Genomic DNA, 56,174 nt, shown 5'->3' on the forward strand with positions numbered 1-56,174 from the left:
GAAATTACCGTAATATCCAAGGTGAAGAACGTCGGAAAGCCGTGTGAGGGAAAACCTCACGCACGGTTTGATGAGGAGAGGCTGGTAAACCCAGCCTTTCACTCTACAATTTGAAGCTTTCTCCCTCTTTTTCCTCCAGCGGCCCGAAATAGCTGTAGATTTTCCATCTAATGCTTGATTTCGTTGGAAAAGGCCGAAATTAGATGAAGAAAATCCAGTTAGTTGGAGGGACGTGTTGTGGTGTGAAGCCGTCACTCCCCGAGCCGCACAAATTCATCCCCACCACAAGTCACTCTTTACACCACACAATCCATTACCCCACCACACAATCCATTACCCCACCACACGCCAATATCTACACACAGCAATCCCATCTCTTTCTTCTCTACTCTCTTCTCACTACCCTCGCTTCTTTCATCCCATCCTACCGCCTTCCTCCCTCTTTTTACCCCCGAATTTACCTTGTAAATCGACCTTATACGCACTTATCCCCAAAATTACCCACAGTATCAACATGTCCACAAATGAGGCTGTGGGTAAGATATTTCTATGCTTATGCACATATCCACAGCCGAACTTATCCACAAGTGGAGAACGAGTACTCTTTTAGCCATGATGCCAATTAGCACAGTTGATGGATATACAAGGTGGCAGGACGAATCTTGCTCTTCGTGATGCCGTAGAAGGTGCTTTTCCGCGTGTGATTTGGTATGCTGTATGATGTTGTAACATTACTGTAATATTGCTGTAACAGAGGCGGCTGTTCTAACAGGAGCTAAAATGCTAACTTCTATACGCGTCCATTCTGACCCTATATGCAAGTGAGGACGTGGACAACTCCGCCTTTGGTCTAGGTTTCTTCACGACCTTTGGCTAACGAAAGACAGTACCTTGGTTCGTTCAGCAGACGGCTTTACTCCTTTATGATAGAGATAACGTAGAGGAGAGCGAGGATTTGGCATGAGAACAAAAGCCTGGATGTCCTATTTGCTAGCATGCAGCGGACTACTTATGATCCCGTTAGTGGGGCTCATTTATATACATTTAAATCAAGATAATGGAACAGCGTACAGTTTAATGACGGATCTTGATCGACAGATACCTTTTATCGAAGGCTTCGTGGTTCCTTATTTATTGTGGTATGTCTTTCTTGCCGCAGGTTTTCTTTATTTGGCGTATCGAGATCGCTCGAATTATTTCCAGACACTCGTGGAATTCATCATAGGTTTGCTTTTGTGTTATAGCGTCTATGCTATATATCAGACAACCGTGCCGCGGCCGGATATTATAGGCAGTAATTGGCTGCTGCGGACGGTCCAGTGGGTATATCGCTCGGATCAACCGTTTAACTGTTTTCCAAGTACACACGTGCTAACGGCTTATCTGATGATGAGAGCTTATCTTAGATCGGTACCGATAGCGTTGCGATACAAAATGATAACGGCGGGGATGTCCATTTTAATCATTGTATCGACATTGTTCGTTAAGCAGCATGTGCTAATGGATATCGTAGGTGCAGTGCTAGTGGCTGAAGGAGTCGTCTATGCAGTGGAGAGAAGTAGAAGAGCGTGGCTAACTGGGTCGACCGCTGCTAGTGCGCGGCAGGATAAGCTCGAAAGGGGACTGAAGCAATGAGGAGCAAAGGAAAGCTTTTGATACTAACGGGCAGTCTTGGCGATGGGCACAATAAAGCAGCACAAGCGATTCTTGAAGCGGTGCGTATGTATAGACCGGATATGGAAGTGAAGGTCGTCGATTATTTGGCGTGGACGCATCCGTATCTGCATGGGTTCGGGAAATATTGTTATATGCAATGGGTGAAAAGCTTGCCGTCCGTGTACGGTTTTCTCTATCACAAGACCAGACATGATACAGCGTTATCCCATTTGTTCAAAAAAATGAAATCATTCAGCACAGATCGTATGCTGGATCTATTAGATGAGGAAGCGCCCACGGAAGTCGTGTGTACGTTCCCAGGTGCTGCGGCAGCGATGTCTTATCTCAAATGTAATGGACTTACGATCGTGCCGACCGTGACGGTCATCACCGACTATACCGATCACAGCTACTGGATTCATCCGGGGACGGATAAGTATCTGGTTGGGGCAGAGCATGTGAAGCAGGCACTCCTGCGGTATGCGATTCCTGAACAGCGCATCGTGGTAACGGGGATACCGCTTCGCATGCCTTTCACACAAACCTACAATCGTGAGGAGCTGCGTGATAAATACGGCTTGCACCGTGACATGCCAACTGTCCTTGTCATGGGTGGGGGCCATGGGCTAATCGGAAAATCGTTCAAATCTGTGCTCCAGTCGGATGAATTGAGGGAGCCTGTGCAATTTGTTTTCGTCTGCGGTCGCAATGAGAAGCTGAAACAGCATTTGGAGGAGGAGCTGGGCGGCTCCAATACGCACCATCATGTGATGGTGACGGGGTTCGTCGATCATGTGCATGAGCTGATGGCGCTGTCTGATCTGATCGTGACGAAGCCAGGGGGGCTTACCGTTTCTGAGGCGCTTGCGTTAGATCTGCCGATGATGCTGTATAAGCCAATTCCAGGTCAAGAGCAGGCAAATGCTGCCTATCTCGTTGGCATTGGCGCAGCTGTGGAAGTGAAGAACGCAGCCGAGATGAAGAGCCAACTGTTAGAGGTCATTGCGAATCAATCCCTTTTGCTCAAGCTGAAAAAGAATGCACAGATGAGCCATCGCCAACCCGATGTGCTTCGCACGGTAGATGCGATTTTGGAAACGGAGCATCACTATCTCCCAATTCAGGATGGCTTGCAATTCTCTTATGCGAATGTGTAGCATAGATGCCTTCTCGCAGAGCTCGTTTCAAGTACAGAATAACCCTGTTTCCTCCCTCGAATGAGGTAGTGAAACAGGGTTATTTATTTGCTCCCGTTGGAGGAGGGCTACTTGTCCTCTTGCATCGTCACGATAATATCTTGGGCATAGTTGCCGAATTGTTTGCCGAATAGTGTAACACCGCCACAATTCGCAGAAGTTACTAAGGAGGCAATTCGGAAATGAATATCTTGCGAGAATAAGATATTCAGGTCGTGAATGGTAGTCGCTGAGATTTGCATACCATCTAGAAAGGAACCTTGGGGATTCACTGTAATAATTTTCAACAGACCGTGTTGCGTATTGCCATTTCCCCACCAGTCGGGGGTGAGGACGCCTCTGTGTTTACCGAAATCACCTGGGCAGGTCCACTGTCCAAGCGGCTTATCGTTAATTGAAAAAGAAATATCCGAAGGCCAATTCTCGTTAAAGCCAGGAGCTTCCGAGCAGATCTCAAATGAAATCTCCAGTGACCGAAGCTTCTGGTTGCTATGGAAAAAATTCGGGATGCGATACTCCACATACCCGCTGCCGAACCAGAGAATGCCTGCTTGAACATGCTGCGGATCAGCAAAGTATCGCGGATCATCGAGCACGCCAATTAGCTGCGTTGGGGAAGCCAAGCCACACGTCGGATTCACGTCGAAAGCTGAGTATTGGCCGATAGGAATGGCAATCGTCGTTGTCGGATGCTCATAAGGCTTCTTCGACTTGAATTGCAGCGTAGCCTGTTCAAGCTGTAGGTAGCAGATCTTCTGCGTGCCGCGCACGCCAACTACGTTCTCCGATCGCACGATGCCAGCTTGCTCCAGCTTCTGAATATGCTTCGTCACGATGGCCGACGAAATCTCGAGTCGCTGGGATAGCTGTTTAATATTTAATGGCGCTTCGCCAAGGAGTTCAATCATCTTCACGCGAGTCTCCGATGAGAAGCACTCCAGGAAGGGCATATTTTTGGATGAAACCTCAATTTGCATAGGGAAAACCTCAACTTTGTAAGCATATTTCTTACTATTGTATAACCTGTAGGTTATTTAAACAACTTAAATGTTTGTTATCAGTCTAGCAATTGAATAAGTATGACATTTGAAAGAGAACAAGCGCACTTCCTTTAGGAAATAGTGTATCATGAGTATTATGAGCTATTATCCAATTTTAGGTAAAGAGGTGTAGTAATGAGCAACCGCTTTCAACTTCATGCGATTTTCTCTGATGGAATGATTTTGCAACGGAATCAAGCAAACCCTGTCTGGGGAACAGGCCCCGATGGGATGCAGTTAACCTTGGAGTGCCAAGGACATCAGGTGCAGACCATCAGCACAGGCGGCAAATGGCAGGCGATACTGCCTGCATTCGAAGCGGGAGGTCCATATATCCTAACGGTCAGCTCCGAGGGGGAACAACTTGCCTCTGTTGGGGACGTTTACTTTGGCGATGTTTGGCTAGCTGGTGGACAATCCAACATGGAGTGGAAAGTCCGAGATACGAGTCACGCTCAAGCGGATATCGCGGAAGCGAATTTCCCTCTCATTCGTTACTTCGAAGTCCCCAAAGTGGAATGGGAAGATCCTGCAGTTGAAACACCGATGATCGCTTCCTGGAATAAGGCACTGCCTGAGCATGTGCCGGATTTCTCAGCGGTTGCGTATCATTTTGCCCAGCATATTCATGCCTCGGAGGGCGTACCTGTTGGCATTATTGGTTGCAACTGGGGCGGCACCTCAGCGGCATGTTGGGTAAGTGAGTCGACGATTCGTCAGCACGCTGAACTGGAGGTGTATCTAGATACATTTGCAGAAGAGACCAAGGATTTCGATTGGGTCGCCTTTGAGAGTGTCCAACGAGCGTATGATCAAGCAACAGGAGACTATGAGAAGCGCAAAGCAGCGGGAGCTACGCCAGAGGAACTAGGGGGCTATCCATGGCCGCCGCCAATGAATCCTCATAATCCAATGAGACCTTGTGGTCTCTACGAGACCATGCTGCTCAAAATCGTACCTTACGGTCTAAAGGGGTTCCTATTCTATCAAGGTGAAAGTGATGCAGGCCGTGCGGACATGTACGATAAGCTGCTGACAGGCCTTATCCATAATTGGCGTTCACTCTGGCACAATGATAAGCTTCCCTTCCACTTCGTCCAATTGACATCCTTCAGTTCGGAGGGTAAACCCGACGGTGAAACATGGCCGTTGCTGCGCGAGTCCCAAGCGATCGTGAACGAGCGCGTCCCACATACGGGCATGGCTATCACCATAGATTGTGGGGAACGGGATGATATTCATCCGCGAGATAAGCGGACCGTCGGGCAGCGCCTTGCCCTAACAGCTTTGGAGCATGTCTACGGGAAAAAGCTTACGAGCTCTGGCCCTGTGTACCGTGAGCTGCAGATCGAAGAGGGGCGGATTGTGCTTCATTTTGATCACACGGATGGGGGATTAGGACTTTCTGAGGGGAGTGAGCAACTCATCGGCTTCCAAATTGCCGCGGAGGAAGGTCAATTCCTGACCGCGGAAGCGAACATCGTTGGCGGTACCGTTCAAGTGTGGCATCCAGAGATCACGAAGCCAGCGCAGGTGCGATATGCTTGGGCGAATTACACGGAGGCCAATTTAGTAAACGGACTTGGTTTGCCAGCGGGGCCATTTCGTACGCATTCTACACGCAAATAAAAGATTAGAGGCGTCCACTCTCTGGAGTGAACGCCTTTTGTGCAACTTTAGGGAAGTATTCACGTGCTGGATGACTTCTTGTAGAAGAAGCGAGACAATAATAGCCCGATGAAACCAAGTCCAATGAACATGATTGCTTTGATTGTCAGGGAGACATTGGGCAAATCCATGAAAATGACCTTCATTAAAGTTAGGAATAATAACGCTAATCCCGTGAGTCTTATTGGTTTGACTTCTTTCTTGAGTCCATAGGTAATCACACTAATCGCGTATAGCACCCACACCGTCGAGACACACAGATGTTGACTATTCACACTGAAATCGTGTGTCAAGGTTTGTGTTACATCGGTTATAAAACACAAGATTAGGAATCCAAGTCCATACTTAAGGAAGATTAGAGTTTTCTTCGTAGGGGTACCGACCCCGAAATGCGATATGATGGCAATCATACCCGCCAGGGTTGCTAATAGAAGCAGCCATATTAACATGACGATCGACATGATGCTGCTCATACCTTCAGAGATTGTACCCAATGCCGTTGCAAAAGCGAGTGCATAGATGATGAGTCCGTTGATTTTCTGTAATCCAGATTTCACGATAAAACCAAGTAACAGCGCAATCATTCCCTCAACCAATAAGAAGCCAGGTAACGCATCATCACTAAAGTAGTTAGCCGAGTAGAAAAGCAAAGCATAGGATGCTATCGTCATCGTATAAGGCAACTTCTCTTGTGCCTTTCTGCTGAACCAGTAGGAGATCAAGGCATAGCCTATACACGTGGCAACCATGGCAACGTTGAATTGCGTATCGGTGTAAGCCACTTTAAACCAAATGGCGGTGAACGCAAAACTCGGAATGAGTAATCGAAGTTGATGATTCATTGTGGGGCTTTTCAAACAGACCGTCGCTAGCAAAGCAACTTGCTGGGCTAACATCCCAATGGCCGCATACTTTGTATCCCCATGTACACCTAGGCCAAAAATGAACAATGCGAGAGGCAATAGACCGAAAGAAGTGTAAAATAAGCCAACAAATTGTTTGCGTATCGCATACAGCATAAAACTTACAAATAACAACGTCTCATAACTAACGAAAAATAGGGGGGAAGGGTTGTTACTATTTAATAAGAAAGGCGTCAAAACGCCTGCTGCACTTGCGATTATCGCTAAGGATTGTGATTTCAATTTGTGTGAAAACCATAAGCCTAAGACTACCCATACTACATTCAGGGTGAACGCAAGAGGTGCCCCGATAAGTTCATACAACTGATGGCAGGCAAAAGTGGTTAGCATGAACAATCCGATGGAGCCGCCTAATAAGGCTTGTGCCAGCAGTGGACGGTTAGCCTTGTGTTGTTTGAATCCGAGGAAGACAAAGCATCCACCGACCACATAGCCAATCGCACAGCGCATCTGTTCTGTGAGGAGACCATTGTCAACCGCCGCTTTGAATCCCCATACGATACCGATCAGAAGTACGAACATAAAAATCCTCGGCAGCCATACCCTGGCAATGAGGTGCTCCCAGTCGGTCTCTTGTTTAATGACTTCCTGTTTAGGTGGTGCAAGGGGCGGAACGTGAACAGGAGCGGGATTAAAATTAGAATTAGGACTAGAATGAGGATGACTTATTTTGTTGTCAGTTGGTTGGCTTTGCTTTAATAGTGCGAGTTCTTTCTCGAGCTCGATCACTCTCTTTTCTAAGTTATCAAAGCGATGATGAATGTCCAAAGAAGCAACCTCCCTTAAGCTCAGTGGTAAATTTCGGGCAAATGTTTATACACTTAGGATAACAGTATATGATGGAGGAAATAAGTACTATTCTGTTGTAGTACCATACGGAGAGTGGGCATCGGCCATGGATGGGGGATAGCATTCTGCCATAACGCTATTTGCTCCATTCTGCATGTCCTACGAATAATAGCATTGCGATATAACGCTATTTCGATTAAAGTGAGTGAAATTGGGCCATTTAGGTAAAATAACGCCATCCCATAACGCTAATCTTTCTAATTCTCTATCAGACTAGCGAATAGGATGGTTTCATAACGCCAGCTGAATAAACATACCCCTCATCACCAATAATAGGGCTACACCCTTAGGTACATGATGGAAGGAATGCAGCCCATGGATATTGATGCTCTCTTAAACGAAGTTCTCAGCTCTAACGAAGATTGGCATGTCACGACAACGGATGGCGTATCGGTCATAGATCCGAATCAGGAGCCGGATATTCCTATTTTCGATCTTCATGACGATTACCTGGAATCGGGATTTTAAGTTTCATGACACCATAGGACATGCACGAAAGGGCTGTCTCCAAAGGTCTATTTAGAACCTTGGGACAGCCCTTTTTGCATTCCTAATCAAGTTAGGATAAAAGCAGCTAACTCCGCTTTCCTAGCCTCTGATAAAGGCTCTGAATTATCCCAATAGAGGAGAGATGATGGTTTCATCCGCCAGGTAACTTCTCTGCGCTGCAGCGAAGTACGGAATTGCTGCCAGTTGTCCAGCTTCCATACATCAAGTGCCGATCCCCTTAAGCGAATACGCTCCTTATAAACGTCCTCACTCGGTAAATACGCATAAATCACCTTAACACGGACATCCTCTATAGAAGCTCCGATGCGAGCTAACTCGCCTTCCAACCACTGCGGGTCTCCCTGCTCTTTGGTGAAAGGCCCGATCACGATCGCATCCTGATCAAGTGTGAGCTGTTCAAGGGCCGCATCCATCGTGATGCGATAGCCTAAATCACGGCAGTGCTGCTTATAAAATGGCGAATCCCGATCGCTGGGGTCTTGCCCAGCAAGGGTCATGATCGCTTCTGCCGCGGGGCGCAGCAATGTGTCCATATCCAAGAAAGCTCCGCCATGTCGGCGCACCCAAGCTCTGGCTAGTGTTGTTTTGCCTGCACCTGCAGGCCCGATGAAGAATATGAATTGGCGCATTGGTAACCTCCGAAATCTGGGGGATATGTAAGTGTTCAATGAATTGTAACATAAGAGCGTTTCCAACACAGATTTTCAGGAAACTTTCAGCTAAATTAAGCTATTCTTAAGATTCACACCACATTTGCTTCACACTTTTTCGGTATATTACAGGGAAAAAGGGGAAAACCAAACTGGAAGGGACGATCTTGTGTTAACAAATGTGACTAGTCCACTACGAAGTAGTATGGAAGCAACATCCCGTCCATCAGCACAATGGCCCACACATGGCTGGCCAACATCAACGCCTGAGGCACAAGGATTATACTCAGCTACGTTAGCTAAGACTTTTGACGTTTTCCTTGATCATGGTGTGCACAGTATAGCCGTTATTCGGAACGGTGTATGGGTGGCAGATGCATGTAAGGAAGGGATTGAGCCTTCCATTCTGCAAGATATGAAATCAGTTACCAAAGGCGTAACATCCGCCTTAATCGGGATTGCTTTAAATGAGGGCAAGCTGAAGAGTCCAGAACAGCGTCTGGCTGCATTTTTCCCAGAGCTCGAGAATGATCCTATAAAATCAAAGATTCAACTGAAGCATCTGCTTAGCATGACTTCAGGACTTTCCTGGGATAATGATCAAGAACAATCATCCAATGAGATGATGCATGCACCGGATTGGGTGGCCTATATTCTAAATCGTCCAGCTCAACACGAGCCTGGTGCGGTGTTCAACTATTCGAACGGCGATGCTCATTTACTCTCTGCAGTAATCGGCAAAGTAACGGGTATGACCATGTTTGACTATGCGAAATCGCGGTTATTCGAACCGCTTGGGATAACGAATGTGAACTGGAATCATGATCATCAAGGAATTACAATTGGCGCGTGGGCATTAGCGTTATCGCTTGCTGACATGGCGAAGATAGGTTCGTTGTATCTGAATAATGGACAATGGGAAGGGAAGTCGATTATTCCCCAATCTTGGATTCGCACATCATTCATGAAGCGAGTTACTTTAAATTATAGTAATGGCACGCAAGGATCTTATGGGTATTATTGGTGGACCAAATCGCTTGCCAAGGGTCTGAACAAGAGTAGTCGCAAAGAATTGGATATTTTCTATGCATCCGGTTCAGGCGGTCGACGTATCTTCGGTATTCCGGAATTGAAGATGATCGTTGCATTGACAGCCAACTCGGGCGATGTAGATATGCCAGAAAGCCTATTGCACCACGTGCTGCAGGCTGTAAGGTCGAACAAACCACTTGCTGAGAACCCCACAGCCTTTGAACAATTGCAGCAAGCGATACAGCGCTTCGCAGCATCCACGCCTATGTAAACATAGACAAGCCGCACATCGCGAGATGGTGGCTTTTTTTTGTGCAGATAGGGGAAGCAGGATTTGAGAGTTGTGAGCCGAATGTGAAAGGTGCTAAGATCGACATTTCGGTTATATCAATGAGGTGATCCCTATACCAGGTTTATTTATTTTACGGCTGGCCTCGATGTCACCCGAAGCCGTCGCTGAAGGACTCACATATATTTCAGAAGAGAAGCGAGCACGTCTACATCGCTTTCGCCACCGAGAGGACTTGCTTCGAGGACTAGGGGCGGATCTGCTGCTTCGCAGCAGAATCATGGATGATCTTCACATGGAAAATGCTCGCATCCGATTCGAGTACAATGCTTTCGGTAAACCGCTGCTCAGCGGCGTGAGTCAGTACCATTTTAACGTATCACATGCTGGTGAGTGGGTGGCGTGTTTCGTAGACAGCAAACCCGTAGGCGTCGATGTGGAACGAGTGCAAGACTTCGAAGAAGGAATTGCTCGATCCTTTTTCTCGGAGGATGAGTATCGTTACGTGATGGAGGCCGCCCAATACAAAGAAAAGCAACTGCGTTTCTATCAGGTTTGGACAGCCAAGGAAAGTTATATCAAGGCTGTGGGCCAAGGGCTGTCGCTGCCACTGACCGATTTCTCGGTCATGAGCGCAGACGGGGTCGAGGGGCATAAACAAATAGGGGATGAAGCGTGGCAACTGAAATCCTTTGATTTAAGCGTGTATTCGGATGTGAACGAAGCCGCTTATGTCCTAACGACATGCTGCAAGCCATCCGTTAGCGGATATGAGCCAGAATGTGTAGACATCTCTCAAATTTTAACGAAGATAAGGTCTGTCAATCGTTGACAGGGCTTCTCTTTCTATGCTAAATTTTAAGTTGATAATGATTCTCATTTTCAAAAAAAAGAGAGGGGCTGCTATCTTGTCTGAAGTATTTACTAAAGATGAAGACACGTTCCTTCGCCTTGATCATATATGGCTTAAATTCCGTACTGCGCAGCTCGTTCAAGAGGGGAAATTGACGCAGCAGTTTATGTCTTCCTACTGCATGATGGTTGTCAAGCAAGGTGAAGGCCATTTAAGAATAGATTTGGAAACCTATCGTATGGAACCTGACACGATACATGTCGTGGAGCCTGGACAAACCATAGGCTTTTGTGAAGGACAGAACTCGGAGTTGTATTTAATTACGTTTGATATTCATGGCGATACCTCTGACGAACAAGTGAATTTCCCTCTTTTAGGCGAGCTGCCCATTCATATGGAGAGCATGCTTAATCAGCTCTGTGAGCAGCTCTGTCTCTGCAGTCGAAGTGAAAGCGCTGTAGAGCGATTTCGAGGTCAGCCTGTTTTTCTAGAATTGATACATTGGGTAATGACGCACATTCGTCATAATGTCAAATTGGACTCACGCGCCGCTATGGATCGTACCAAGAGATTTATTGAAGCCCATTATCGAGAAAGTATGACGATTGAACAACTCGCGCGCATGGCCGAAATTAGTCCGAAATATTATGTGAGTCTATTCAAAAAAACATATGGTAAAACAGCCATCGATTATTTGACGGAAGTCAGGGTAAACATGGCGAAGCAGCTGATGTTGCATACGGATGTGCGTTTGAAAGATGTTGCCTACCAAGTGGGCTATAATGATGAGTTTTATTTTAGCCGCATGTTCAAGAAAGAGGTAGGTGTCTCGCCGACTGTTTATCTAAAAAATCGTCGACAACGAATCGTTGCTTACTCCTCAACGGTGCTAGGGCAATTACTTGCGCTCAAAATCATGCCCTTCGCTGCTCCCTTACACCCCAAATGGAGTTCCTACTATTACAACAACTATCGCACAGACATCCCTTTGCATTTAAGTGGGTATCGGTTTAACGAGGATTGGGAGACCAACGTGAATGCCCTGGCGAACAGTCATGTGGATTACATCATTAGTACGGACCAACTGGAAGTTCAGGAGAAGGAACGCTTGTCACAAATTGCTCCCGTTCATATCGTCCCTCTGTATGATAAAAGCTGGCAAGAACAGCTGCACGCAACAGCGGAGATTGTAGGTGCCTTAGATGAAGCCGTTGTTTGGATCGATGGCTATAATCGCAAAGTAAAGCTCGTGCGAGAGCGGCTGGAAGAAGAACTGCAGAATGAAACGGTGTTATTTGTTAGCCTGCTTGGCGAGAGTTTCTTTCTATTTCCAACGCGCGGGATGCGAGATGTGTTTGAAGATCTAGCTTTGGAAGCGCCATGCGGGATCGAGCAATTCGAGGCTAATCACAGTTTGACGCTCGAGGAGCTGGCTCAATTAGATATGGATCACTTGTTGCTCAACATTCGGCAGGAATCTGAGACTTTGCAGCATTGGGAACGAATTCGAACCTCCATGTTGTGGCAGGATTTCAAAGTCGTACGCAGAAATAGGGTTTATCTCATCTCCTCAGATCCGTGGAGAGAGTACTCAGCTTATGCCATGGAGCGGATGGTGCAAGATATGCATGAGCTCTTATGTGACAATCGTACATGAGATTTTCCGTATATTGTCCATGTTCGACATGGGCAACTTCTTTTATAATTTGATGAGAATGATTATCATTCGTAGTGGATAGAGAGGGGATTTATTCAAAATGAAAAAGTTAGCAACGATCGGTATTACGACATTGGTTCTATTAGGATTGACGGCATGTGGCGGAGGGAAAACGGAAACAGCTCCTGCAGCAGCAGGTACAACAGCGCCAACCGCTTCCGTCGCTCCTACAGTTGCTCCAACTGCAACGCCATCCGGGCCAAGAGTCATCAAATACGTGGGTAAAGAGTACACAGTTCCTGCGAAAGCGGAGAAACTTGTTATCACAGGTGCGCTTGAGTCATTGGAAGATGCTTTATTGTTAGATGTGAAACCCGTTGGTGCACTAACGGTTGGAGGCAAATTCCCAGCAGTCTTCGCACCAATTACAGATAAGGCAGAGGGCGTAGGGGAGAAAACGCAGCCGAACCTTGAAACGATTCTGAAGTTGAAACCAGATGTTATTCTGATGAGCACGAAATTCCCTGCGGAGACGATTGAGAAAATTTCCAAAATCGGGCCAACGATTCCGGTATCCCACATCGCTACAGATTGGGAGAATAACTTGACGTTACTTGGTGAGTTGACAGGCAAGCAAGATAAAGCGAAGCAAGTGCTTGATAAGTATAAAGCGGATTCGGCAGCTTTGAAAACGAAAATCGGTCCTATTTTCAAAGATAAAAAAGTAGTAGCTCTTCGCGTTCGTTCAGGCAGCCTATTCATCTATCCGGAGGATGTATTCTTCAATCCATCCATCTATGCTGAATTAGGTGCAACGGTTCCAGCTGAAGTTAAAGCAGCGAAAGCACAAGCGAATATCTCGCTTGAGAAGCTCTCTGAGATGAACCCGGATTACTTGATTGTGGAATTCTCCGAAGAAGAGAACAAGGATACGCCGAAAGTGTTTGAAGATTTGAAAAACAACCCGATCTTCAAAAACATTAATGCCGTTAAAAATGACCAATTATATACGAATCTGGTAGATCCACTCTTACAAGGTGGTACAGCTTATAGCAAAATTAAATTCCTAGAAGCGATTAATAGCTCTAAAATAATTGGAGCAAAGTAGAGCTATGAAATGGAGAGTTCCCGCACCAACCCTTATCTTAGCGGCAGCACCTTTCGCGATCGTATTTACGATCGTGCTGTCCATAACTTATGGGGCCAAAAGCATTGACATTAGCCGTATCATTGAGGCATTTGTGAACTTTGATCCAGGCAATGTCGATCATCAGATTATTAGACATGCTAGACTACCCAGGGTTATTGGGGCACTGCTCGTCGGTGCTTTCCTGGCGGTGTCGGGCGCTCTCATGCAGGGGATGACCAGGAATTATCTGGCATCCCCTTCAATCATGGGTATATCTGATGGTTCGGCATTCGCAGTTACCGTGTGTATGGTCATTGCACCGTATTCCTCTATGATGGCCATGATTATGGCCTCTTTTGCTGGCTCTGCGTTAAGTATTTTTATAGTATTCGGCCTAGCCTCGCTGTTGCCTGGAGGATTGTCACCTGTCCGATTAGCGATTCTAGGCACGTTGATAGGCACATTTCTGAGCAGTGTGTCAGCGGCGATCGCGATGTATTTCCAAGTATCCCAGAACATTAGCTTCTGGTATAACGCCCGCTTGCATCAATTGGAACCGAAGTTGATTATACTGGCGATTCCTTTTGCAGTCGTAGGCTTGGGGCTTGCATTTTGGATGTCAAAGTCGGTAACGATCTTCTCATTAGGGGATGAAATTGCTGTATCTTTGGGGCAGAAAACGACGCAAGTGAAAATATTAACGACATTAAGCGTCGTATTGTTGACGGGGATATCTGTGGCTATTGCAGGTAAAATAGGATTCGTCGGCCTGCTCGTTCCGCATATTACTCGGTTTCTAACGGGGATCGATTATAAATGGATTATTCCGTGTTCAGCTGTAATCGGTGCTGTATTCTTAGGGTTGTGTGATGTGCTAAGCCGATTCCTCAACTATCCATTCGAGATGCCGATCGGTGTCGTTACCGCTATACTCGGCGTACCATTCTTCCTCTATCTCATCCGTACGCGAGGAGGGGAGTCCAATCGGTAAAAGAAGTGATCGCTACTACGTAATACAAGTATTGTTGGGGATAGGGTTACTGCTTCTGACTGCCTATATCTCGCTAACGAATGGGGCCTTCGACATCACGTTGAAGGATGTTTTTAAGACCCTGTTGCGAATTGATCCACAGCATGATTATGATCTGGTGATTCTGGAGTTCCGACTCCCCCGTATCGTTATTGCCCTGTTGGTAGGGATGGGGTTAGGGATGGCGGGAACGGTTGTGCAGAGCTTGACTAGGAATAACTTGGCCGATCCTGGCATCCTGGGTATTAACGCGGGAGCGGGGATGGCGATGGTTATCTTCCTGTTCTTCTTTCAAGGGAAAGTGAAGGGAACGAGCTGGGGAGCCATTCTGGCCATGCCTCTTGTTGGCTTGATAGGTGGCCTGGGCGCAGCGCTTCTCATCTATATCTTCTCTCAAAAGAGCGGACGGCTAGACTCGCAGCGGCTTCTGCTGACAGGGATCGCGATCGCATCGGGCTTATCCGCAGTAACGGTATTCATTACGCTCAAAATGAATGCCAAAGATTTCGAGATGGCCGCCGTCTGGGTATCGGGCAGCATTTATAGCGCGAACTGGAAGTATATCATCTCCATGCTGCCATGGCTGTTGTTGCTGACTCCAGTTCTCATATGGCGGTCTCTTGTGCTGGATGTGTTCCAGCTGAATGAAGAGAGCGTCCGCGGGCTTGGCGCAGCCGTGGACAAAGAGAAAGCGATCCTGCTGCTCAGCAGCATCGGTATTGTTAGTGCCTGCGTATCCGTCTCCGGCGGCATCGGGTTTATTGGCCTCATGGCGCCGCATATCGCTCGCCGACTCGTCGGCATCACGCATCGCCGGCTGCTGCCGGTCAGCGCGATTGTTGGCGCGCTCTTGGTGATGATCTCCGATTTCATCGCCAAAATGGCGTTCGCGCCAGTGGAGATGCCCGTCGGCGTCGTCATCGCCATTATTGGCGTGCCGTACTTCGTTTGGCTGCTCTATCGGAATAAGCATCGCCGATAGAGATTGGTGGAGCCGCCCCTGTGAGGGGGCGGCTTTTGTGTTGGTTGGGGCTGATAGCCCTCTGAGGGGCAGGACAAGGCAGCTGAAATCCCCATTTCGTATGTTCTGAGCGTCAACTTGGGCAAGAGGGTTATTCTCTGCTTCAAGCTCATACTTCGATCTGTACATTCTCCATTCCATTATGTGGATATCGTTCATGGTCGATGTGTTAACCATACTTTATAATAACCAATAATGAGAATCATTATCAATTAAATTCGGTGCAATCTCATTTGTAACACCATACCTTCATCCTAGATCCAGCCTTATCGTTGACTATGTAACGAAAGGAGAAGAGAGGAAATTAAATGACCCATTTACCCCATTCATCCATTACGGCCGCAAAACCCTCAGGGGAAGTAGTCAGTCAGGCTTTTACCTTACCGAACACGGAGCAATATCTTCTGCATAGCACAGCTAGAGAACAGCCCTATCAAATTTATGTGCATAAACCTACGAGAGAAGCACCTCCGGAAGGATATCCTGTCATTTATCTACTGGATGCGAATGCGCTTTTTGCCACGATGGTAGAAGCCTTACGCGTACAATCTCGCATTCCGGAGAAGACAGGTGTGTATCCTGCCGTCGTAGTTGGAATCGGATATCCGACGGAAGAGCCGTTCGATGCCTCGCGGTTTTATGATTTTACAATGCCGACACCGCAAGAAGTGCTGGATGCTTTACCGGTACGCAACAAAGAGGCGGCTAGGCCACAAGTCGGAGGTGCTGAAGCATTTCGATCCTTCATCGAAAAAACGCTTAAACCGCGCATCGAATGCGATTATTCGATTAATACGAAGCAGCAGGCAATCTTCGGTCATTCCCTTGGCGGACTCTTCGTGCTGCAAACGTTATTCACGCAGCCGCACACGTTTCAAACCTATATTGCAGGCAGTCCTTCGGTCCACTGGAATAAAGCCATTCTTCGCGAACAAGAAGATCAGTATACAGCAGATCCTGAGCAAGCGCAGAGCCACCACAAGCTGCTCATCACGATTGGTGAACAGGAGAAGGCACATCCCAGCAATATGGGTGTGAATGCGAGAGAACTGTATGAACGCTTAGCACTTATGCCAAGCGAGAAATTGGATGCTCATTTCTATGAGTTTGAAGGGGAGGGGCATGTTTCGGTGCTTCCTGCATTGGTCAGCCGTGCTATCCGCTTCCTGCAAAGGGGGTGAGAATCGTCTATGCATCCGAATGAATTTGAAGGCAAAGTCGTGGTCGTAACTGGAGCCGCGCAAGGAATTGGAGCGGCAGTAGCCCAGGCCTTCTCAGAACAGGGCGCAAGCGTCGCAGCCGTCGATGTTCAACAGTCTGCCATGCAAGGGGTAACGGGGTTCCAAGTGGATGTCTCAGACAGCCAAGCTGTCCAGCGCACGATCACCGACATCGAGCAGCAGCTCGGCCCCATCGATATTCTTGTGAATGCGGCTGGCGTACTGCGAATGGGACCGATCGTCTCCTATTCCGACGAGGATTGGGCGCATACACTTGCGGTGAATCTCAGCGGTGTATTCCACGTTTCTCGTGCAGTGAGTACCCGTATGATATCACGGCGCCGAGGAACAATTGTCACCGTCAGCTCGAATGCCGCAGCGGTTCCCCGCATGGATATGGCTGCGTACGCCACCTCGAAGGCGGCGGTGACGATGTTTACCAAATGCTTGGCACTCGAGCTTGCTGAGTACGGCATTCGTTGCAACATCGTATCACCGGGCTCGACGGATACACCCATGCTGCGTGGGATGTGGACAGACGAGCAAGGCGCACAGCGAACCATCAAAGGCTCACAGCAGGCATACCGAACGGGTATCCCGCTGCGTAAGCTTGCAACACCAAGAGATATTGCGAATAGCATACTGTTCCTGGCGTCAGAGCGTGCGGGACATTTGACGATGCATGATTTACGTATTGATGGTGGCGCTACACTTGGCGTCTGAACCAAATGAAGGAGGATGAGTAACATGAATGCTAATGCTCAAATGGTCACGAAACTCACGGCTGCAGATTTGCTTGCAGAATATCGGTCGGGGAAATCGTTTTTCTTCGCTTCACCTAACGCAACCTTGCTTGCGCAGGGAACACTTGCTGTGTTGCCTCGTTCAGAAGGAGCGAATGAACTTCAAACGCTTCCCGATCGGGCAGCGCGCCTCTTGGCACAGCTGAAACAACCAGGACAGAGCCTGCCCATGTTAGTGGGAGCTGTGCCTTTTGACCCGATGCAGCCTGCACAGCTCGTTGTCCCCCTAAGCACACAGAAGCTGGAGTCGCTTAGCTTTGCTCAACAGGACCGCAAACGATATCCGATTGGCTCCCTTTTTAACATTGAAGCTGTACCTGCTCCGGAAGTTTACGTGGAGGGCGTCAACAAAGCCTTAAGCCTCCTGCGATCAGGCAAACTCGATAAAATCGTGTTGGCACGTACTTTGAAGCTAACCTCGCCTCAGCCCATTAATCTGCAGCAGCTGCTTTACAATTTAGCGATTCGTAATACGCACGGCTATACGTTTGCTTGTGATCTGCCGAGTGGGACAACAAGTAAAACAAGCAGCACCTTAATTGGCGCAAGCCCCGAGCTGCTCGTTGCTCGTACAGGTCGCGAAGTTGTTGTTAATCCACTTGCGGGCTCGACACCTCGAAGCGAAGATCCTGTAGAGGATGCAAGAAGGGCAGAGATGCTTCTGCAATCTCCGAAAGATCTGCGCGAACACGCGCTAGTCATTGAAGCTGTGGCAGAGGCACTGCGTCCTTACTGTGATCCACTGCATGTCCCAGCCACACCTTCGCTAGTGCAAACGTCGACCATGTGGCATTTGTCGACCGAAATAAGGGGGGAATTAATAGATCCGTCAGTCTCATCTTTGGCTCTTGCCGTTGCCCTTCATCCGACGCCGGCTGTTTGCGGCTCGCCAACGGAGGTTGCCAGAGAAGCGATAAAAGATATTGAGCCATTTGATCGGGGTTTTTATACAGGCTTAGTAGGTTGGTGTGATGCGAATGGAGACGGAGAGTGGATCGTAACCATACGCTGTGCTGTAGCGGAGAATCAAACGCTGAACTTATACGCTGGAGCAGGGGTTGTAGCGGAATCTAGCGCAGAGGCAGAGCTTAAGGAGACGTCGGCGAAGTTTCAAACGATGCTCCATGCCATGGGTTTAAATCAAGAGTCATGAACAGGAGAGATCTTATGTTACCGAATTGTCCACAATGGCCAGAAGAAGTTGCCGCGCAGTATCGGGCAAAAGGATTATGGCAAGGGCAAACGCTAGGAGACATGCTAGCCGAACGAGCGGCGAAACATGGTGACCGAATTGCAGTCGTTAGCGGAGAAGTCCGCTATAGCTACGCTGAATTAGACCAAGAAGCGAGTAAGCTGGCAGCGGGCTTTTTACAACTGGGCCTGCAACAGGAAGATCGCGTGGTTGTACAGCTTCCTAATCGATATGAGTTTTTTACCGTTATTTTTGCCTTATTCCGGATTGGGGCCATCCCCGTATTCGCTTTGCCGCTTCATCGCCAGAGTGAGATCCAGTATTTATGCGAATGGAGTGAAGCTGTAGCCTACATCATTCCTGACCAAGAAGCAGGCTTCGATTACCGAACGCTGGCAGAGGAGGTTCGGCGTCGGGTGCCGACTTTACAGCATGTTTGTGTTGCTGGCGATCCGGGCCAATTCCGTTCCCTGAAAAGTCTAACGAATCTGCAAGAGGCGAGTACAACATGGCCGGATGTAAAAGCCAGCGATGTCGCGTTCCTTCAGCTTTCGGGCGGAAGCACGGGACTACCCAAGCTGATTCCGCGTACGCATGATGATTACATGTACAGCTTCCGGCGCAGCAATGAAATCTGCGGAATCAATGAAGAGAGCGTGTATCTCGCAGCGCTCCCTGTAGCGCACAACTTCCCGCTAAGCTCTCCTGGTGTGCTAGGCACACTGCATGCAGGCGGGAAAGTCGTACTAGCTGTAAGGCCAAGTCCAGACGATGCGTTTCCGTTGATTGCCCAAGAAGGCGTAACGATAGCTGCGCTCGTTCCGCCACTTGCTTTAATCTGGATGGAAGCAGCCGCATCACGCTCGTATGATCTATCCAGCTTACAAGTGCTTCAGGTAGGTGGAGCCAAGTTCAGTGAAGAAGCGGCGCGTCGTGTCGAGCCCGTCCTCGGCTGCAAGCTGCAGCAGGTGTACGGTATGGCCGAAGGCCTTGTGAACTATACACGGTTGGACGACCCCGAAGACATTATTATTACTACGCAAGGCCGACCGATGTCGAGCTGGGATGAAATTCGTATTGTCGATGAGGACGATGTTGAGGTTGCCGTCGGTGAGGTAGGCGAGCTATTGACCCGTGGGCCCTACACGATCCGTGGCTATTATAGAGCCGATGCGCATAACGCGAAGGCATTTACGGAAGATGGGTTCTATCGGACAGGTGATCTGGTTAAGGTCAATGAGGCAGGCTATATCGTCGTAGAAGGCCGTGCGAAAGACCAAATTAATCGTGGTGGTGACAAAATCGCTGCCGAAGAGGTGGAGAACCATCTGCTGTCGCATCCTGGTGTTTTCGATGCTGCTTTAGTTTCTATGCCCGATTCCTTCCTAGGGGAGCGCTCCTGTGCGTTCATTATCGTTCGCAGTGACCAGTCATTGACAGCAGCCGAGCTAAAAAACTACCTGCGGACACGCGGGCTTGCCCCTTACAAAATTCCAGACCGCATCCAATTTGTAGATGCCTTTCCACAAACGAACGTGGGCAAAGTGAGCAAAAAAGCGCTGCGCGAAGTCTTGTTAACCCGTTAAGCATTCATATAAAAAGAAAGAAGTGGACCCTATGGCTCTTCCCAAAATTCAACCTTACAGCATGCCAGTAGCAGCTAATTTACCACAAAATAAAGTAACATGGACGCCCGATCCGAAGCGGGCCGTGCTGCTTATTCACGATATGCAGCAATACTTTTTGAATGCTTTTACGTTGGGGGAATCCCCCGTTAATGAGCTGTTGGCTCATATTTATGCACTGCGTGAGCAATGCAGGAAGCTCGGTATTCCTGTTGTCTACACAGCGCAGCCTGATGCTCAAACTCCGGAACAACGCGGTCTGCTCCTTGATTTCTGGGGCACTGGGATTAACGATCATCCGGAACTTAAGCATATCGTACCGGAGTTAGCACCAGAAGAAGGAGATATTGTCCTAACGAAATGGCGGTACAGTGGTTTTCGCAAAACCAATCTGGCCGAGATCATGCAGAACAGCGGCAGGGATCAGCTTATTGTCAGCGGCATTTATGCCCATATCGGCTGCTTGATGACGGCATGTGAGGCGTTTATGCAGGATATACAGCCGTTTTTTGTAGCGGATGCCGTGGCTGATTTCTCATTAGACAATCATCAAATGGCGCTTACTTATGCGGCGCAGCGCTGTGCCGTAACATTGACAACGGAAGATGTGCTCCGTCATTTGGCACTAGCCCCGGCGTCTGCACCTGAAGGAAATTCTCTTCGCATTGAAGAGGTGCGTGAACAGGTGGCGGAACTGATGAATGAATCTCCTGAGAGCTTTTTGTACGAGGAGGATCTCATTAATGAGCGAGGCTTGGACTCCATACGGATAATGAGTTTAGTGGAGCAATGGCGGCGTCTGGGAGCCGATGTGACCTTCGCTCAACTCGCTGAACAGCCTACTTTGACCAGTTGGTGGAAGTTGCTAACATCCAGGTTACAAATCCCTGTGCCGAATCTCGACTATTTTGCTAGAGAATAAGGAGGTTGCTTATATGCTAGTCGCTTCATCGCTGCGTCAGCCCTTGTCGGGTGCGCAATCGGGCATCTGGTATGCCCAACAGCTGGATCCCAGCAACCCCATGTACAATACGGGGGAATATGTCGAGATTGACGGTCCCATCGATCCGGTTACGTTTGAAAATGCGCTGCGCCAAGCCGTACAAGAAGCGGAATCGCTGCATGTCCGATTTGAAGAAGATGGAGAAGGTCCGTGGCAAGTTACGAACGCAAACGCATCTGCTTGGTCTTATGCTTATATCGATCTTAGTCAGCAAATCTCTCCAACACGCACAGCGCGAATATGGATGAATGCAGATCTTGCGAAGCCGTGTGACCTCACGAAAGGGCCTTTATTTACGGAGGCGCTGTTTAAAATAAAAGAAGACCGCTTCATCTGGTATCAACGCATTCATCATATTGTCATCGATGGGTATGGGTTTTCCTTGCTGACGAAGCGCGTAGCGCAGCTCTACACAGCGATGATGAATCATCTTCCCCATACGGAGGGGAGTTTCGGCTCCTGGCAGCTTGTCCTAGAAGAGGATGCTGCGTATCGCCGTTCGGAGAAGGCGCAGAAGGACCGCGAATTCTGGTTGAATCGTTTCGCAGATGAGCCGGATGCGGTCAGTCTTGTAGATCGTTCACCGCGACCTTCGGATCATTTCCTGCGATGCTCCACGGAGTTGTCCTCGTCCGAGGCGAAAAGCTTGCGCAACGCAGCCCAGCAGCACAACGCCGTATGGTCCGATCTTGTTCTTGTTGCGGTTGCCTCGTATTTGCACCGGCTTACAGGCGCATCTGAAATTATTCTAGGACTGCCACTGATGGGAAGATTAGGCTCTGTATCGCTGAACACCCCTGCCATGGTGATGAATATCGTACCGCTTCGATTAACGGTGAGACCTGCGATGCCTATTTCGCAGCTAGTCCAGCAGGTTGTGCGCGAGATTCGTGAGGCTCGGAAGCATCAAGGCTATCGCCATGAGGAACTTCGACGTGAGCTGAAGCGTGTGGCTGACAACCGTCGATTGTTCGGTCCTCTGGTGAATATTATGCCTTTCGATACGAACTTGAATTTCAATGGATCTGCTGGGATCAAAACAAACCTTTCGGCAGGACCTGTAGATGATATAGCGATTAATATATATCTGAAGGCGGATGGCAGCGGTCTACAGGTCGATATGGATGGGAATCCAAAGTTGTATACCCAAGCGGAATTACAGGCGCATCATCAGCGATTCGTGCAATTTCTTAGTCAAATAGCGTCTGCTTCCACGACAGAGCCAATTGGTAGAATTCAGCTTGTTACTGCCCATGAACGAGCAGAAGGACTGACACGCTGGAATCATACAGCACGATCTGTGCCTGCCAAGAGGTCCACGGATTTATTTGAAATCCAGTCGGCCTTGAGTCCATCTAGCCTCGCCATTCTTCATGAAGAAGATACGGTGAATTATGCTGATTTAAATGCGCGTGCTAACCGCCTTGCCCGTCTGCTTATCGCTCAAGGGGCAGGACCGCAAAGCATCGTCGCGCTTGCCTTAACGCGTTCGATTGATCTAATCGTTAGCATGCTTGCTGTACATAAGACAGGTGCTGCTTACTTGCCGCTCGATATTGATTATCCTGCGGATCGTATTGGCTATATGCTCGAGGATGCGCAGGCCCTCGTGACGATTACCAATATAGAAACGTCTAAAGGACTGCCGCAGACGGGTGCCAATCAGGATCAGTTGGTGCTCAATGATGTCGCAACCGTAGAGAAGCTTGCTCATTTTGATGATACAAACCTAACGGATAAGGATCGTCTAGCTACACCGGTCATGTCAGATCCTGCTTATATCTTGTATACGTCAGGCTCCACAGGTAAGCCGAAAGGTGTCGCGATTTCCTACGGGAATCTCACCAATTTCTTATGCGCGATGCAGGAGCAGTTTCAATTAGGAGTGGAAGACCGCTTGCTGGCAGTTACCACGGTTGCTTTTGATATCTCCGTACTCGAAATCTTCCTGCCGTTGTTACATGGCGCACAGCTGATCATGGTTAATAAACGTACAATTCAAGATCCAACGGTTTTATCTAAAATTATACAATCTTCCGGTGCCACCCTGATGCAGGCTACACCGTCACTTTGGCATGCCCTTGTTGAGCAAGCCCCAGAGTCATTGCGTGGCTTACGCATTCTAGTCGGCGGTGAGGCTTTGACTAGCGGATTACTGCGCGATCTTCAAGCGCTCGACTGCCAAGTGACGAATCTTTATGGACCAACGGAAACGACAATCTGGTCCACGCTCATCGCGCTGAGGGAACAGGACACATACAGCAAGCCTCCTATTGGAAGGCCAATTTGGAACACGCAGATGTACATTCTGGATAGCGGATTGCAACCTGTGCCCGCTGGGGTTACCGGCGATTTATATATCGCCGGTGAAGGCTTAGCGATTGGCTATCTGCGCCGTCCCTCGCTGACAGCGGAGCGTTTCGTAGCCGATCCCTATGGCCCGCCAGGAACACGCATGTATCGCACGGGTGATCTTGCCCGCTGGCTGCCGGATGGCACGCTAGATTATTGCGGACGTGCCGATCACCAAATCAAAATCCGAGGATTCCGGATTGAAATCTCGGAAATCGAGACGGTCTTGGCAGACTACCCCAATTTGCTTAAGGTAGCTGTAGTTGTTCGTGAGGAGCAGCCTGGTGATAAACGAATCGTAGCTTATCTTGTTGCAGCTAGCGAAGCAACAGTGGATGCCGCCGCTTTACGTGAGTATATGGCTGCAGGATTACCAGATTACATGGTGCCGTCAGCCTTCGTATTCGTAGCAGAATTGCCGCTGACACCGAATGGCAAGCTGGATCGTAAAGCGCTGCCAGCGCCGCACTACCAAACAAGCTCAACAAGCAGAGCGGCACGTACTCCCCAAGAGGAGATCTTAAGCGAGCTATTCGCTGAGATATTGCGTGTGCCACGGGTTGGCATTGATGATAACTTTTTTGACCTAGGCGGGCATTCCTTACTTGCCGGGCGGCTCATGAGCCGTATTCGTGAAATGATGGGCGTTGAACTTGGCATCGCTAGTCTGTTCGAAGCACCGACCGTAGCCGGTATTGCGAAGCGTATTGATACTGCGGCTGCCGCTAGACCACCTATTCTCCCGGCTGTTCGGACAGCGAAGGCTCCGCTTTCTTTTGCCCAACGTCGATTGTGGTTCTTGAATTGCCTGGAAGGGCCGAGCCCAACGTATAATATACCGCTTGTTGCACGCTTGTCAGGTTTGTTGGATACGTCCATACTGCAAGCTGCCGTACAAGATGTCGTTCGGCGGCACGAAACATTACGTACGATTTTCCCTGAACATAATGGGGAGGCATCGCAGCTTGTTTTGGATGTGGCAGACTGTCCTGTGCAGTTGCACATAGCAACAATCACGGAAGCCGATTTAGCAGGGGAGCTTGCGCTCGCTGTACGTTATGGATTTGACCTAGCTACGGAGCCATCGTTCCGCGTTCATCTGTATCACCTTGGTGTCAATGAACATGTTCTCCTGCTGCTTCTGCATCATATTGTCGGGGATGGCTGGTCGCTTGACCCTCTGACCCGGGATTTATCAGTCGCCTATGAAGCACGAACACGGGATGAAGCGCCTTTCTGGTCGCCTATGCCACTGCAGTATGCGGATTATGCGATATGGCAGGAGCAACTGCTGGGAGATGAAAGTGATCCGGCCAGCTTGATTGCTCGTCAAGTAGACTACTGGCGCCATGCGCTTCAGGATCTGCCTGATCAACTTGAACTGCCTACCGATTATCCGCGTCCAGCTGAGGCGACACATTACGGCGATACAGTAGCTATGCGCATAGATATTGATTTACATGCTAGATTGTTGGATTTAGCTCGTGAGAGTCGTACTAGTTTATTCATGGTTATCCAATCAGGATTAGCGGCACTATTTACAAGATTAGGAGCTGGCACAGATATCCCGTTAGGGAGCCCGATTGCTGGACGTAACGATGATGCGCTGGGTGAATTAGTCGGCTTATTCATTAATACGATTGTGCTTCGGACGGATACGTCAGGTGATCCAAGCTTCCGCGAGCTGCTCGCGCGGGTAAGAGCTGTGAACTTGGCGGCTTACGATCATCAAGATGTGCCATTCGAGCGGTTGGTTGAGATTCTAAATCCTGTTAGATCGAGAGCTAGACATCCCTTATTTCAAGTCATGCTTGCCTTCCAAAATACGCCTGAGCCTGATCTCACCCTCCCAGGTATTGATGCGGAGCTTAGGCTGGATACGGTGGGCAGAGCCAAATTCGACCTCACGATTGAATTCCGTGAACGTCGTGGGGAAGATGGCGCCCCAGCAGGTATTGATGGCTGGTTCGAATACACTAGCGACTTGTACGAACGCGAAACCGTAGAAAATCTCGCTTCTCGTCTACAACTGCTGCTTACGCAAGCTTGGGCAGAGCCAGATAGGCCGATTGGTTTACTGGATATTCTGACCCCGGAGGAACGATTAGCCCGTGTTATGAACATCGCTCAGATAGGCGAAGAAAGAACTGCTTCTTCTGCTCTTGTAGTAGAGCTGTTCGAGGCACAGGTACAACAGCATGCTGATGCGGTGGCTGTCAGTTATGAAGGGGAGTCGCTCACTTATGCCGAGTTGAACCTACAGGCGAATCAACTCGCCCACTACTTGATTGCAAAAGGTGTTGGGCCTGAGCAAATCGTTGGTTTACTTCTTCCGAGGTCAACGTTGATGCTAGTCGGTGTGCTCGCTGTATTGAAAGCAGGAGCGGGTTACTTACCATTAGACCCGGATTATCCCATGGATCGCTTGGCTTTCATGTTGGAAGATACCCAGCCCGCATGTGTGATCGGTTGTATGGAGACGGCTGCTATTCTAAGCGGAGAGGAAGTTATGATCGTTGATGAACCGCAAATGAGTGAGGTTCTCAGCCGCTATCTCGAGTTCAATCCAACCGACAGCGATCGTTTAGCGCCGTTATCACCGGATCATGTAGCCTATATCATTTATACCTCTGGCTCGACAGGGAAGCCCAAAGGCGTTGTCATTCCGCATAGCAATGTCGTGAGATTGTTCAGTTCGACGGAGCACTGGTTCCAATTTGATGCAAAGGATACATGGACGTTATTTCATTCGTATGCGTTCGATTTCTCTGTATGGGAAATGTGGGGAGCCTTGCTGTACGGGGGACGTCTTGTCGTGGTTCCACACCGAATTACGCGTTCGCCAGAGGAGTTCTTGAAGTTGCTGTGCGAGGAACAGGTTACTGTGCTCAATCAGACACCTTCAGCGTTCTACCAGCTCATGCAGGCGGACAAAGAAAATCCACAACAAGGGCAAGACTTGGCGCTTCGTTATGTTATTTTTGGCGGAGAAGCCTTAGATCTGGGCCATTTGAAGGACTGGTACGAACGGCATGAGGATCATGCACCTACACTCATCAATATGTATGGCATTACGGAAACAACAGTTCATGTCAGCTACAATCCGATTACGCGCGAAATGACAGAGAGTAAAGCGAACAGCCTCATCGGTGGCGCCATTCCTGATCTGGGTGTCTATGTGCTGGATGCGTATTTACAGCATGTGCCTCCTGGTGTAACAGGTGAAATGTATGTAGCTGGTGCTGGCCTTGCGCGCGGGTACTTGAACCGTCCTGGCTTGACGGCTGATCGCTTCCTGGCAGATCCCTATGGAGCTCCAGGTACACGCATGTATCGGACGGGCGATTTGGCGCGCTGGCGTAAGGATGGGACGTTCGATTATATCGGACGCATTGATCATCAGGTGAAAATCCGTGGATTCCGTATCGAATTAGGTGAAATTGAAGCTGTCATCGCACAGCAGAATGATGTATTGCAAGCTGTGGTCATCGTTCGAGAGGATACGCCTGGGGATAAAAGGCTAGTCGCTTACGTCATCCCGAACTCGCAGGTTGAGCTAGACATGATGGCGCTGCGTCATCAGGTGGGGATGGCGTTGCCGAGCTACATGGTGCCGTCAGCTTTCGTAGAAATAGCGGAGCTTCCCCTCACGGTGAACGGTAAACTCGACCGCAAGGCGCTGCCTGCGCCAGACTTCTCCTTGTCTGCGGTAGGCAGAGGGCCTCGTACACCGCAAGAGGAAATTCTTTGTGATCTATACGCGGAGACGTTAGGTCTGCCGAGAGTCGGCATTGACGATGGTTTCTTTGATCTAGGAGGCCACTCATTGCTGGCTGTTAAGCTTATGAGCGGGATACGTGAAGCATTGGGCGTATCGTTGAGCATCGGCACTTTGTTCGAAGCGCCTACCGTTGCTGGCTTAGCCATGCGTTTGGAGGGCGGTGGCAGTGAAGGAGCACTGGAGGTGCTGCTGCCATTGCGAACGAGCGGCAAACGCTCGCCGTTGTTCTGTATCCACCCGGCAGGCGGACTAAGCTGGTGTTATGCCGGCTTGATGAAGTCGCTAGGACCTGACTACCCGATCTACGGGCTGCAAGCCCGAGGTATTGCGAGACCAGAGCCGCTTCCTAGCGATTTGCAGGCCATGGCAGCGGATTATATCGCACATATCCGCTCGGTTCAAAAACATGGCCCCTATTATTTGCTGGGGTGGTCACTTGGCGGCAATGTCGCCCATGCTGTTGCTTCTCTCCTACAAGGAGAGGGCGAGGAAATTGCGCTGCTGGTCATGCTCGATGCGTTCCCGAGCCACTTCCTGCCGCTGCGTGAAGGACCGGATGAGGCGGAAGCGCTCATCGCGTTGCTGGCGCTCGGCGGATACGACCCCGACAGCTTGGGGGATAAACCGCTGGATATGGCAGCGGCTGTGGAGATTTTGCGCAGTGATGGCAGTGCATTAGCAAGCTTGGAGCCTTCCGTGATCATGAGTTTGAAGGAAACTTATGTGAACTCGGTGCGGATTTTGGCCACGTATCGACCTGGGAACTTTGCTGGCGATTTATTGTTCGTGCATTCTACCGTGATTCCGGATTGGTTCGAGCCCATTGCGCCGGATACGTGGAAGACTTATATTGACGGCGAGATCGAGCAGTATGATTTGGCTTGCCGGCATAAGGATTTGTGTCAGCCCGGGCCTTTGGCTGAAATTGGTCATATTTTATCCGGCAAATTAGAGGAAATATATCGGATTAAAGAGGAGGAGAGATCATCCCATGAGTAACCCGTTCGAAGAGAGAGACGACGCGTTTGTCGTGTTGATTAATGAATTAGGCCAGTATTCGCTCTGGCCGGCTTTTGCCCTTGTACCCGCAGGGTGGACGGAAGTGTTTGCCCAAGATAGGGAAGCATGCTTAGCCTACATTGAGCAACATTGGACGGATATGCGTCCACAGCCTGCGGTAGCTGGAGGAAGAGGATGACGGAGTCTAAGATTCTAAGTCCCAGGACCGTGATTCGGATAGTCTACGTAGCGGCAATGTTCTTGGTAGCCATGGATGCAACGATTGTAAATGTCGCGTTGTTATCCATCTGTGAAGAGCTTCAAATCTCACCAACAGCTGCAGGAACAGTGAATATTGGTTATCTTGTCTCTGTAGCGTTGGTGTTGCCGATGGCAGGATGGCTGGGGGATCGTTTCGGCGGTAAACGTATGTTGATGATCGCGATAACACTGTTTACGGTCGCATCGGTCTGCTGCGGCTTCGCTTCAAGCCTAGGAGAGTTAATACTCTTCCGTATTCTGCAAGGGATGGGCGGCGGCTTGATTGCGCCTGTTGGGATGGCGATGCTGTTCAGAGCCTTCCCACCACAGGAGAGAGCGAACATCTCACGTTCCTTAATACTGCCTATTGCGGTCGCGCCGGCGGTTGGTCCAATTGTAAGTGGTTTTTTCGTAGAACAGTTAACTTGGCGATGGTGCTTTTATATTAATATTCCGATAGGCATTATTGCTATTATACTTGGGGTAATTTGGCTAAAAGATCACTCAAAACAAGCGGTCGGCAAGCTAGATCTGCCAGGATTTCTGCTCAGCGCGCCAGGGTTCGCGATGGTGATTTATGCGCTGAGCCAAGGGACAACGCGTGGCTGGAGTTCCCCGGCGATCGTCGTCACGGGGCTGATCGGCTTGATTTTCCTGGCTGCGCTGGTCTTTGTTGAACTTCGGACGACGCAGCCCATGCTTCAGTTGCGATTGTTTGCGGATCGCCTGTATCGTACGACAGGGTTAATCGCGCTCTGTACCGCAGCGGGGCTGCTCGGCATGCTCTATATTTTCCCGCTGATGTATCAGGATGTGTTTAAAGCGTCTGCGCTGCATACCGGCTTGACGACATTTCCTGAGGCGCTGGGCCTCATGGCCGCGTCTCAGCTTATGCCTTGGTCGGCAAGGAAGCTTGGCCCTCGCCGAATTATCCAAATCGCGCTATTATGCGCGATGGTCGTCTTCGCTTTGCTCTGCCTGGTGAGCGCCGACACGAACCCGTGGCTCGTCCGTGGGCTGCTGCTCAGCGGCGGCCTGACGTTGGGGCATACGGTCGGAGCGATACAGCTCCTGGCCTTTGCCCGGATTGAGCCGCCCCAGATGGGGCAGGCGGCGACGCTCTTTCAGGTGCAGAACCGGCTAGGTTCTGCGCTAGGCGTTGCCTTGCTCGGCAGCCTGCTGGCTGCCGTGTCAGCAGCTACGGCGGATGCCGCTGCTGTTGGCGCCGCCAGCGAGGCGACCAGCCGAGTGGCGTATCAGGTCGCGCTGCTTGGCGCGGCCGGGTTCCTTCTTGTAGCGTGGGGATTCTCCCTCACGCTGCGGGAGAAGGACACCGCTGGCGTGCAGTACAAGAAGCCCGCGGTGTCTAGCGCACCGAAAGATAAGGCAACGGTTAGCGTCTAGCTAATGCCTTCTAAGCGTGTCAGTATCTTTACCTTAAAAGCTCCGAGTTCCTGCAAATGTGCGGGTTTTCGGAGCTTTTTTGGGGTCATCAAATGTGTTGGTGCAGCGAACGTAGGCTGTGTTAGACTAAGTTGGTAAAGATTACATTTGGAGGATGACTGAACATGGGCAGCGACATCGTAACTTCGCTCAAACACTATCATTTACTACTCGATTCCTCTGAGGATACAGAGCCCGTCAGGGAATATAGGCTGGACGATGAGCAAGGGATCACAGAGCTGCTGGAACAATTCACACAGCAAATCGGCGCCCCCAATCGTAAAGTAGCGAGTTCTTTGTTCGTTAAGCGGTACAGCCATTTCATTACAGGTGCATGGGACGCTTGGGTACGCTATGGACGTTGTTTGAATGTATTTCCTAGTAATGTTGTGATTTCTCTTAAAAACAAACATCTGTATTACCGCCTGCTGTTTCCGTACTCGCTGGAGAATGGGGCGGGAAGTAGACCTTATGCTGTGGAAAGAGAGAACTATGTGTGCCATCTATTTATGGATCATGCCTTTCCTTTTGTGAAGCAAATCGTGGACTGGAGCGGGATCGATGACCAAATATTATGGGCTACGATCTCTTATAATTTGATTTATTATCGTGATGAATGGTGCGCAGAAGCTGAAGCATCTTCGGAGAAAACGTATATCGAGGACAACTTCCGGTATTTACTAGTCGAAGCGGATTCTGCGCAGGTGTTCGGTGGCAGGGTGAACCCTTTAATGGCCGAATTCCGCTGCGTAGATATACCGGGAGTTGACGAGGAGAAGATTATGATCCGCTCCAAATGCTGTCTCCATTTCCGCATGCCGGGCGAAGATAATTATTGTTACACGTGTCCTACGATTCGAGATGAGCGTAGAATTGATAAGTACTTTGCGCATATGGCGCACCATCATGGATAGGATGGGACTGTTCCCAAAGACAAGCATGAGGAAAGGGAACTGCTGGTTCAAATAGATGGAGAAACGCCCATGACGACTACCGACGTCACCCCCAAGAATGAAAATATGTTCTTATTTTCGTATAAAAATCCAGTTAGATTGCGGAGCGGCACTCGGTGTTTCTAGTGCGCTGCGTGATAAAGCTCCCCAATTCTGCAAACGTGCAGGACTCGGGGAGCTTTTTTAGCTGCCTGATCACAAAGGATAATTGCTTAACGACTCGTTTGCCTCTTCACAGGTATCCAAATCTCACTGCGGAACGTAGGTGAAGTCGTGTCTTTATCTGCATTCCACAACATCTCGGGTCCAGCGACTTGTTCATAGCCAGAGGAAGGGAACCATTCGGAGTAGATGCGTCCCCAGATATTTTGCAGCGTTTCTGGGAACGGTCCGATGGATTCGAAAACCGCCCATGTCGAGGCAGCCACGTCGAGTTTTGTGAGATTATCAGGACACGGATTCGTTGTGGCGATGCCAATATAGTGGTCCAGATCACCCTTTTCCTCCATACGGCCCTCGGAGAAGTTAGTAGAGGCACTAACCAGACCAAGGGGTTCGACATTGGAGAGTTGTTTAAGGGTGTTAATTATGTCCATAGTTAAACTTTGCCACATGGCGGCAATTTCAGGATTAACGCCGTTAAAGACGATAGGAACCCTTTTGTAAAGACCTACAATGGTGAAGGCCTCTTTTTCCTCGATGCGATAGTTCATTTCATTTCCCCCTTGAATGGTGATTTGGAAGGTCATAGGCGGATAGGATTTCAATGATTGCCCATTGAGTCTGGCTTCTGACGGTGTGATGCCATGTAAATGTTGAAAAGAGCGCGTGAATGAATCGGGTGAGTTATATCCGTATTTGAGAGCGATATCAATGACTTTGACCTGACTATCTCGCAGCTCAAAAGCGGCGAGGCTCAGCCGTCTACGGCGGATATACTCGGATAATGGAATGCCCGCTAGAAAGGAAAACATCCGCTTGAAATGATATTCCGAGCATAGGGCTAGTCGTGCAACTTCCTTCGTGTCGATCGTGTCCGTCAGGTTGTCTTCGACGTACTTGAGGGCACTGTTCATATTTTTAAGCAAATCCATCGTTCTGACCTCCTATATCCATAGAATAGCAGTTATTGTAGCTAGTTATCCGACATTTCGTGCACAAGTTTGCAGGACGTAGAGAGTGGAGAAGCAGATGCGGTGGAGATTATGATAAACTAAGGGGGATCGCATTATAGAATAATGAGGGATACCATGTATCGAATCATGATGGTTGAGGACGATGAGAAAATTAGGCGGATTGTCGCCGATACGTTGATAAAGTGGCAGTACGATGTGGTGGAAGTGACCCAGTTTGACCAGGTTCTAAAGGAGTTTCAGCAGACCGAGCCACACCTCGTTCTATTGGATATTAATCTGCCGGTGTTTGACGGTTTCTACTGGTGCCAGCAGATACGTGCAGTATCCAAAGTGCCGATTATTTTCCTATCTTCGAGAACGCAGAATATGGATGTCATTATGGCGATCAATATGGGTGGGGATGATTTTATTCAGAAGCCCTTTGATTTGGATATCCTCGTCGCCAAAGTCAGTGCGCTGATTCGCCGGAAGTATACGTATCAGGAAGATGAGAGTCTTCGCTTCATGCACCGAGGTTTGAAACTGCATGTAACGAATTCCACCATGGAATATCAGGGACAAGTGACGGAGTTAAGCCGGAATGAATTCATCCTTTTACAACTCATCATGCGCAATATCGGGAAGATTGTATCCCGCGAAGACATGATGCAGGTCTTATGGAATGAAGAGCAGTTCGTGGATGATAACACGTTGACTGTGAACGTAAACCGGATGCGTAGGAAAATCGCTGCGCTTGGGCTTGAGGACTTCATTGTTACCAGGAAAGGAATGGGGTATTTGATCGAATGACCTTCTTTCGGTATCTCGCTTACGAGAAGTCTTATATGTATCTCTATCTGGCTGGGTTTCTGATCCCGGCGGGTGTATTTTATACCTATAGCGATCGTGGTGACTGGATGTGGGGCACCTTCTTCTATGCCTTCGCCTTGTCCGCTATGGTGTTACTGGGATTCTTACTATTTCGCTACCAACAGCACGTACGTGTGATTCGAAAGATGAGAAGTGGGGATTATGAGAGTTTGTCCCTGGAAGGCGAATTCGCCCAACTGTACATCGAAGAGCTCAATAAGCAGCATATTCACGAAATGAATCAAGTACAAGAGAGACAGCATGAGCATTATGATTTTATCGTTTCTTGGTTCCATGAGATCAAAACACCGATTGCGGTTCTGCGTTTACTTCAACAAACCGATATGGACGCTGCTAGCCTAAGGGAAGAGATTGCGAAGATTGAAAATTACGTCGATCAAGCGCTCTATTACGCTAAGCTGGATAGTTTTAATCAGGATTACGCGATTCAAAATTGTGATGTTATTCAGATTTCGAAAGAGATTGTGAAGTCGCATTCGAAAACTTTTTTCTCCAAAAAAATTCGCATTGGGCTCCAAGCAGAAACGCTTGTCGTTCAAAGTGATCCGAAATGGCTGCAGTTTATTATCAATCAGCTTGTGACAAATAGTTTGAAATATACGGAGCCTGGCGGGGAAATTACGATTTCTATAACAGAGACCCCCCAAGAGAAGCAGTTGCTGATTCGGGACAGTGGCATCGGCATAAGTCCCAAAGATCTTCCGCGAATCTTTAATCGCGGCTTTACGGGAGAAACAGGGCGGACGTATATAAAGTCGACGGGAATGGGTTTATATTTGGCTCAGCAATTATCGAACAAACTCGGCCATTACATTGACTGCACGTCGGAGACCGCTGTATATACGCAATTTATCGTTCATTTTCCTAAAGACGACGATCCTTATTTCACGCGACAAAAAACACACCATGCGTAAACTCATCGTGTGTTTTTTTCGTTGATAATTTTGAAATAAATAGATGTTGATGATACGTAAAAGATGAGATAGGTTAGCACATAGAGGCCCATGACAGAAAAAATAATCGTCGTCAAGGCAGGTAAATCTTTGATGATGAGGATGACCGTGTAGTATAACAGATACCAACTGTGCAGCAATCCAAGTAAGAGCGGCGGTAAAAAGACGAATAGCAATTGTTTCCAAATAATCTGTTTCATTTCTTTGTCGTCTACACCCATTTTCCGTAAAATCGCATAGTGTTCACGCGCTTCTGTAGCTTCGCGCAGTTGTTTAAAGTAAATGACGCTGGCTAAAGCAAACAACGCAATGGCGGCGAAAAAAGCGACAGAGAACAATAGTAAAGAGGACGACTCAATATCAATGGCGTACATATCGATAAAGGCTGAATAATAGGATCCTTCTGTTCGCATAACAATATCGTATATTTGTCTTGAGACGTCGTTGGATGTTTTCGGATCTTCGATTTTATAAATCTCATAAGAAGATATCGTATGATTTACTTTCAGTTGCTCGAACGCCTCGTCAGAAATAACGAGAACAGAAGGTTGATGTTCGGAACCTCCACTAGCATCCGTAGGGATACTCAACAACGGGAATCGTATTCTTTTAATAACTTGGAATGTATGATCTCCTAAGACGGTCAGTTCAGGCGGCGGACTTTGATAGGTTGTCGGTGCATCTATGCCTCTTGTTAGAACAATAGCCTCATCGCCTTGTACATCGACTTTTTCACCAACGCCGCGTAAATCAACAATCGCATTGAGCTGCGCTTCAGGGAAAATGGTAAATTCCTCTGTGTAATAGTTGGGGTAGTCAAGAAACAATGTGCGATTTGCAACTTTTTCCGTTTGAATGCCAGTAATTGTCTCGTGAGCAATAATGGGATGGGACTCATTCATGATGTTTTCAATTTGTTGGAGAGTTCTGTTGTCTTGTGATGAAAAGATGATATCGTTCGGGTATTCTTTTCGGACAACATCAGCTTTCACCGCGTAATCTACAGCAATAAATCCAACTGCAAAGATGATAACGGCACTTATCAGTGAGTTAAACGTAAAGTTTACTGCATTCCCTCGTATTGAAAAACGAAGAGAGGAAATCCATAACATTTTGTTGCCATGATAGTAATGTTTACTTTGACTCATTTTTTGTAATAGCCAACCCGAGAACTGGCGGAAAAATAAATAGGTTCCAACAATCAATGCTACGGTTGTAGCCATTAAAGTTTCTTTGAAATAGTCTTTCCATATGTTTGAACTTCCACCTAAGGTAATCGTGTAATAGGACGCGATAATTAATAGGATGGAGAATATCGCCAGCGGCATAGAGAATGTAAGTGGTTTGTCCATTTTTTCTTTAGCGTGAAACAATTCAACGATCTGCATGCGGCGGACGTTCACATAACTTTGTAGCGTAATAATGCCGATTAATAAAGCGAATAACAGTATCGTTGAGATGACGGCTTCAAGAGGAAAAGAGAAAGAAATGTCATCCTTATAATGCATTAAGTTCATTAATATTTTACCGAAAAATTTCGAAAGCAATCCGCCGATGAATATACCGCTGGTAACAGAAATGGTGCTTAGCAATAAAGTTTCGTAAAAGACCATTGCGGCAACTTGTCTTTCTTTCATGCCATAAAGGATATACATACCGAATTCTTTTTTTCGCTGTTTCATAAAAAATGAGTTCGCATACAAAATGAAGAACACAATGAACATAAAAACAATCATAGAGGCAACAAAAATAATGGTTGTATAGTTTTCTTTATTTTGAATGGCAGTGACAACATCCTCGTTAAACATTAACCCCGAAAAGGTAAAGTAAATGATAACCCCGACAAGCATGGAAATGAAATATATGGCATACAAACGGAAGTTCCGCTTCATATTCCTCCATGATAAATCGAACAAACTCATCGCCGGTCGCCCCCTATGGCACTTTGAATCGTCAGGATGCGGTCGAAGAATTCTTTTTCGGATTGTTCTCCTTTGAACATTTCATTAACAATTTTACCATCCCGGAGAAATATGACGCGTCGACAGTAACTAGCTGCATACGGATCGTGCGTAATCATCAGAACGGTCGTCTCAAAAGTATGATTGAGCGATTGAATTTGCTCCAGCAACTGGGTAGCAGATCGCGAATCAAGCGCTCCCGTGGGCTCATCGGCGAACACAATCGCTGGATTCGTAATGATTGCACGTGCAGCAGCCGTGCGCTGCTTTTGGCCGCCAGAAATTTCGGACGGATACTGATGCAAGATCGATGCCATATTTAGCGCTTCAATTAATGTCGTTAATCGCTGCTCCATCTCAGCAATAGGCGTTTTTTGTAGCGCGAGGGGGAGCAAAATATTCTCTTTGACCGTTAAGGTATCTAGTAAGTTGTAATCTTGAAATAGAAATCCCATTCGTTTCTGACGGAATTGCCGGAGATCTTTCTTTTTCAAATCTAACAGCGATTTTCCCTCGATCCAGACCTCTCCGCCCGTAAAAGCGTCAATCGTAGAGAGCATATTCATCAATGTCGTCTTCCCTGAGCCAGATGGCCCCATAATAGCCGTGAACTCCCCTTGATGAATCGTTAAATCAATATTTTTAATAACTTGTGTTTTGCCATACGATTTGGATAAATTCTTGGTTTGAATAACTGTAGTCATGGTTTCGTCCTCCTTCTCTAGCTTACTATACCGATTAAAGGGTGCTTCAACCATCGATATATCATGATCTAAAGTGACGTTTTTGTCATCTTGCAAGAAGGAAGAAGAAACAACGATTCTCTACTCATTTATTCAAGCTGCCTAGAGGTCTACAATAGGAAACGATCAACAAACCTAAAGGCAGGAACAGCCCCATCGTTAAGGCAAATGGAGGCCATATATTGGATGCGAAATCTCGGAAATAGATGATGTTAGGGTAGACGAGGAAGGCGAGTGCAAACAGGATAAGTGCGCTTGGCACGATGAAAGGACGATAGGTACGCAAGCCCAGGATCTGCTGCATTCCAATCAGTGAGCTGTAGAAGCAAATGACGAGTTTGAAATAGATGGTAACAAACCAGATGATTGCGACCAATACTTCAATCCGTTGGATGAATCCGCCGACATGTATTTTTTTCGCTAATGTGTAACTGGGAAACGTATGTCGAGAGGTGAAGTCCCAGCCAAGCACGAGGATGCATAAAGCAGTGATGGTAAAAATAATAATTCCTCCCATAAATCCCGCTTGAATAAATCCTTTACCCTTCTTCATTTTCGTATAAATGGCCGGGTAGATCACAAGAAAGACGACCATTTCTAGATAAGGAATGGAAAGAACGGACAAGCTTCCGTGAATAATGGCTTTGGTACTTGCTTCTAGTATGGGGGGAACACGATCTATTTTAATTTGCGGGATCAGAAAGCCGATCAACACCCCAATGCACAACAGAACCCAAGGAAGGAAGATCTCGCCAGCACGTGCAATCACTTCTAAACCCAGCACAGCTCCGAGCATAATAATCAGCAGAAACACAAAGTGAATAACTTGAATAGGTGTCTCCGGCATGATAATGGTGGTAATAAAGTCACCAACATTGCGAAGTACCAACGAAGCTGTGATCAGAATAAATAGATAGAAGAGGATGCTGATCCCTTTGCCTAACCATTTTCCTAAGATCAACTCGTTATAGACCATTAAGGAATCATTCGGGTATCGGTTACCTAGTGTAGCATAGAGGAATAACACTCCTCCCCCCATTGCGATACCAAAAGCTGCGGACAACCACCCGTCTTGATGGGCAAAAGCCGTAAGAACAGATGGGACGATGATAATCGTACTTCCTAGGCTGAAGAGAAGAACTAATATTTTAAATTGACGCAGGCTGATTTTCTCATGTATAAACATCGTTAACTCCTTTGACTTACAGCTACGTGAGCAGGGTTGTAATCATTTTCCCCATGGGTCTGAATAAGTAAGCAATCAGCTCTAATGGATTGAGCAAGAGGATCTGTAGGCTTACAGCCATGCTCACTAGGGCAGAAATGCTGAGTGTTATGAGAAAGACCCAAAGTTCTTTGTATTGCTTCTTTTTTCGTAGGCGAGGGACTTGAACCTTCATTGTCCAAAGCGAGACCAGAACAATCACAGCACTCCAAATCATAGGTATTCACTCCATTTTATCAATAAAAGATTCAACAACTGAGCCTGTACGACGGATTTTGGACTCTACTGTCACATCAACAGGAAGATGGGGAAAGACTTCGTCCCAGTTATCTTTCATAAGATGCCATTGCTTATAATTAGCACGATGAATGGCGGAGCCGAATCCGAAAATATCGGACTTGTAGGACTTCGCTTTAGCTATGGCGTCTAGAATCGTCGCCTTAATTTCTTCATTTAGCTGATCTTCAATGGCTTGTATCGTCTCGGTGGAATTTAAATTTAATTGACAAGCGATCTCGCCGATATTCGCCTCAACGCGTAAATTGACGAAGATCCGAGGTTGGTTATCTACGAATTTTGCTCTTAGTTTGGCCCTCGTGCTCATCAGTTCTATGGACATATCACCTTTCGATTGTTGACAAGGAAGAGGAACAACCGTGCTTCTAATATTATTGATGGCGTAGTTATACCCTTTACTTTCCCGATCCGTTAACCATCCAACAAACTCATCATGATGGAAAACGCCAAGGCCCTTATATTCCAACGTGGCAGGAGGAAGAACAGAACTTAAATTCTCGCGGGACTTCGCTTTATTTAGATCCCCTTTGATATGAATACTCGAGAGTACAGGATCTTTGCCTGCATCCACTAAATCGTAAATAAGTTGGTGCAAGTCAACATTTGTCGTAACTCCCCAATTTTTCTCGGAGGAGATGAGGGAAGAATAGAGCTTATTCGCTGGAATTTTCTCAAGCGGTGTCAATACCTGCAAGATATCATTGGCAGTAGCATTTCTAGCTAATAAAATATTGAAGTCCGAGCGCAGCTCGTGATCTCTGGACAAGAGATCGAGAACCTTGGCAATACCTTCTTTCGCTACCTCTTCTCCAATAACGAGAATCCGTAGATGAGAAGAAAGAATTTTACGAGGTGAGCTTGTTGTCAACTTGCGGAATGACTCGAAAATCGTACTCCCGCTGCTTAGCTGAAGTGTCACTACGGGCATTCGTTGACTTCCGCCCTTCGATGACGTGATTTCATCGGTATTGAGTAATTGAACCGAAATATTATAGCTGTCCCCTTTTTTATCAATACCAATAGCAGTCGCGATGGAAATTTGGTCAAGTTCCTTTCGGTTCCAACACCCCGTTACGAGTAACACGATGAGGATAAGCAGTACAGCTCGTTTAATCATTGGTGTGAATCACCTTCCCCAGCTTAGGCTGATCTCGCTTAAGATTCTGGTTTCTGTGGGGGGTTATAGGACTGTTTCTGTCTATTGTTCGAACTAATGTAACTTGGACGCTTCAATAAAGCCCAGTGCGGGAAGCGAATGACATTATCTTTCTGATCTTCCACGCTGTAAGGAGCGAAGGGTGCTAAGTAAGGAATACCAAAAGACCGGAGGCTGCATAAATGCAGAACCAGGGCAATAATGCCGATAAGTATCCCATACAGTCCTAGAGAAGCAGCAAGTATCATCAGGATGAAACGGATCATTCGAATGGAAATCCCCAAATTATAGGATGGGATAATGAAGGTAGAGATGGCTGTAATTGCGACAATAATGACCATGGCAGGTCCTACTAATCCAGCTTCTACAGCTGCTTGTCCAATGACTAGCGCACCAACAATGGAGACGGCTTGTCCAATGGTGCGTGGCATTCGGATGCCAGCTTCCCGTAGAATTTCAAACGTGACTTCCATTAACATGGCTTCAATAAAAGCAGGAAATGGAATTCCTTCCCGATGTGCAGCAATATTAATGAGCAATGTTGTTGGAATCATTTCTTGGTGAAAAGTCGTCACTGCTATATAAGCAGCAGGAGCCAGTAAGGCTATCATCAGCGATACATATCGGAGGATACGAATCAATGAGGAGATATCTGCCCGATGGTAAGAATCTTCCGCCGCTTGCATAAAGTGCGTGAATACAGCAGGTACAATGAGGACAAAGGGTGTGCCATCTACTAGGATGGCGATTCGTCCCTCTAGCAGTGCTGCGGCAACCACATCAGGTCGCTCTGTGTTAAACACGGTAGGGAATGGCGTATAGGCTTCATCCTGAATCAGTTCTTCGATGTATCCACTCTCAAGTATCCCATCGATATCAATCCGTGCCATACGGGTACGTACTTCCTCTACCACGGCGTCTTCTACAAGCCCTTTGATGTACATCGTAGCCACATCGGTCTGGGTTACACGACCAATCTGTCGGGTCTCCATCCATAGATGGGGATCTTTGATTTTTCGGCGAATCAACGCTGTGTTGGTGCGCAACGTCTCTGAAAATCCTTCACGCGGTCCCCTGACAACGGTCTGTGAGGAGGGTTCTGTGACCCCGCGATCTTTCCATTCCCGTGTACTCGCGCAAATGCCTTCATTATAACCATCCACGAGGATGACCGTATCGCCAGATAAAACCATATGATAGAGCGTTTTAAAGTCAGATGTACCTGTGATCTCACCTGATTTCAATAAGTATTCTTTCAAGAGGGATAACGGTGGCAGGTCATCAAGTTGCGGTAGAAGGACGTCTCCGGATCGATAGTCGATAAATAAGGAATCTAAAATGTCTTTCACATTTGCAAGACCATCCATATACACGATGGCACCCTTGCAGGGGGGATTGGATGGAATCGTCATCCTTCGAATAACGAGATCGGTGCTATGACCTAGACCTTCTTCAATTGTGAGCAGGGTCTCTTCCAGGTTATCCGACATGGTGAGAATGGGATTGCGAATGTCTTCGCTACTTGCTGGATCCGGTTGGTATTTTTGTTTCAGTAATTTTTGCATGAAGGAGAAGATGGAGTTCTTCATGAGCATACCACCCTGATTTGTTTTTGTTACTATTGCCGAAAAATGGGTATTTCACTCATGTTTTTTCTTTTGCACCTCCAGATGTAGTAGAATAGAGCCACAGCAATAAGAAGGGGAGTCAAATCGTGACGACAAGAAGCTTTAACGATTTTCAATTAAGTGAGGATATTACGCGTGCGCTAACCACACTGGGTTACACGCAGCCGACAGACGTGCAGCATAAGGTGATTCCAATCGCGCTGCAAGAACGTGACTTGACTGTGAAATCTCGTACGGGGAGCGGGAAAACAGCCGCATTCGGCATACCGATCTGCGAGCTGGTGGAGTGGGAAGAGAATAGGCCGCAGGCACTCATCTTGACACCAACGCGGGAGCTTGCCGATCAAGTGAAGCAGGATATGACCAACATTGGCCGCTTTAAGCGGATTAAGGCGGTTGCTCTGTACGGGAAGCAGCCTTTCGCCAAGCAGAAGATAGAGCTGCACCAGAAATGTCACGTAGTCGTGGGTACACCAGGACGCGTGCTGGATCATATTCAGAAAGGGACGCTGGATGTAGAGCGGTTGCGGTATTTGGTTATTGACGAAGCTGATGAAATGCTGCGGATGGGGTTCATAGAGCAGGTGGGCGCGATCATTGATGAGCTGCCGACGGATCGGATGACGATGCTTTTCTCAGCAACGTTGCCTAAAGATGTCGAAGCGTTGTGTCATCAATACCTGCGGGAGCCGATCGATATCGAGATCGAGACGCCGGAAGCCGCGAAGGTTCAGATCGAGCACTCTCTCATCATGGTGCGGGAGAACGAGAAGTGGCCATTGCTTCAGAATGTGCTGGTGATGGAGAATCCGGAGAACTGCATTATTTTCTGCCGGACACAAGAGCATGTTGATAAGCTCTTCTCGCAGCTTGATCAGTTGGACTTCCCGTGTGACAAAATTCACGGCGGCATGGTGCAGGATGATCGATTCCTCGTCATGAATGCCTTCAAGCGCGGAGAGTTCCGATTCCTCGTGGCGACGGATGTCGCGGCGCGTGGGATCGATGTGGAGGACATCACGCATGTCATCAACTACGACCTTCCGATGGAGAAGGAGAGCTACGTTCACCGGATCGGACGGACAGGACGAGCTGGCAAGACGGGCAAGGCGATCACCTTCGTAACACCGCACGAGGACAAGTTCCTTGCGGATATCGAGGGCTATCTAGGCTTCGAGATTCCCCGCCGGGATGCGCCTGATTCGGAGGAGGTTGCCGCGAAGCGAGCTGCTTTCGATCAGAAGATGCAGGCCACGCCTGTCATCAAGCGGGATCGCAGTGACCAGTTGAACAAGGGCATCATGAAGCTCTATTTTAACGGGGGCAAAAAGAAAAAGATTCGCGCCGTCGACTTTGTCGGCACCCTCGCCAAGATCGAAGGTGTCACCGTGGAGGACATCGGTATCATCACGATTCAAGATAATGTGTCGTACGTCGACATTTTGAATGGCAAAGGACCGATGGTGCTCAAAATCATGAGAAACACAACCATCAAGGGGAAATTGCTGAAGGTGCATGAAGCAAATAAGTGAGTTGGTGAAACCAGGGGGCCGTTGGCGCTCTGGTTTTTTGTTGTGGGGCTGTAACGGTGATTTTCACCGTTAACAAGCCGGCCACATGTTCCACTTTTAATAGAAATGGTCGCTGCAGGTTAAAATATTACTCGAAAGGGTCAAATCTGTGACTTATCCATGGAGCACACACAAGGTAGACTATAGAAAACACGACATGGGGTGAATTTCATGGCTAACCATATACAATCGCAAGCAGGCAGTATCCCTCAAACTAAAGTGAAGCCTAAGACATCCAAACAGCAAATTCGAGAGAATTTGGCGGGATATCTTTTTGTTAGTCCCATGATCCTCGGCTTATTCGTATTCACGTTGTTTCCAATCATCGCATCTTTCTTCTTGAGTTTTACCGATTGGAACTTTGTTGCCGGGTTCTCGAAGGTGAAATTCCTAGGGCTGGACAACTTTATCAAACTCATTCACGATAGTGTCTTCCTCCTATCACTCAAAAATAACATGATTCTGTTGGTCGTTGTGCCGATAACCCTCATTGTTTCATTGGTTTTGGCGGTGCTGATTGATAAGCAAGTGTATTTCAAAGGCGTTTTTAAAGTAATTTACTTTATTCCTTATATCTCTAGTGTTGTAGCAGTAGCGATCGTTTTCCAAGTACTCTTTCATCCTACGTACGGACCGATTAATCAAACGTTGATGGACTGGGGCTTTGCGAATCCGCCGAAATGGCTTGCCGATCCTGACTACGCTTTGTATTGTGTAATGGGCCTTATGGTTTGGATCAACATCGGGTATAACATGATTATTTTCATGGCAGGGCTGCAATCCATTCCCAAAGATCTATACGAAGCCGCTGATATTGATGGCGCATCGAAATTCAAACAATTTTACAGCATTACCGTGCCGTTACTGTCACCAACGACATTCTTCTTGCTCGTATCCGGTATCATTGGAACATTTAAAGTATTTGATGTCATCTCCGTTCTTACGAATGGTGGACCAGCGAATTCAACGAGTGTGGTTGTGTACCGTTTGTATGAAACAGCGTTCGTCAATCTGCAATCCGGCTATGCTTCTGCAATGGCGATTGTGCTTCTAGTACTCGTTCTCTTGATTACATTAATTCAGTGGTTCGGCCAACGTAAATGGGTCAACTATTAAACTAGAATGGAGGTTCCCACATGGATAACAAAACAAGTCTCAAAAAGATTATTATAACGATTCTGATGGCCCTCTTCGGGATCCTGTTCATGACTCCCTTCCTATGGATGATATCCGCTTCCATGAAGCCCGAGCTGGACGTTTTCGTCTTCCCGATCCAATGGATTCCGAAACATTTTAATCTGATTGAAAATTATAAAACGGTATGGACGACGAAATTCCCCTTATACTATTGGAATTCGATTAAGGTTTCTGTGATCACAACAGCATTATCCGTTCTGTTCTCATCCATGGCAGCTTATGCCTTCTCTAAAATTAAGTTCCGTGGTTCAAATGTTCTCTTTGTTCTCGTTCTCGCTATCTATATGATTCCAAATCAGGCGATTCTCGTGCCACAATTTCTTCTGCTTCGTTCCATGCACCTGTACGATACACATCTAGGGCTTATTCTTTTAGGATCTTTTAGCGTACTGGGTACATTCATGCTGCGTCAGTTCTATCTTGGTATCCATGATGAGTATATGGAGTCTGCAAGGATTGATGGCGCTGGCCATGCTCGTATTTTCTGGACGATCTGTACACCGCTTGTGCGTCCTGCGATTGCAACGTATGCGATACTGCGCTTTATCTGGACCTGGAATGATTACCAGAATCCGCTTATTTTCTTAAGAGACAAGTCGCTGTTCACACTTCCGTTAGGGATTCATTCCTTTGCTGATTTAAATGGTGAGTTCTACTCCTTGATCATGGCTGCATCCGTTTCTGCGATCTTGCCTTTGTTGATTATCTTCATCATTGGACAGAAGCAAGTTATCGAAGGAATCTCCATGGGTGGGGTGAAAGGTTAAACGCTAGGTACAAGCAAGATGTCAAAATAAGAGTGCATGAGGTTAAAATATTGCCTCGTGTGCTCGAATGAAGTTTGTTACGATTCGTGATGTAAAGGTTTTCAGTCATCGCAACATATACAAATATCTTCTTGGAGGGGTTCATATGAAAAAGAGTTTACTCGTATTAAGCGGCGTTCTAGCTATCAGTGCTGCACTTGCAGGTTGTGGAAGCAAAAGCGAAGATAAACCAGCAGAAACGTCTGGCGGTGCAGCAACTTCGGGAACAAAAGCACCTGTTACAATTAAAGTACAAGGTTGGTACACAGAAGCACAAGGGAATTGGAACAAAACAGTTGAAGCCTATAATGCAACTCACCCGAACGTTAAAGTCGTTTACGAGAGCATGTCCGAGAAAGGTGATTCCCAGGAAGGCATGAAAAAGCTTGATCTACTAGCAGCTTCCGGCGAGCAAATGGACGTTGTGATGTACTCCAGTGCGTCTGACTTCGCACAACGTGTAGGTGCAGGGATTCTTGAGCCGCTAGATGAGTATTTGAAAAAAGATAACATTGTAGTTAAAGACGAGTATAAACTTGATCCAGTCGTTAACGGCAAATATTATGCTTTGCCTGGTAAAATGATCGAGTGGTTCGTTCTTTTGAACAAAGATAAATTAGATGCGGCTAAGCTTCCAGTTCCGACTGAATGGACTTGGAATGACTACGCGGAATATGCGAAGAAAATGACTTCAGGTGAAGGCGCAGCAAAACAGTATGGCTCCTATTTCCATAACTGGAAAGACTATGCGCTACTTGCTCTGAACAACAACATGGAAAATCCTTACCTAGTGAAGCCAGACGGTACAGAAAACATTGATAACCCGCAAGTTCGCTTCTCCTTGAACCTACGTAACCAAATGGAAAACGTGGATAAATCGTCGGTTCCTTACTTCGAAGTTGTTTCCCAAAAGATGGCTTACCGTGACGTGTTCTACGCAGGTAAAACAGCGATGCTAGCAACAGGTAACTGGATGGTTGGTGAACTTGCACTAAATGCTAAGTTCAACACAGTATTTGCTCCATATCCGAAATATGATGCAAAAGATACAAATGGTTTGACTGAAGTAGGCGCTGACTTCATGGGTGTAGCTGCAAACTCCAAGAACAAACAAGCAGCTTATGACTTCGTGAAATGGTACACAACAGAAGGTATTCAAACACAAGGTCTGTTCTTCTCCGGTTGGAAAAAAGCAGATATTAACAAAAACGTAGACGCAATCCTTGCAAGCGGTAAGCCAGATCAAGTTAAGTTCATCGACAAAACTTCCTTGCTGTCCACTTTGAAAGTGAACAAATCAACGAAATTGGTTGTTCCACCAACTTACGCGTTGCAACAAGAGAAAGAATACACAACGCAAGTTGAGTTGTTCTTAACAGGCAAGCAAGATCTAGAGAAAACAATTGCAACATCGAAAGCTAAAATTGAAGAAATCAGAAAAAGTAATGCCAAGTAATCAGTAACGATTCGGCTAGCTTTACTGGTATAATGTGTATAGGAAGCAAGAGGAGGCCATAGGCCCCTCTTTTTTCCCATTTTATTGGGGAAGGCGGGAAACGTTAGTGCTGCAATGGTTTCGCACATTATCTCTTCGTAATAAATTAGTACTAACGATTTTAATTTGTCTGGTATTACCGTCTATTGTGTCCATGTATGTGTCGAATTTGTTTACACGGGATGCGATTCGTTCACAAGTGTCAGACAACGCAAGGCAATCGATGCGCATTGCAAATCAAATTGTTAACGGTCAAATGAAGAATATGTTACATATGATGAATTTCATTCAGTTTGATGTGGATATTCGGGAACCTATATTGAACCTAAGCCAAGCCGATGATACAACCCCCATTGGAGACCTTTATATCAGTAAAACAACGATAGAAAAACGGATTGCTACGTTCATCGGTCCGTTGGAAAATTTAGTTGTTACATTACTTCTACCGAACGGGGAGTATTATGCAACTTACATGACGACGAATTTTGACCCGAAATCCTTTTTCGAGAAAGCGTGGATGCAGGATATCATGCAGGCAGGCGGATATAGCGCGAAGTGGATTGGGGCTGAGCCCAATTACAGTCAGCAGTCCTCACAATCCTATTTATTAGAAGCTGTGAAGCCACTTCGTCTCAATGGTGCTACATACGGGTATGTGATTGTTGGTCTTGAAACGAGTGTTCTGCAGAAATTATTTGCACAGTATGAAGATAATGAGTCCATGGTTATTATTGACGCACAAGGAACAATTCTGGTGGATAAGGATGTAAGTCGGATTGGTAAGCCATTCGCCTATTATGATCAACTTCCTGCGGAGGAGGGCTCGTCCTTCGTGAAGGTAGCTGGCGAAGAATATATCATGCAGAGTGCTCAAGTCACGCCGGAATGGAAGCTTGTCAATATGACGCCGTATAAATCGGCTGCCCAGCAAATCCAGTCTTTTCGAAAAACGGATTTCGGTATTCAATTAATGTTTCTTATCTTGTTCGCCATTGTGCTCCTTTATGTTGTGAGAACCCTGACGAAACCGATCGCTAAGCTTGTCCAAACAGTAGTGCGAATCGAGTCTGGTCAATTGAGTGAACGTTCTAACATTAACGGCGGGGATGAAGTGGGCCGGCTTGGCTATGTGTTTGACCGAATGATTGATCGCATCGAGCTGACGCTCTTCGAGAATAAGCGAGAGCAAGAACTTAAGCGTAAGGCAGAGTTAGCGATGCTTCAGGCACAGATTAATCCGCATTTTCTTTTTAACGTATTGAACTCGATTCGGTTGAAAATCATGATGAAAGGCGACGAAGAGAACGCTGAATTGATCAGCTCACTGTCTGCGTTGTTACGTATGACGATCAATCGCAATAACGAATACATCACGCTCCATGAAGAGATTGGGGTCAACGAGCACTATGTTCGTTTGTTGAATTCGAGGCATGGCGATCGCGTTGTTTTGCGCGTATCCGCGGCTTCGGACACGCTGCTTATTCAAATTCCGCGTTTCCTGCTGCAACCACTTATTGAGAATGCTTATATTCACGGCCTTAAAAGTAAAGCAGGTGAAATAACGATTGTTTCCCGAATTGCAGAGGATGGCAGGCTGCAGGTAGAGATCCAGGATTCCGGAGTCGGCATGACACCAGAGCGGTTGCTTACGCTTCGCAATCATTTGGATGCTACGCCTGTCATGCCTGTTGCAGAAGAAGCAAGCAGTCCTTCTCTATCGGGAATCGGGTTACATAATGTGTTTGAGCGACTTCGGATGATTTATGGTCATCATTTCGATTACAACATTACAAGCAGTCTGGGACACGGTACCCAAATTATTCTGCTCTTTCCGCAGCAACCTGATAAGGAGGTGTGACTTATGTACACCGTCATGATTGTAGATGATGATATCCCCGTTCTTGAATTTCTGGAGACGACGATTCAGTGGGAAGCACTTGGCTACCAATTGACTGGCGTTTATGCGAACCCGTTGGATGCACAGAAGGCGGGCAAGCATGCCAAAGTAGATGTATTGATCAGCGATATTGGGATGCCTGACATCAATGGGCTGGAATTGATCAAGTCTCTTCGTGAGGAAGACCCGAACCTGAAGGCAGTGATCCTTTCCTGTCATGATGAATTCCACTATGCGCAGGCAGCTGTTAAGCTTTCGGTGAGTGAATACATATTGAAAGAAACGATGAACGTCAGCAATATCACGGAAGTGTTGACCAGGCTTAAGGAGCAATTGGATGCGGAGGATCGGCAGCAATCGAAGAGCCGCAAGCTCGAGAAAGAGGTCTCGCAGCAACGCGGCGCGTTGAAACGTCAGTTCATCCGAAGCACGGTGAATGAGCCTTTATTTGATGCGGCGGACTGGAGCGCCAAAGCGGCTGATTTCGGCATTCAGCTGAATAAACATGCTGTCTTGCCTGTATTCGGCTATGCCAATCGGGTGAAAGAAGCGAACAGTCGGTTCCAGTCGACAGATTTATTCGAGTATACGATTCAGAATATTGTGGAAGAGCTGCTCGTGGATCAAAAGGAAGTGACCTTATTCACCTACAATACAGGTGAAATCGTGTTGTTATTCCCGCATTTCTCGGAGCTGCATGTGAATAACAGCCAAAAGATGGAGCAAACGCTGCGACAGCTGCAGGCTTGCTTGCAGAAGTACGCGAAAATCTCATTTTCCTTTATGACAGGAACGCCAGTGAAAGATGTTCGGGCCTTGAAGGATCAACTGATCCGCATGATAGAAGCTAGAGCCATCCGCTTCTATATGCCGGAGTCTTCGATCAGCAAGCTCGATCATTTGCGGGAAGGATTCGGGGAGGGAGGAGAACTGCTGGCTCAGTATGCGCAGGCGTTGGATGAATTCCGCAGTGTCGTGTTCGATGAGAGCGCAGAAGGGATTGATGCATTCGTCTCGAAGTGGGTCGATTTCATCCAGTACAATCGGTTCCGCCCCTTAGAGGTGAAGGATTGGCTGCTCAAAATGATCCTCGACGTGCGGATGCGGCTGAAGTCGCTGCAGCACTATCAATCGACGTTTTCTTCCGAGTTGATTCATCACGATGTTCACGAGTTATCTTCCATCCGCGAAATGGAGCTATGGCTGAAGGATTATTTGCAGCAGGCCATCGAGTGGGCGGGACAAGTGTATCGGGAGTCGCATAATCGTGAGATTCTGGAATGTCAGCGGTTCGTCTACAACCATCTCGATACGAAAATATCACTAGAGGACGCCGCCGCGCATCTCCATCTGCACCCGAGCTACTTAAGCCGTTTGTTCAAGCGGGAGACAGGAGAGAACTTCATCGAGTACGTGACGCGGATGAAGATGGAGAAAGCGAAGGAACTGCTAGAGATCACAGACAAAAGCGTGGAACAAATCTCCGACATGCTCGGCTACGAGAACAAGAACTACTTCGGCAAGCTGTTCAAGGCGCATACGGGCTTCGTGCCGAATGCCTATCGAGGGCAGACGAAGGGGAGCTAAGTGGCTGTCAGGTTGGCGACGATCAGCATAGTAACACTGGAAACTGCAGATATGCAGTTTTCAGTGTTTTTTGTGCTTGCGGCACCTAGGGTGGCCGCCGCTGTAGCTGCAGCGCAGGAGGTGGGTGCATCTGATTGTTGGCACACTGCAGTTCCAAGGCAGACGCCGGCTGCAGCGCCTACTCCAGCCCAAACTTCAATTCTCACGCTGACTTCCACTTCACACTCGGACTCTAGCTACCGGCAAAAATGCGAAAAGGCATCTTTTTTGCTTGAAAAACGAGCAAATATATGAAATTGATGCAAAAAGGCAACCTTTTTCGCTTCTAAAGCTCATTTCTCCCAATTTCAGCGAAAATAAGTGCCTTTTCGCATCTTTGCCCATTCAAACCCACGAGAGGGCAAAAAATAAGTGCCTATTTGCATCTTTGGTGGGCGTAGGGGCTGGATCTGGTGTTGAAGTTGAAGTTGAAGTTGGAGTTGAAGTTGAAGTTGAAGTTGAAGTTGAAGTTGAAGTTGGAGTTGGAGTTGGAGTTGAAGTTGAAGCTCAAGTTCAAGTTCAAGTTCAATTTACGTTGCAGAGGGGGATGAAGAAGGTAAGGAGGGTAAGTGTAAGAGTAAAATGGGAGGGGCGAGTAAAAGTGAAAAAGAGAATAGTAGTGAGAGAGGAAAGAGTAATGTGGAATGGGGAAGTGGGGTAAGAGTAGAGTGGGAATGAGAAGGGGAGAGTAAAAGTGTGAAAAGAAGAGAGTGGTAGTGAGAGAATAATGAGTAATGTTGATGGGGGAGTAAGAGTAGATGTGATAATAGAGAGTAATGCACCGGACGTGGGCACGGTGATGGCCCCCTCTGTTACTCTGGCAACGGAGCATCTGCACAGGAATCGTAGGCATTGAGAATGGAGTGGAGCAGGCCAGGGAATTTTTCCTCTAACTCATTCTTGCGTAAAGACAAGAAACGCTGAGTTCCTTGCACGCGGACGTGGACAACGCCAGCTTCACGCATCGTGCGAACATGATGAGACATTGTAGATTTCACGACACTAACTTCAATGCCACCACATGTACATTCCCCTAGTTTGTGGAGCTCGGAGACGATAGATAATCGAACGGGATCGCTTAACGCATAGAGGACGGATGAGAGATGAATATCCGCTTTGTCTGGGTGAAATAGTACTTTCATGATGCTTCCTCCTTGTTAGAGCTTAGTGATTGCATTTTACCATATTGCATGCTATATTTCTATTGTTCGATAACAATCGAACTTGTTGATCTTATACTTAGAATTCGTAACACGTCAGTAGCTAACGATATAGAAAAATATGGAGTGGAGGAAAGACCATGACAAAAACCAATCAAGAGACGCACGCTGCCGCGGCATTGTTTAAACCTTTTACACATGGAAATCTTAGTTTAGCGAATCGAATCGTAATGGCACCTATGACGCGAGCCTTCTCGCCAGGAGCTGTTCCTGGGCAGGATGTGGTGGATTATTACCGTCGCCGCGCGGAGAATGGCGTGGGTCTTATTATTACTGAAGGTACGCTGATTAATCATCCAGCCGCAACGGATAATCCCAATATCCCTAACATTCATGGTGAAGAGGCGCTGGCAGGCTGGAAACGCGTCGTTGACGCTGTTCACGAAGCAGGAGGGCGCATTGTGCCGCAGCTCTGGCATGTCGGGATGACTCGTCCGAACGGTTCGCTTCCTCATCCAGAAGCACTTTCGATTGGACCATCAGGTCTCACGTTAACAGGTGAGAAAGTGAATGAACCTATGACGCAAGCGGAGATCGATCAAGTTGTGCAAGCTTTTGCACAATCGGCCGCAGATGCGAAGCGGATTGGTTTCGATGGCATTGAGATCCATGGGGCTCATGGTTACTTGATTGATCAGTTCCTATGGGAGAAAACCAATCACCGCACGGATAAGTACGGCGGCAGTATGTTGGCTCGCACACGATTTGCCGTTGAAATCATTGAAGCGTGCCGCCGCGCAGTAGGACCAGATTTCCCAATTATCATTAGGCTGTCGCAATGGAAATCGGCTGAGTATACAGCCAAACTCGCCGCTACGCCAGAGTTGCTTGGTGAATTGCTTGCGCCACTCGTCGAAGCTGGTGTTGATATATTCCACTGCTCGACTCGCAGGTTCTGGGAACCCGAGTTCGAAGGGTCTACTTTGAATTTTGCTGGATGGGTGAAAAAATTAACAGGCAAGCCTACGATCACAGTAGGATCCGTTGGTTTAGATGATGAATTCTTGGGTTCTTTCAGAGGGAAGAGCGCAGGCACAGCTGATATCAACGAACTGCTTGTTCGCCTGGAGCAGAACGAGTTCGATCTCGTTGCCATTGGACGGGCGCTGTTGGTTGACCCTGCCTGGGCCGACAAAGTGCGAGGCGGTCGGTTCGACGAATTGCTGCCATTCACGGCTGATGCTCTACAACGTTTATATTAAGCTGTCAGACTCGTGGAACGCGCTGTCTGGCTATAAGGAAACAAGGCAACCGGGGAACCGGTTGCCTTGTTTTTTTTCACTCAGCAGGGGCTGCGATGTTCATAAACAATGTTTCTGAGCGGCATGTGAAGGTTGTGAAGAATATTCCAAATAACTGGAAAAACTCCATCTATTTTCGTGAATTTCGAGGAATTTGATGAACTAACTGGAAAATATCCAGCTAAATTTGGCCGTAATCGCCATTTTAACTGGATAGCGATGAATTACCTGTACTTTTTCCATCTAAATCTAATTTATAGGGATAATTGCTTGAAATAACTGTATAAATTCCATTTAACTGTCGGAGGAGGAAGCTGATGATGGGAATGAGTGAGGGGCAGAGCAGGTGGACGACGCAGATAGTATCTAAAAATTTTGGATTTATTTGGATTTGGGCACAAAATTACATGTCTTTACAATAAAATAGCAAATTTCGCAATTATCCTATGGTAAAATAAGGTGGTTCTTAGATAGCTTGTCTATCCGATAAGTTAGTCGCTTATGTAGAAAAGATTTTGACTCAGCCTATTAGCTAAGGAGGAATTGTAATGAGTAAGCTCAAAGGATGGAAGACGAAGTTATGGAAGACAACGTTGGCGTTGACAGTAGCAATCCCGTTCCAAGTGCTGGCGACAAGCAGCTGGCAGGCGGTGATGGCGGAGGGACCGTCAGATCCGGCACCGTTCATCGAAGCCAAAGTCGTCAACGGGAATGCAGGGAAGAAAGTGCTCTTCGACAATACACACGAGCAGACAGCTGGTGCAGCGGATTGGGTCATTGATGGGGCTTTCTCAGATTTCGGCAATGCGTTAGCGAATAATGGTTATTATGTCAAAGAACTGCGCAAAACGACACCTATCACACTAGCCGATTTGAGCGGTTATGATGTGTTCGTGGTAGCGGAGTCCAATGTTCCGTACAAAACAAGTGAGCAAAACGCCCTAGCCCAATACGTGGCGGGGGGCGGCAGTATATTCTTCATCGGCGATCATTATAATGCCGACCGCAACAAAAACCGCTGGGATGGCTCCGAGGTATTCAACGGCTACCGCCGTGGTGCCTGGACGAACCCAGCAGCGGGGATGAACGCGGAAGAGACAGCCTCCTTCGCGATGCAAGATGTAGCTAGCTCCGACTGGCTGGCGACGCAGTTCGGTCTACGCTTCCGCTATAATGCCCTCGGCGACATTAATGCGAATAACATCGTAGCGCCTGCGCAAGCTTTTGGGATCACGACAGGTGTCTCCAGTGTGGCGATGCACGCAGGATCTACGCTGGCGATTATTGATCCCACGAAGGCGAAAGGCATTGTGTATTTACCGCAAACGAATGAAGCTTGGGCGAATGCGGTGGATCAAGGTGTGTATAACGGAGGCGGAATCGCAGAGGGGCCATATGTGGCGATCTCCAAAGCAGGCGCAGGCAAGGCGGCCTTCATCGGGGATTCCTCGCCAGTCGAGGATGCAACGCCGAAATATGTGCGCGAGGATACAGGCGCGAAGAAGACGACGTATGATGGGTTTAAAGAAGTGGACGACGGTAAGCTGCTCGTCAATATGGTGAACTGGCTTTCGACCAAAGAAAGCTACACCAGCTTCGCCGATGTCAGCGGCTTGCAGTTGGATCAGCCGACGGCTTTGTTGCCTTTTGAAGCGCCAGCGGCATCGACGGAACCGCAGCCAGAGCCGTGGGCAGCACCGAATGCTGGCTACAAATGGTACGACCGCAGCACATTCAAGCCTGGCTCGTATGGCGGACCTGCGGCTACAGCGAACACGACGTACAGCTTCGTGAAACAAGCGGTATTGCCGAATGCGGCGGACTTCCCGATCAGAGTCGTTGTGGATAACTTACCGCCTTCGACAACTGTAACGGGCTTCTCCCTCGGCATTTATCTGGTCACGGGTGGATCACAAATCGCCAAGATTCAGAACGCAGACGGCACATGGCCGACAGCTTACGCGTATAGCTCCGCATTTAGCGTAACCTCAGACATCAACGGACACGCGACGAAGGATCTGAATGTACGTGTTGTTCCAGGAACGACTGCACCTGCAAATCTCAGATTGCGCCAGAATGGCACGAATCTGAAAACCGAAGCTGTCACCCTCGGCAACGTTCCACCAGAAAACTTGCCGGAAGAGGAGAATCCGATTCCTGCCAAGATCGTCATCTCCGAAGCACGTACGAAAGCAGCCGGTACGTTGGTGACAGTGGAGGGGGTTGTTACGACAGAGCCGGGTGCTTTTGGCGGGCAGGCTTTCTACTTGCAAGATGCGACAGGCGGCTTGTATGTATTTCAAAGCTTGAGTGGCTTCCACCAAGGGGATACGGTCAAAGTCACGGCAGCTACTGCGCTGTTCAACACGGAGTTTGAGTTGGCAGACCCCGTTGAAATTACCAAAACAGGTGTCGCTGCGCTCCCAACACCTACGCCAGTATCCGCTGTGACAGCGGACAATCAAGGTCAGCTGCTTTCACTGAGCGATGTGACCATCAACAACATCATCACGGCGACGCCGGCGGGTTCTTTTGAATTCGACGCTGTCAAAGACGGTGTAAGCAATCACGTTCGTGTCGATACGAGAACAGGCCTATCCTTAAGCACCTTCCCCTACACAGCTGGGCAAAAGGTGACGATTCAAGGTGTTGGTGCGATTTTCAAAAGTGTATTCCAATTGAAGCCTCGGGGCTTGAGCGATTTCAGCGCAGCTGCTGATTCCATAGCGCCAGTAACAACGGCAACTTTATCCAGTACACCGAATGGAGCGGGTTGGTTCAATCAAGATGTAACGGCAACGTTAACTGCTGTAGATGATGGAGCGGGAGCGGTGACTACCGAATATGCCATCAATGGCGGAACACCAACTGCCTACACAGCGCCTATCGCGATTAGTACGGAGGGCACAACAACGGTGAGCTACGGCTCGAAGGATGCTGCAGGCAATGTCGAAGTGGCTAAGTCGTTGGGAGTGAAGCTGGATAAAACAGCGCCAACAGCGACCCTTACAGAGTCAGGTCATGCCGTCAAGGATGTGACGAATACAGCAGCGGTAACATTCGATTTGTTAGCTAACGATGCGATTTCAGGTGTTGTCGAGCAATCCCTGACGTTGGATGGTCATGCGATTACTAGTGGTCAAACGATTGCCGCAGGCAGTTTAGCCGTAGGTGCACACACAGTGGCCTACCAAGTCGTGGATGCTGCAGGGAACACAACGAGTTCATCGCAGACTTTTAACGTGGTGAAGCCATTATCCGTCGGCGCGCCTGGCCAACCTGTTTTGACCTCAAATAACGGCTATACGGGTTTAAAAGATGGCAACTACACGATCACCATGAACATGTGGTGGGGAAATAACGGTTCCACTTTCAAACTATATGAGAACGGTGTGCTTATCTCGACCCAAACACTTACGGATGCTTCCCCAGCGGCTCAAATCGCCAAAGTGGATGTAACCGGTAAACCAAACGGCACTTATACGTATACTAGTGAACTTATTAATGGATTCGGTACGACAACTAGTCAGTCTATCGTTGTTACGATCACAGAGGCATCCCCTGGTAAGCCTGTTCTATCCCAGAATAATTGGGATGGGGACGGCAACTACAATGTGACCATGAACATGTGGTGGGGCACCAACGCAACGGGATATCGCCTCTACGAAAATGACGTGCTTATTGATGAGAAAAGTTTGCAAGCTGCATCGCCAAGTGCACAAAGTGCTGTCACAGCTATCGCTAGTCGCGCAATCGGCGTGTATAAGTATCGCGCTGAGCTATTCAACGCAGCCGGTGTAACGTCGAGCGACGTGGTGAGTGTCACGGTTTCGAAGTAGCCGGAAGCGCGGAGAGACGTAGAGCTTGAAGGACAGCCCTTCTGGTCTTAGACCGGAGGGGCTGTTATTTGGTGCGCTTGGCAGCGCATCGTACTAACAGGTGAAAGTCCTGAGTACACCGCGAGATGGCGGAAGTACATAGTTGACCCATAGTGCTCTGTCCGTGAGGAAGGGTGCG

At 47.8% G+C, this 56,174-nt stretch carries 41 protein-coding genes; 30 read left to right on the forward strand and 11 right to left on the reverse strand.

Features of this window, described 5'->3' with window-relative positions:
- Nucleotides 1–960: 960 nt before the first annotated feature.
- Together AC58PV_RS33745 and AC58PV_RS33750 are read left to right on the forward strand one after the other, a co-directional pair.
- A complete protein-coding gene (locus AC58PV_RS33745; RefSeq protein ID WP_497437365.1) occupies nucleotides 961–1,635 on the forward strand; it encodes a phosphatase PAP2 family protein in 675 nt (224 codons plus the stop codon).
- Complete coding sequence (locus AC58PV_RS33750) at nucleotides 1,632–2,813, forward strand: MGDG synthase family glycosyltransferase (protein WP_497437366.1); 1,182 nt, start codon at nucleotides 1,632–1,634, stop codon at nucleotides 2,811–2,813. The genes AC58PV_RS33745 and AC58PV_RS33750 overlap by 4 nt, the downstream gene beginning before the upstream one ends.
- Before the next feature lie 107 nt (nucleotides 2,814–2,920).
- Here the strand turns inward: AC58PV_RS33750 and AC58PV_RS33755 are convergent, their stop codons facing one another.
- Nucleotides 2,921–3,829: an ArsR/SmtB family transcription factor gene (locus AC58PV_RS33755; protein WP_497437367.1), complete on the reverse strand. Its 909-nt coding sequence runs from the start codon at nucleotides 3,827–3,829 to the stop codon at nucleotides 2,921–2,923.
- A gap of 198 nt (nucleotides 3,830–4,027) precedes the next feature.
- Between AC58PV_RS33755 and AC58PV_RS33760 the strand changes: the two genes are divergently transcribed.
- Nucleotides 4,028–5,521, forward strand: coding sequence for a sialate O-acetylesterase (locus AC58PV_RS33760; RefSeq protein ID WP_497437369.1), 1,494 nt, complete (start codon nucleotides 4,028–4,030; stop codon nucleotides 5,519–5,521).
- 59 nt (nucleotides 5,522–5,580) lie between these two features.
- Here the strand turns inward: AC58PV_RS33760 and AC58PV_RS33765 are convergent, their stop codons facing one another.
- Nucleotides 5,581–7,251 (reverse strand): DUF2339 domain-containing protein, encoded by a 1,671-nt coding sequence (locus AC58PV_RS33765; RefSeq protein WP_497437370.1) that lies wholly within the window; start codon nucleotides 7,249–7,251, stop codon nucleotides 5,581–5,583.
- 396 nt (nucleotides 7,252–7,647) lie between these two features.
- On the opposite strand from AC58PV_RS33765, the gene AC58PV_RS33770 reads away from it, so the two are divergent.
- On the forward strand, nucleotides 7,648–7,800 hold the full coding sequence (locus AC58PV_RS33770) for a hypothetical protein (RefSeq protein ID WP_497437371.1): 153 nt from the start codon (nucleotides 7,648–7,650) through the stop codon (nucleotides 7,798–7,800).
- A gap of 86 nt (nucleotides 7,801–7,886) precedes the next feature.
- Here the strand turns inward: AC58PV_RS33770 and AC58PV_RS33775 are convergent, their stop codons facing one another.
- Complete coding sequence (locus AC58PV_RS33775; RefSeq protein ID WP_497437373.1) at nucleotides 7,887–8,471, reverse strand: P-loop nucleotide/nucleoside kinase family protein; 585 nt, start codon at nucleotides 8,469–8,471, stop codon at nucleotides 7,887–7,889.
- A 190-nt stretch (nucleotides 8,472–8,661) separates the two neighbouring features.
- On the opposite strand from AC58PV_RS33775, the gene AC58PV_RS33780 reads away from it, so the two are divergent.
- The 15 genes from AC58PV_RS33780 (at nucleotide 8,662) to AC58PV_RS33850 (ending at nucleotide 31,096) form a co-directional block, all read left to right on the forward strand.
- Entirely contained in the window at nucleotides 8,662–9,795 is a 1,134-nt protein-coding gene (locus AC58PV_RS33780; RefSeq protein WP_497437374.1) for a serine hydrolase domain-containing protein, read from the forward strand.
- A gap of 166 nt (nucleotides 9,796–9,961) precedes the next feature.
- The gene (locus AC58PV_RS33785; protein WP_497437375.1) at nucleotides 9,962–10,645 is read left to right on the forward strand and encodes a 4'-phosphopantetheinyl transferase family protein; all 684 of its coding nucleotides are present in this window, start codon (nucleotides 9,962–9,964) and stop codon (nucleotides 10,643–10,645) included.
- A 76-nt stretch (nucleotides 10,646–10,721) separates the two neighbouring features.
- On the forward strand, nucleotides 10,722–12,323 hold the full coding sequence (locus AC58PV_RS33790) for an ABC transporter substrate-binding protein (RefSeq protein WP_497437376.1): 1,602 nt from the start codon (nucleotides 10,722–10,724) through the stop codon (nucleotides 12,321–12,323).
- Between the two features lie 100 nt (nucleotides 12,324–12,423).
- The gene (locus AC58PV_RS33795; protein WP_497437378.1) at nucleotides 12,424–13,431 is read left to right on the forward strand and encodes an ABC transporter substrate-binding protein; all 1,008 of its coding nucleotides are present in this window, start codon (nucleotides 12,424–12,426) and stop codon (nucleotides 13,429–13,431) included.
- 4 nt (nucleotides 13,432–13,435) lie between these two features.
- Nucleotides 13,436–14,443, forward strand: coding sequence for a FecCD family ABC transporter permease (locus AC58PV_RS33800; RefSeq protein ID WP_497437379.1), 1,008 nt, complete (start codon nucleotides 13,436–13,438; stop codon nucleotides 14,441–14,443).
- Complete coding sequence (locus AC58PV_RS33805) at nucleotides 14,436–15,464, forward strand: FecCD family ABC transporter permease (protein ID WP_497437418.1); 1,029 nt, start codon at nucleotides 14,436–14,438, stop codon at nucleotides 15,462–15,464. Before AC58PV_RS33800 ends, AC58PV_RS33805 begins: the two co-directional genes overlap by 8 nt.
- Nucleotides 15,465–15,811: 347 nt before the next feature.
- The gene (locus AC58PV_RS33810) at nucleotides 15,812–16,684 is read left to right on the forward strand and encodes an alpha/beta hydrolase (RefSeq protein WP_497437380.1); all 873 of its coding nucleotides are present in this window, start codon (nucleotides 15,812–15,814) and stop codon (nucleotides 16,682–16,684) included.
- Between the two features lie 9 nt (nucleotides 16,685–16,693).
- Complete coding sequence (gene dhbA, locus AC58PV_RS33815) at nucleotides 16,694–17,446, forward strand: 2,3-dihydro-2,3-dihydroxybenzoate dehydrogenase (RefSeq protein WP_497437381.1); 753 nt, start codon at nucleotides 16,694–16,696, stop codon at nucleotides 17,444–17,446.
- 24 nt (nucleotides 17,447–17,470) lie between these two features.
- A complete protein-coding gene (dhbC, locus tag AC58PV_RS33820; protein WP_497437383.1) occupies nucleotides 17,471–18,679 on the forward strand; it encodes an isochorismate synthase DhbC in 1,209 nt (402 codons plus the stop codon).
- Nucleotides 18,680–18,693: 14 nt separating this feature from the next.
- On the forward strand, nucleotides 18,694–20,304 hold the full coding sequence (locus tag AC58PV_RS33825) for a (2,3-dihydroxybenzoyl)adenylate synthase (RefSeq protein WP_497437384.1): 1,611 nt from the start codon (nucleotides 18,694–18,696) through the stop codon (nucleotides 20,302–20,304).
- Nucleotides 20,305–20,335: 31 nt separating this feature from the next.
- Nucleotides 20,336–21,265, forward strand: coding sequence for an isochorismatase family protein (locus AC58PV_RS33830; protein ID WP_497437385.1), 930 nt, complete (start codon nucleotides 20,336–20,338; stop codon nucleotides 21,263–21,265).
- A gap of 13 nt (nucleotides 21,266–21,278) precedes the next feature.
- Nucleotides 21,279–28,478, forward strand: a complete 7,200-nt coding sequence (locus AC58PV_RS33835) for an amino acid adenylation domain-containing protein (protein ID WP_497437386.1) — start codon at nucleotides 21,279–21,281, stop codon at nucleotides 28,476–28,478.
- Nucleotides 28,471–28,677 carry an MbtH family protein gene (locus AC58PV_RS33840; RefSeq protein ID WP_497437388.1) on the forward strand — a complete coding sequence of 69 codons (207 nt, stop codon included), beginning with the start codon at nucleotides 28,471–28,473 and terminating at the stop codon, nucleotides 28,675–28,677. The genes AC58PV_RS33835 and AC58PV_RS33840 overlap by 8 nt, the downstream gene beginning before the upstream one ends.
- A complete protein-coding gene (locus tag AC58PV_RS33845) occupies nucleotides 28,674–30,143 on the forward strand; it encodes a DHA2 family efflux MFS transporter permease subunit (RefSeq protein WP_497437389.1) in 1,470 nt (489 codons plus the stop codon). The genes AC58PV_RS33840 and AC58PV_RS33845 overlap by 4 nt, the downstream gene beginning before the upstream one ends.
- Nucleotides 30,144–30,307: 164 nt before the next feature.
- Nucleotides 30,308–31,096: a hypothetical protein gene (locus AC58PV_RS33850; RefSeq protein ID WP_497437390.1), complete on the forward strand. Its 789-nt coding sequence runs from the start codon at nucleotides 30,308–30,310 to the stop codon at nucleotides 31,094–31,096.
- A gap of 251 nt (nucleotides 31,097–31,347) precedes the next feature.
- Here the strand turns inward: AC58PV_RS33850 and AC58PV_RS33855 are convergent, their stop codons facing one another.
- Nucleotides 31,348–32,229, reverse strand: a complete 882-nt coding sequence (locus AC58PV_RS33855; protein WP_497437391.1) for an AraC family transcriptional regulator — start codon at nucleotides 32,227–32,229, stop codon at nucleotides 31,348–31,350.
- 156 nt (nucleotides 32,230–32,385) lie between these two features.
- Here AC58PV_RS33855 and AC58PV_RS33860 point away from each other — a divergent pair, with 156 nt between their 5' ends.
- Both AC58PV_RS33860 and AC58PV_RS33865 read left to right on the forward strand, forming a co-directional pair.
- A complete protein-coding gene (locus AC58PV_RS33860) occupies nucleotides 32,386–33,060 on the forward strand; it encodes a response regulator transcription factor (RefSeq protein ID WP_497437393.1) in 675 nt (224 codons plus the stop codon).
- Entirely contained in the window at nucleotides 33,057–34,055 is a 999-nt protein-coding gene (locus AC58PV_RS33865) for a sensor histidine kinase (protein WP_497437394.1), read from the forward strand. Before AC58PV_RS33860 ends, AC58PV_RS33865 begins: the two co-directional genes overlap by 4 nt.
- Before the next feature lie 2 nt (nucleotides 34,056–34,057).
- Here the strand turns inward: AC58PV_RS33865 and AC58PV_RS33870 are convergent, their stop codons facing one another.
- From AC58PV_RS33870 to AC58PV_RS33895, 6 genes are all read right to left on the reverse strand, one after another.
- On the reverse strand, nucleotides 34,058–36,016 hold the full coding sequence (locus AC58PV_RS33870) for an FtsX-like permease family protein (protein WP_497437395.1): 1,959 nt from the start codon (nucleotides 36,014–36,016) through the stop codon (nucleotides 34,058–34,060).
- Nucleotides 36,013–36,759: an ABC transporter ATP-binding protein gene (locus AC58PV_RS33875; protein WP_497437397.1), complete on the reverse strand. Its 747-nt coding sequence runs from the start codon at nucleotides 36,757–36,759 to the stop codon at nucleotides 36,013–36,015. Before AC58PV_RS33875 ends, AC58PV_RS33870 begins: the two co-directional genes overlap by 4 nt.
- Nucleotides 36,760–36,883: 124 nt before the next feature.
- Complete coding sequence (locus AC58PV_RS33880; protein ID WP_497437398.1) at nucleotides 36,884–37,984, reverse strand: GerAB/ArcD/ProY family transporter; 1,101 nt, start codon at nucleotides 37,982–37,984, stop codon at nucleotides 36,884–36,886.
- 22 nt (nucleotides 37,985–38,006) lie between these two features.
- Entirely contained in the window at nucleotides 38,007–38,240 is a 234-nt protein-coding gene (locus tag AC58PV_RS33885) for a hypothetical protein (RefSeq protein ID WP_497437400.1), read from the reverse strand.
- A gap of 6 nt (nucleotides 38,241–38,246) precedes the next feature.
- On the reverse strand, nucleotides 38,247–39,437 hold the full coding sequence (locus AC58PV_RS33890) for a Ger(x)C family spore germination protein (protein WP_497437401.1): 1,191 nt from the start codon (nucleotides 39,435–39,437) through the stop codon (nucleotides 38,247–38,249).
- Nucleotides 39,438–39,475: 38 nt separating this feature from the next.
- Nucleotides 39,476–41,065 (reverse strand): spore germination protein, encoded by a 1,590-nt coding sequence (locus AC58PV_RS33895; protein ID WP_497437403.1) that lies wholly within the window; start codon nucleotides 41,063–41,065, stop codon nucleotides 39,476–39,478.
- Nucleotides 41,066–41,190: 125 nt separating this feature from the next.
- Here AC58PV_RS33895 and AC58PV_RS33900 point away from each other — a divergent pair, with 125 nt between their 5' ends.
- From AC58PV_RS33900 to AC58PV_RS33930, 7 genes are all read left to right on the forward strand, one after another.
- Complete coding sequence (locus AC58PV_RS33900; protein WP_497437404.1) at nucleotides 41,191–42,636, forward strand: DEAD/DEAH box helicase; 1,446 nt, start codon at nucleotides 41,191–41,193, stop codon at nucleotides 42,634–42,636.
- Nucleotides 42,637–42,846: 210 nt separating this feature from the next.
- Complete coding sequence (locus AC58PV_RS33905; RefSeq protein ID WP_497437405.1) at nucleotides 42,847–43,791, forward strand: carbohydrate ABC transporter permease; 945 nt, start codon at nucleotides 42,847–42,849, stop codon at nucleotides 43,789–43,791.
- Nucleotides 43,792–43,811: 20 nt separating this feature from the next.
- Nucleotides 43,812–44,639 carry a carbohydrate ABC transporter permease gene (locus AC58PV_RS33910; RefSeq protein ID WP_497437407.1) on the forward strand — a complete coding sequence of 276 codons (828 nt, stop codon included), beginning with the start codon at nucleotides 43,812–43,814 and terminating at the stop codon, nucleotides 44,637–44,639.
- A gap of 145 nt (nucleotides 44,640–44,784) precedes the next feature.
- Nucleotides 44,785–46,134, forward strand: a complete 1,350-nt coding sequence (locus AC58PV_RS33915; RefSeq protein WP_497437408.1) for an ABC transporter substrate-binding protein — start codon at nucleotides 44,785–44,787, stop codon at nucleotides 46,132–46,134.
- A gap of 106 nt (nucleotides 46,135–46,240) precedes the next feature.
- Entirely contained in the window at nucleotides 46,241–48,031 is a 1,791-nt protein-coding gene (locus AC58PV_RS33920) for a cache domain-containing sensor histidine kinase (protein ID WP_497437410.1), read from the forward strand.
- A 3-nt stretch (nucleotides 48,032–48,034) separates the two neighbouring features.
- Complete coding sequence (locus AC58PV_RS33925; RefSeq protein WP_497437411.1) at nucleotides 48,035–49,657, forward strand: helix-turn-helix domain-containing protein; 1,623 nt, start codon at nucleotides 48,035–48,037, stop codon at nucleotides 49,655–49,657.
- 271 nt (nucleotides 49,658–49,928) lie between these two features.
- A complete protein-coding gene (locus tag AC58PV_RS33930) occupies nucleotides 49,929–50,357 on the forward strand; it encodes a hypothetical protein (RefSeq protein ID WP_497437412.1) in 429 nt (142 codons plus the stop codon).
- Between the two features lie 151 nt (nucleotides 50,358–50,508).
- On the opposite strand, the gene AC58PV_RS33935 is transcribed toward AC58PV_RS33930, so the two are convergent.
- On the reverse strand, nucleotides 50,509–50,838 hold the full coding sequence (locus tag AC58PV_RS33935) for an ArsR/SmtB family transcription factor (RefSeq protein ID WP_497437413.1): 330 nt from the start codon (nucleotides 50,836–50,838) through the stop codon (nucleotides 50,509–50,511).
- 158 nt (nucleotides 50,839–50,996) lie between these two features.
- Between AC58PV_RS33935 and AC58PV_RS33940 the strand changes: the two genes are divergently transcribed.
- Both AC58PV_RS33940 and AC58PV_RS33945 read left to right on the forward strand, forming a co-directional pair.
- Entirely contained in the window at nucleotides 50,997–52,118 is a 1,122-nt protein-coding gene (locus AC58PV_RS33940) for an NADH:flavin oxidoreductase (protein WP_497437415.1), read from the forward strand.
- Between the two features lie 587 nt (nucleotides 52,119–52,705).
- Nucleotides 52,706–55,996, forward strand: coding sequence for an OmpL47-type beta-barrel domain-containing protein (locus tag AC58PV_RS33945; RefSeq protein WP_497437416.1), 3,291 nt, complete (start codon nucleotides 52,706–52,708; stop codon nucleotides 55,994–55,996).
- Nucleotides 55,997–56,174: the final 178 nt, after the last annotated feature.

This window comes from Paenibacillus sp. J22FR83, assembly GCF_059691955.1.

Excerpts from the sequence above, each read along its gene's own strand:
- AC58PV_RS33745 (WP_497437365.1), top strand. The coding sequence starts at position 961 with ATGAGAACAAAAGCCTGGATGTCCTATTTGCTAGCATGCAGCGGACTA.
- AC58PV_RS33750 (WP_497437366.1), top strand. The coding sequence starts at position 1,632 with ATGAGGAGCAAAGGAAAGCTTTTGATACTAACGGGCAGTCTTGGCGAT.
- AC58PV_RS33755 (WP_497437367.1), bottom strand. The coding sequence starts at position 3,829 with ATGCAAATTGAGGTTTCATCCAAAAATATGCCCTTCCTGGAGTGCTTC.
- AC58PV_RS33760 (WP_497437369.1), top strand. The coding sequence starts at position 4,028 with ATGAGCAACCGCTTTCAACTTCATGCGATTTTCTCTGATGGAATGATT.
- AC58PV_RS33770 (WP_497437371.1), top strand. The coding sequence starts at position 7,648 with ATGGATATTGATGCTCTCTTAAACGAAGTTCTCAGCTCTAACGAAGAT.
- AC58PV_RS33775 (WP_497437373.1), bottom strand. The coding sequence starts at position 8,471 with ATGCGCCAATTCATATTCTTCATCGGGCCTGCAGGTGCAGGCAAAACA.
- AC58PV_RS33785 (WP_497437375.1), top strand. The coding sequence starts at position 9,962 with ATGTCACCCGAAGCCGTCGCTGAAGGACTCACATATATTTCAGAAGAG.
- AC58PV_RS33795 (WP_497437378.1), top strand. The coding sequence starts at position 12,424 with ATGAAAAAGTTAGCAACGATCGGTATTACGACATTGGTTCTATTAGGA.
- AC58PV_RS33800 (WP_497437379.1), top strand. The coding sequence starts at position 13,436 with ATGAAATGGAGAGTTCCCGCACCAACCCTTATCTTAGCGGCAGCACCT.
- AC58PV_RS33810 (WP_497437380.1), top strand. The coding sequence starts at position 15,812 with ATGACCCATTTACCCCATTCATCCATTACGGCCGCAAAACCCTCAGGG.
- dhbA (WP_497437381.1), top strand. The coding sequence starts at position 16,694 with ATGCATCCGAATGAATTTGAAGGCAAAGTCGTGGTCGTAACTGGAGCC.
- dhbC (WP_497437383.1), top strand. The coding sequence starts at position 17,471 with ATGAATGCTAATGCTCAAATGGTCACGAAACTCACGGCTGCAGATTTG.
- AC58PV_RS33825 (WP_497437384.1), top strand. The coding sequence starts at position 18,694 with ATGTTACCGAATTGTCCACAATGGCCAGAAGAAGTTGCCGCGCAGTAT.
- AC58PV_RS33830 (WP_497437385.1), top strand. The coding sequence starts at position 20,336 with ATGGCTCTTCCCAAAATTCAACCTTACAGCATGCCAGTAGCAGCTAAT.
- AC58PV_RS33835 (WP_497437386.1), top strand. The coding sequence starts at position 21,279 with ATGCTAGTCGCTTCATCGCTGCGTCAGCCCTTGTCGGGTGCGCAATCG.
- AC58PV_RS33840 (WP_497437388.1), top strand. The coding sequence starts at position 28,471 with ATGAGTAACCCGTTCGAAGAGAGAGACGACGCGTTTGTCGTGTTGATT.
- AC58PV_RS33845 (WP_497437389.1), top strand. The coding sequence starts at position 28,674 with ATGACGGAGTCTAAGATTCTAAGTCCCAGGACCGTGATTCGGATAGTC.
- AC58PV_RS33850 (WP_497437390.1), top strand. The coding sequence starts at position 30,308 with ATGGGCAGCGACATCGTAACTTCGCTCAAACACTATCATTTACTACTC.
- AC58PV_RS33855 (WP_497437391.1), bottom strand. The coding sequence starts at position 32,229 with ATGGATTTGCTTAAAAATATGAACAGTGCCCTCAAGTACGTCGAAGAC.
- AC58PV_RS33860 (WP_497437393.1), top strand. The coding sequence starts at position 32,386 with ATGTATCGAATCATGATGGTTGAGGACGATGAGAAAATTAGGCGGATT.
- AC58PV_RS33865 (WP_497437394.1), top strand. The coding sequence starts at position 33,057 with ATGACCTTCTTTCGGTATCTCGCTTACGAGAAGTCTTATATGTATCTC.
- AC58PV_RS33870 (WP_497437395.1), bottom strand. The coding sequence starts at position 36,016 with ATGAGTTTGTTCGATTTATCATGGAGGAATATGAAGCGGAACTTCCGT.
- AC58PV_RS33875 (WP_497437397.1), bottom strand. The coding sequence starts at position 36,759 with ATGACTACAGTTATTCAAACCAAGAATTTATCCAAATCGTATGGCAAA.
- AC58PV_RS33880 (WP_497437398.1), bottom strand. The coding sequence starts at position 37,984 with ATGTTTATACATGAGAAAATCAGCCTGCGTCAATTTAAAATATTAGTT.
- AC58PV_RS33885 (WP_497437400.1), bottom strand. The coding sequence starts at position 38,240 with ATGATTTGGAGTGCTGTGATTGTTCTGGTCTCGCTTTGGACAATGAAG.
- AC58PV_RS33890 (WP_497437401.1), bottom strand. The coding sequence starts at position 39,437 with ATGATTAAACGAGCTGTACTGCTTATCCTCATCGTGTTACTCGTAACG.
- AC58PV_RS33895 (WP_497437403.1), bottom strand. The coding sequence starts at position 41,065 with ATGAAGAACTCCATCTTCTCCTTCATGCAAAAATTACTGAAACAAAAA.
- AC58PV_RS33905 (WP_497437405.1), top strand. The coding sequence starts at position 42,847 with ATGGCTAACCATATACAATCGCAAGCAGGCAGTATCCCTCAAACTAAA.
- AC58PV_RS33910 (WP_497437407.1), top strand. The coding sequence starts at position 43,812 with ATGGATAACAAAACAAGTCTCAAAAAGATTATTATAACGATTCTGATG.
- AC58PV_RS33915 (WP_497437408.1), top strand. The coding sequence starts at position 44,785 with ATGAAAAAGAGTTTACTCGTATTAAGCGGCGTTCTAGCTATCAGTGCT.
- AC58PV_RS33925 (WP_497437411.1), top strand. The coding sequence starts at position 48,035 with ATGTACACCGTCATGATTGTAGATGATGATATCCCCGTTCTTGAATTT.
- AC58PV_RS33935 (WP_497437413.1), bottom strand. The coding sequence starts at position 50,838 with ATGAAAGTACTATTTCACCCAGACAAAGCGGATATTCATCTCTCATCC.
- AC58PV_RS33940 (WP_497437415.1), top strand. The coding sequence starts at position 50,997 with ATGACAAAAACCAATCAAGAGACGCACGCTGCCGCGGCATTGTTTAAA.
- AC58PV_RS33945 (WP_497437416.1), top strand. The coding sequence starts at position 52,706 with ATGAGTAAGCTCAAAGGATGGAAGACGAAGTTATGGAAGACAACGTTG.